This window comes from Pantoea sp. USMM079 (genome assembly GCF_037153115.1).
GTDB lineage: Bacteria > Pseudomonadota > Gammaproteobacteria > Enterobacterales > Enterobacteriaceae > Pantoea > Pantoea communis.
Window position 1 is genome coordinate 56,449 of the sequence record NZ_JBBCKX010000015.1, and the last position, 52,714, is coordinate 109,162.

Annotated in this window: 47 protein-coding genes (1 of these 47 cut by a window edge); 23 read left to right on the forward strand and 24 right to left on the reverse strand. The window is 48.6% G+C overall.

Annotated elements, in window-relative coordinates:
• The 9 genes from WFP70_RS18040 to WFP70_RS18080 all read left to right on the forward strand — a co-directional run.
• A protein-coding gene (locus WFP70_RS18040) for a TIGR03752 family integrating conjugative element protein (protein ID WP_058959256.1) crosses the window boundary here: on the forward strand, nt 1-1,371 show its 3' portion. 120 nt of this gene lie to the left of the window's left edge; the window shows 1,371 of its 1,491 coding nt (coding positions 121-1,491); the start codon falls outside the window, past its left edge; it ends in the stop codon at nt 1,369-1,371.
• A gap of 11 nt (nt 1,372-1,382) precedes the next feature.
• The gene (locus WFP70_RS18045) at nt 1,383-1,796 is read left to right on the forward strand and encodes a TIGR03751 family conjugal transfer lipoprotein (RefSeq protein ID WP_058959255.1); all 414 of its coding nucleotides are present in this window, start codon (nt 1,383-1,385) and stop codon (nt 1,794-1,796) included.
• Nucleotides 1,796-4,600 (forward strand): conjugative transfer ATPase, encoded by a 2,805-nt coding sequence (locus tag WFP70_RS18050; RefSeq protein ID WP_374754029.1) that lies wholly within the window; start codon nt 1,796-1,798, stop codon nt 4,598-4,600. Before WFP70_RS18045 ends, WFP70_RS18050 begins: the two co-directional genes overlap by 1 nt.
• A 12-nt stretch (nt 4,601-4,612) precedes the next feature.
• Nucleotides 4,613-5,017 carry a hypothetical protein gene (locus WFP70_RS18055; RefSeq protein ID WP_058959254.1) on the forward strand — a complete coding sequence of 135 codons (405 nt, stop codon included), beginning with the start codon at nt 4,613-4,615 and terminating at the stop codon, nt 5,015-5,017.
• Between the two features lie 217 nt (nt 5,018-5,234).
• Complete coding sequence (locus tag WFP70_RS18060) at nt 5,235-5,627, forward strand: TIGR03757 family integrating conjugative element protein (protein WP_058959253.1); 393 nt, start codon at nt 5,235-5,237, stop codon at nt 5,625-5,627.
• Nucleotides 5,624-6,586, forward strand: a complete 963-nt coding sequence (locus WFP70_RS18065; protein WP_058959252.1) for a TIGR03756 family integrating conjugative element protein — start codon at nt 5,624-5,626, stop codon at nt 6,584-6,586. The genes WFP70_RS18060 and WFP70_RS18065 overlap by 4 nt, the downstream gene beginning before the upstream one ends.
• Nucleotides 6,583-7,998 carry an integrating conjugative element protein gene (locus WFP70_RS18070; RefSeq protein WP_058959251.1) on the forward strand — a complete coding sequence of 472 codons (1,416 nt, stop codon included), beginning with the start codon at nt 6,583-6,585 and terminating at the stop codon, nt 7,996-7,998. The genes WFP70_RS18065 and WFP70_RS18070 overlap by 4 nt, the downstream gene beginning before the upstream one ends.
• A 1-nt stretch (nt 7,999) precedes the next feature.
• Entirely contained in the window at nt 8,000-8,320 is a 321-nt protein-coding gene (locus tag WFP70_RS18075) for a hypothetical protein (protein ID WP_058959250.1), read from the forward strand.
• Nucleotides 8,320-9,831 (forward strand): conjugal transfer protein TraG N-terminal domain-containing protein, encoded by a 1,512-nt coding sequence (locus WFP70_RS18080; protein ID WP_337023999.1) that lies wholly within the window; start codon nt 8,320-8,322, stop codon nt 9,829-9,831. Before WFP70_RS18075 ends, WFP70_RS18080 begins: the two co-directional genes overlap by 1 nt.
• Before the next feature lies 1 nt (nt 9,832).
• On the opposite strand, the gene WFP70_RS18085 is transcribed toward WFP70_RS18080, so the two are convergent.
• The gene (locus WFP70_RS18085; RefSeq protein WP_264441655.1) at nt 9,833-10,291 is read right to left on the reverse strand and encodes a hypothetical protein; all 459 of its coding nucleotides are present in this window, start codon (nt 10,289-10,291) and stop codon (nt 9,833-9,835) included.
• 702 nt (nt 10,292-10,993) lie between these two features.
• Between WFP70_RS18085 and WFP70_RS18090 the strand changes: the two genes are divergently transcribed.
• Complete coding sequence (locus WFP70_RS18090) at nt 10,994-11,881, forward strand: integrase domain-containing protein (protein ID WP_337023992.1); 888 nt, start codon at nt 10,994-10,996, stop codon at nt 11,879-11,881.
• Here the strand turns inward: WFP70_RS18090 and WFP70_RS18095 are convergent.
• Complete coding sequence (locus WFP70_RS18095; protein ID WP_337023993.1) at nt 11,876-12,634, reverse strand: putative phage abortive infection protein; 759 nt, start codon at nt 12,632-12,634, stop codon at nt 11,876-11,878. The two genes, WFP70_RS18090 and WFP70_RS18095, sit on opposite strands and share 6 nt — an antisense overlap.
• Nucleotides 12,635-12,880: 246 nt before the next feature.
• Between WFP70_RS18095 and WFP70_RS18100 the strand changes: the two genes are divergently transcribed.
• The 4 genes from WFP70_RS18100 (at nt 12,881) to WFP70_RS18115 (ending at nt 17,146) form a co-directional block, all read left to right on the forward strand.
• Nucleotides 12,881-13,384, forward strand: coding sequence for a hypothetical protein (locus tag WFP70_RS18100; protein WP_058959245.1), 504 nt, complete (start codon nt 12,881-12,883; stop codon nt 13,382-13,384).
• A gap of 81 nt (nt 13,385-13,465) precedes the next feature.
• Nucleotides 13,466-14,449 (forward strand): ArdC family protein, encoded by a 984-nt coding sequence (locus tag WFP70_RS18105; RefSeq protein ID WP_058959244.1) that lies wholly within the window; start codon nt 13,466-13,468, stop codon nt 14,447-14,449.
• 131 nt (nt 14,450-14,580) lie between these two features.
• Nucleotides 14,581-16,065 carry a TraI domain-containing protein gene (locus tag WFP70_RS18110; RefSeq protein ID WP_337023994.1) on the forward strand — a complete coding sequence of 495 codons (1,485 nt, stop codon included), beginning with the start codon at nt 14,581-14,583 and terminating at the stop codon, nt 16,063-16,065.
• Between the two features lie 76 nt (nt 16,066-16,141).
• Nucleotides 16,142-17,146 carry a tyrosine-type recombinase/integrase gene (locus tag WFP70_RS18115; RefSeq protein WP_058959242.1) on the forward strand — a complete coding sequence of 335 codons (1,005 nt, stop codon included), beginning with the start codon at nt 16,142-16,144 and terminating at the stop codon, nt 17,144-17,146.
• A 423-nt stretch (nt 17,147-17,569) separates the two neighbouring features.
• Here WFP70_RS18115 and WFP70_RS18120 read toward each other — a convergent pair whose 3' ends face one another.
• From WFP70_RS18120 to WFP70_RS18135, 4 genes are all read right to left on the reverse strand, one after another.
• Nucleotides 17,570-18,664: a flavin monoamine oxidase family protein gene (locus tag WFP70_RS18120; RefSeq protein WP_058959241.1), complete on the reverse strand. Its 1,095-nt coding sequence runs from the start codon at nt 18,662-18,664 to the stop codon at nt 17,570-17,572.
• Entirely contained in the window at nt 18,661-19,344 is a 684-nt protein-coding gene (locus WFP70_RS18125; RefSeq protein WP_082678093.1) for a cupin domain-containing protein, read from the reverse strand. Before WFP70_RS18125 ends, WFP70_RS18120 begins: the two co-directional genes overlap by 4 nt.
• A 41-nt stretch (nt 19,345-19,385) precedes the next feature.
• Complete coding sequence (locus WFP70_RS18130; RefSeq protein ID WP_058959240.1) at nt 19,386-19,730, reverse strand: carboxymuconolactone decarboxylase family protein; 345 nt, start codon at nt 19,728-19,730, stop codon at nt 19,386-19,388.
• Between the two features lie 239 nt (nt 19,731-19,969).
• Nucleotides 19,970-20,884: a LysR substrate-binding domain-containing protein gene (locus WFP70_RS18135; protein ID WP_058959239.1), complete on the reverse strand. Its 915-nt coding sequence runs from the start codon at nt 20,882-20,884 to the stop codon at nt 19,970-19,972.
• A 176-nt stretch (nt 20,885-21,060) separates the two neighbouring features.
• Between WFP70_RS18135 and WFP70_RS18140 the strand changes: the two genes are divergently transcribed.
• From WFP70_RS18140 to WFP70_RS18155, 4 genes are all read left to right on the forward strand, one after another.
• Nucleotides 21,061-21,837 carry an SDR family NAD(P)-dependent oxidoreductase gene (locus tag WFP70_RS18140; protein ID WP_058959238.1) on the forward strand — a complete coding sequence of 259 codons (777 nt, stop codon included), beginning with the start codon at nt 21,061-21,063 and terminating at the stop codon, nt 21,835-21,837.
• 45 nt (nt 21,838-21,882) lie between these two features.
• On the forward strand, nt 21,883-22,365 hold the full coding sequence (locus WFP70_RS18145) for an OsmC family protein (RefSeq protein ID WP_058959237.1): 483 nt from the start codon (nt 21,883-21,885) through the stop codon (nt 22,363-22,365).
• A gap of 141 nt (nt 22,366-22,506) precedes the next feature.
• A complete protein-coding gene (locus tag WFP70_RS18150) occupies nt 22,507-23,535 on the forward strand; it encodes an alcohol dehydrogenase catalytic domain-containing protein (RefSeq protein ID WP_337023995.1) in 1,029 nt (342 codons plus the stop codon).
• Nucleotides 23,536-23,539: 4 nt separating this feature from the next.
• Nucleotides 23,540-24,745, forward strand: coding sequence for an MFS transporter (locus tag WFP70_RS18155; protein ID WP_058959235.1), 1,206 nt, complete (start codon nt 23,540-23,542; stop codon nt 24,743-24,745).
• 155 nt (nt 24,746-24,900) lie between these two features.
• Here WFP70_RS18155 and WFP70_RS18160 read toward each other — a convergent pair whose 3' ends face one another.
• Complete coding sequence (locus WFP70_RS18160) at nt 24,901-26,091, reverse strand: MFS transporter (protein WP_058959234.1); 1,191 nt, start codon at nt 26,089-26,091, stop codon at nt 24,901-24,903.
• Between the two features lie 103 nt (nt 26,092-26,194).
• Between WFP70_RS18160 and WFP70_RS18165 the strand changes: the two genes are divergently transcribed.
• On the forward strand, nt 26,195-26,971 hold the full coding sequence (locus WFP70_RS18165; protein WP_058959233.1) for an AraC family transcriptional regulator: 777 nt from the start codon (nt 26,195-26,197) through the stop codon (nt 26,969-26,971).
• Between the two features lie 351 nt (nt 26,972-27,322).
• Here the strand turns inward: WFP70_RS18165 and fhuE are convergent, their stop codons facing one another.
• The 8 genes from fhuE to WFP70_RS18205 all read right to left on the reverse strand — a co-directional run bounded on the left by fhuE (nt 27,323) and on the right by WFP70_RS18205 (nt 37,299).
• Complete coding sequence (gene fhuE, locus WFP70_RS18170) at nt 27,323-29,431, reverse strand: ferric-rhodotorulic acid/ferric-coprogen receptor FhuE (protein ID WP_337023996.1); 2,109 nt, start codon at nt 29,429-29,431, stop codon at nt 27,323-27,325.
• Between the two features lie 492 nt (nt 29,432-29,923).
• Nucleotides 29,924-30,922, reverse strand: a complete 999-nt coding sequence (locus tag WFP70_RS18175) for an extradiol dioxygenase (RefSeq protein ID WP_058959231.1) — start codon at nt 30,920-30,922, stop codon at nt 29,924-29,926.
• Between the two features lie 144 nt (nt 30,923-31,066).
• Nucleotides 31,067-31,951 carry a fumarylacetoacetate hydrolase family protein gene (locus tag WFP70_RS18180; RefSeq protein ID WP_058959230.1) on the reverse strand — a complete coding sequence of 295 codons (885 nt, stop codon included), beginning with the start codon at nt 31,949-31,951 and terminating at the stop codon, nt 31,067-31,069.
• Between the two features lie 24 nt (nt 31,952-31,975).
• Nucleotides 31,976-32,392: a RidA family protein gene (locus WFP70_RS18185; protein WP_153012250.1), complete on the reverse strand. Its 417-nt coding sequence runs from the start codon at nt 32,390-32,392 to the stop codon at nt 31,976-31,978.
• 149 nt (nt 32,393-32,541) lie between these two features.
• Nucleotides 32,542-33,528, reverse strand: a complete 987-nt coding sequence (locus tag WFP70_RS18190; protein WP_082678089.1) for an ABC transporter permease — start codon at nt 33,526-33,528, stop codon at nt 32,542-32,544.
• Nucleotides 33,525-35,129 (reverse strand): sugar ABC transporter ATP-binding protein, encoded by a 1,605-nt coding sequence (locus tag WFP70_RS18195; RefSeq protein WP_058959228.1) that lies wholly within the window; start codon nt 35,127-35,129, stop codon nt 33,525-33,527. The genes WFP70_RS18190 and WFP70_RS18195 overlap by 4 nt, the downstream gene beginning before the upstream one ends.
• Nucleotides 35,130-35,149: 20 nt before the next feature.
• Nucleotides 35,150-36,226, reverse strand: coding sequence for a substrate-binding domain-containing protein (locus WFP70_RS18200; RefSeq protein WP_058959227.1), 1,077 nt, complete (start codon nt 36,224-36,226; stop codon nt 35,150-35,152).
• A gap of 242 nt (nt 36,227-36,468) precedes the next feature.
• Complete coding sequence (locus WFP70_RS18205) at nt 36,469-37,299, reverse strand: alpha/beta fold hydrolase (RefSeq protein ID WP_058959226.1); 831 nt, start codon at nt 37,297-37,299, stop codon at nt 36,469-36,471.
• Nucleotides 37,300-37,501: 202 nt separating this feature from the next.
• Here WFP70_RS18205 and WFP70_RS18210 point away from each other — a divergent pair, with 202 nt between their 5' ends.
• Together WFP70_RS18210 and WFP70_RS18215 are read left to right on the forward strand one after the other, a co-directional pair.
• Entirely contained in the window at nt 37,502-38,209 is a 708-nt protein-coding gene (locus tag WFP70_RS18210) for a GntR family transcriptional regulator (protein WP_058959225.1), read from the forward strand.
• Between the two features lie 12 nt (nt 38,210-38,221).
• Complete coding sequence (locus WFP70_RS18215) at nt 38,222-38,929, forward strand: siderophore-interacting protein (protein ID WP_167347089.1); 708 nt, start codon at nt 38,222-38,224, stop codon at nt 38,927-38,929.
• Nucleotides 38,930-39,020: 91 nt separating this feature from the next.
• Here the strand turns inward: WFP70_RS18215 and WFP70_RS18220 are convergent, their stop codons facing one another.
• The 6 genes from WFP70_RS18220 to WFP70_RS18245 all read right to left on the reverse strand — a co-directional run bounded on the left by WFP70_RS18220 (nt 39,021) and on the right by WFP70_RS18245 (nt 45,845).
• Entirely contained in the window at nt 39,021-40,202 is a 1,182-nt protein-coding gene (locus tag WFP70_RS18220; protein WP_058959223.1) for a MalY/PatB family protein, read from the reverse strand.
• Nucleotides 40,203-40,213: 11 nt separating this feature from the next.
• On the reverse strand, nt 40,214-41,677 hold the full coding sequence (locus WFP70_RS18225) for a Na+/H+ antiporter NhaC family protein (RefSeq protein ID WP_058959222.1): 1,464 nt from the start codon (nt 41,675-41,677) through the stop codon (nt 40,214-40,216).
• 175 nt (nt 41,678-41,852) lie between these two features.
• Nucleotides 41,853-42,242, reverse strand: a complete 390-nt coding sequence (locus WFP70_RS18230) for a RidA family protein (protein WP_058959221.1) — start codon at nt 42,240-42,242, stop codon at nt 41,853-41,855.
• Nucleotides 42,242-42,937 (reverse strand): helix-turn-helix transcriptional regulator, encoded by a 696-nt coding sequence (locus WFP70_RS18235; protein ID WP_058959220.1) that lies wholly within the window; start codon nt 42,935-42,937, stop codon nt 42,242-42,244. Before WFP70_RS18235 ends, WFP70_RS18230 begins: the two co-directional genes overlap by 1 nt.
• 373 nt (nt 42,938-43,310) lie before the next feature.
• Complete coding sequence (locus WFP70_RS18240; RefSeq protein ID WP_058959219.1) at nt 43,311-44,516, reverse strand: MFS transporter; 1,206 nt, start codon at nt 44,514-44,516, stop codon at nt 43,311-43,313.
• Between the two features lie 123 nt (nt 44,517-44,639).
• Nucleotides 44,640-45,845 carry an MFS transporter gene (locus WFP70_RS18245; protein WP_337023997.1) on the reverse strand — a complete coding sequence of 402 codons (1,206 nt, stop codon included), beginning with the start codon at nt 45,843-45,845 and terminating at the stop codon, nt 44,640-44,642.
• 85 nt (nt 45,846-45,930) lie between these two features.
• Here WFP70_RS18245 and WFP70_RS18250 point away from each other — a divergent pair, with 85 nt between their 5' ends.
• The gene (locus WFP70_RS18250) at nt 45,931-46,701 is read left to right on the forward strand and encodes an AraC family transcriptional regulator (RefSeq protein ID WP_072226472.1); all 771 of its coding nucleotides are present in this window, start codon (nt 45,931-45,933) and stop codon (nt 46,699-46,701) included.
• A 10-nt stretch (nt 46,702-46,711) separates the two neighbouring features.
• Here WFP70_RS18250 and fhuB read toward each other — a convergent pair whose 3' ends face one another.
• Genes fhuB through WFP70_RS18265 form a run of 3 tightly spaced genes read right to left on the reverse strand, consistent with a single transcriptional unit; the run spans nt 46,712 to nt 50,347 of the window.
• Nucleotides 46,712-48,661 carry a Fe(3+)-hydroxamate ABC transporter permease FhuB gene (gene fhuB / locus WFP70_RS18255; protein ID WP_058959217.1) on the reverse strand — a complete coding sequence of 650 codons (1,950 nt, stop codon included), beginning with the start codon at nt 48,659-48,661 and terminating at the stop codon, nt 46,712-46,714.
• Nucleotides 48,658-49,578 carry a Fe(3+)-hydroxamate ABC transporter substrate-binding protein FhuD gene (gene fhuD, locus WFP70_RS18260; protein ID WP_264441666.1) on the reverse strand — a complete coding sequence of 307 codons (921 nt, stop codon included), beginning with the start codon at nt 49,576-49,578 and terminating at the stop codon, nt 48,658-48,660. The genes fhuB and fhuD overlap by 4 nt, the downstream gene beginning before the upstream one ends.
• A complete protein-coding gene (locus WFP70_RS18265; RefSeq protein ID WP_442956357.1) occupies nt 49,568-50,347 on the reverse strand; it encodes an ATP-binding cassette domain-containing protein in 780 nt (259 codons plus the stop codon). The genes fhuD and WFP70_RS18265 overlap by 11 nt, the downstream gene beginning before the upstream one ends.
• Before the next feature lie 912 nt (nt 50,348-51,259).
• On the opposite strand from WFP70_RS18265, the gene WFP70_RS18270 reads away from it, so the two are divergent.
• Complete coding sequence (locus WFP70_RS18270; protein WP_264441667.1) at nt 51,260-52,471, forward strand: FAD-dependent monooxygenase; 1,212 nt, start codon at nt 51,260-51,262, stop codon at nt 52,469-52,471.
• Nucleotides 52,472-52,714 lie beyond the last annotated feature (243 nt).

Consider the following 52,714-nt stretch of genomic DNA (forward strand, 5'->3'; position numbering starts at 1 on the left):
CCAGAAAAGCCCAAAGCGCTGGCCGATCTGACGCCTGCCGAGCTCAAGGCGCTGGGCGTCGAGGGCGATACGCCGGAAGACACGCTGCGCACGCTGGTTGGCACGCTGAAAACCATTCGCGGTAAGCAGGAAACGCTCGACCGCCAGAACCTCAATCTGGTGAAAGAGAATGACCGCCTGCGCACGCGTAACCAGAACGTTGCTGGTCAGGTTAATGAGGCGGTGGCGAATTACCAAAAACTTGCCGAAGACCGCCGCCAGCAGCTGCAGCAGGAACAGCAATCCCTGACCAGCAAAGTGCAGGAGCTGAGCAACCAGTTGGCCAAGCGCATGGCGTCTGATAAGCAGGATCAGAACAACAGCGATATTCCACTGGGGCTCGGTCTGGATGATGTTGCCAGTGGCAACACTAATGATGGCGTGATGTGGGTTTCACCCAGCGATCAGCGCAGCAGCGGCACGGGCGCGGGTTCAGCTCCCGCCGATGGCAAAGCGGCAATCGGTGGATTCCCGACATCGTTCCTCGGCGATAACGCGCTGAGTAAGAGCAAAAGCAACTACGAGCAAAAGGTGAAAGGCTACTCCAACAGCCAGAAAGAAGAGGAAAGCACTGAGCCGGTTTATACGCTGCCGGAAAACTCCACGCTGATTGGCAGCAAAGGCATGACCGCACTGCTGGGCCGCGTGCCGATTAATGGCACCGTCACCGATCCTTATCCGTTCAAAGTGCTGATTGGCCGCGACAACCTCACTGCCAACGGCATCGAGCTGCCCGATGTGGAAGGCGCGATTGTTTCCGGCACCGCGTCAGGCGACTGGACGCTTTCCTGCGTACGTGGCCAGGTGAATTCCATCACCTTCGTCTTCAGTGATGGCCGGGTTCGCACGCTGCCGCGCCCGGATAACAACGGTAAGAGCAACGGCCAGGATGGTAGCAAGAAGCAGGATGGCGGCATCGGCTGGATCTCGGATGAGGCCGGTATTCCCTGCATCAGCGGCACGCGTAAATCCAACGCATCAACTTACCTGCCAACGCTCTTCGCACTTTCCGGCGCTGCCGCTGCCGGTGAAGCGCTCAACGAAAATCAGCGTACCGGGCAAACCAACGCTTACGGCGGCGTGACCTCTACGCTCACCGGTGATGCCGGACAGGCCGCGATGGGCAAAGCGATTGCCGGTGGCGTCGGTGATGTTTCCGAATGGGTGAAACAGCGTTATGGGCAGACGTTCGACGCGGTGTATGTACCGCCCGGCGCGAATCTGGCCGTTCACATCACGCAGCAGCTGGCGATCGATTACGAAGATAAAGGCCGCAAAGTGCGTTACGACTTCAGCGTGCCGGGTAATGCCGCGCGCATCGGACTGGACTAAGGGGATTGCGAATGAACAGAGCATTTATGCCGGTCGTGTTCGCCACGCTGGTTTCAGTTCTTTCAGGCTGCAGCACGTCGAAAGATGAAATGCTGCCAGCGGGCGACAGCAACATGCTGGAGCTGTGGCAAGGCAAAGGCGCGAGCGGTTCGGCTCAGCGTGGTGCGCAGGGACGTGAAGCGCTGCGCCGCCCGCTGAGTGAAACGGAAGATCAGCGTGCCGACAAACTCGACCATTCATACAGCCGCACGCAGGAAAGTGAGATCACGCAACAATTCCCGCGCCTGCCGAATCCCGACATGGTGATGTACGTGTTTCCGCATCTTGCCGGTGGCAACTCGCCGGTTCCCGGCTACAGCACGGTGTTTCCGTTTTACAGCCAGGTGCAGTACGCCTTGCCGGGTGAGCGCACGGAGGATCTGTAATGATGTTTTCCCTGTTTAAAAAGCCCGCTTCAGAAGCCAGCAACCTCCCTGAAAGCAGTCAGCCGCAGCCACTGCCGCGCCCCGGCAAAATGACGGTGCAGGATGAAGCCGCGCTGTATCACGCCAAACCTTCCATCATTGATTACCTGCCTTGGGCCGAGTATCTGCCGGAAGATAAATGCCTGCTGCTTGATGATGGCGTTTCGGTCGGCGCGGTTTATACCATCACGCCGATTTCATCCGAGGGGCGCACCGCCGCGCGCCTGGAGGAAATCCGCGATCAGGTGGAAGATGCGCTGCAGGACAGCCTGGAAGAAGACGATATCTCGCCGTGGGTGGTGCAGTTCTTTTGTCAGGATGAAGACGATCCCTCGCCCTATCTGAACACGGTCAAAGAGTACGTAAAACCCTGGGCGCGCGGCACTGAATTCACCAACGCCTGGCTGAGTGAAACCGAGCGCCATTTGCGGGACATCGCCATTCCAACCGGCTTGTTCCGCGACACGCTGGTCACTGGTCAGCCGTGGCGCGGGCAGCAGCGCCGCACGCGCATGGTGATTTATCGCTGGGTGCCTGGTGCTGCCAAAGGTGTGAAAGATGTTCACGCGCTGCCACCTGTAACCATGCTTAATCAGGTTTGCGACCGGCTGGCGGCATCACTCGGTGCGTCTGGCGTTGCCTGCCAGCGCCAAACCGGCGCACAGATTCATGAATGGCTGCTGCGCCTGTTCAATCCCGATCCGCAGCATGGTTTGAGCAAAGAAGCGTTTTACGCCGCCGCGAAACATCATGATGCGCAAGCTGACGAGCTGCCGATGACCAACGATTTTGCCGAAACGCTGTGGTACACGCCGCCGCGTTCGGATGTGGAGAACGGCATGTGGTGGTTCGACGGTAAGCCGCATCGCGCCATTGCCATTGAGCGTCTGCGCCGCCCGCCTGAACCCGGCATGCTGACCGGCGAAATGGCGCGCGGCGAGCACATTAACGCGCTAATGGATCTGCTGCCTGAAGGCACAGTGGTTTCACTGACCATCGTTTCCCAGCCGCAGGACGTGCTGGAAAGCGACTTCATCAAGCTGGCCAAAAACGCCGTGGGTGAAAACACCGAATCCGGGCGCGTGCGCGAGGATGTGCGCGAAGTGAAAGAGTATCTTGGCCGCCGTCACAAGCTTTATCGCGGCGCGCTGACTTTCATGCTGCGCGGCAACGATCTGGCAGACCTCAACCGACGCCAGCAAAACATGTCGGCGGTTCTGCTGACCGCTGGCTTGCAGCCGGTTCGACCGGAATATAACGTATCGCCGCTGAACACCTGGCTGCGCGCACTGCCGATGTGCTTCAATCCTCAGAAAGATCGCCGCCACTGGTACACGCGCCTGACGTGGGTGCAGCATCTGGCTGGTTTGCTGCCGGTGACTGGCCGCGCCACCGGCAGCGGTCATCCCGGCTTCAGCTTCTTCAATCGCGGCGGTGAACCGCTGACCTTCGACCCGATGAATAAACAGGACCGCACGCAGAATGCGCATATGCTGCTGTTCGGACCAACCGGTGCGGGCAAGTCTGCCACGCTCTGTGCGACGCTTTCCCAGCTGATGGCCATTCATCGCCCACGTCTGTTTATTGCTGAAGCCGGTAACTCGTTTGGCCTGTATGCAGACTATTGCGAAAGCCTTGGCCTGACGGTGAATAAAATCAGCATTCGTCCCGGCTGCGGTGTCAGCCTGGCGCTGTTCGCCGACGCGCATCAGTTGCTCGACCTCAAACCGGAGCAGCTGCAGCTCAACGAAGCTGATATCCCTGACGCCGATGAAGACGATGGCGATGAACAGCGCGACATTCTCGGCGAGATGGAAATCGCCGCGCGCATGATGATCACCGGTGGCGAAAAGCGCGAAGAGGAACGGTTAACACGCTCTGACCGTGGCCTGATCCGTGAAGCCATTATGATGGCGGCGCAGACTAGCTACGACGAATCGCGCCAGATGATTGCTGAAGATCTGCAGACCGCGCTGTTTGCCATCGCGCGTGATAACAGCGTGGACAGCAGCGGCCAGCCTTTGCTGACCGAACGCCGTCGCGCGCGTGCCGATGAGATGGCCGGTGCGATGTCGATGTTTACCAGCGGCTTCGAAGGTGAGCTGTTTAACCGCCCCGGCACGCCGTGGCCGGAGGCTGATGTCACGCTTATCGATTTGGGTACGCTGGCGCGCGAGAACTATGGCGCGCAGATGGCGCTGGCGATGGTTTCCCTGGTGAACACCATTAACAACATCGCTGAGCGCGATCAGTATCTCGACCGCGAAATCGTCTTTGCCATTGATGAAGCACACATCACCACCACCAATCCGCTGCTGTCGCCGTACATGACCAAAGTGGTCAAAATGTGGCGTAAGCTCGGTGCCTGGCTGTGGATGGCGACGCAGAATCTGGCGGATTACCCGGACATCGCCGAGAAGATGCTGAACATGGCCGAATGGTGGCTGTGCCTGACGATGCCGCCTGATGAAGTGGAGCAAATCGCGCGTTTCAAGAAGCTGAGCGATGAGCAAAAATCGGTGCTGCTTTCCGCCAGTAAGCTGCCGCGCTGTTACACCGAAGGTGTTGTGCTGTCTAAGAAAACTGAAGCACTTTTTCGGGCCGTGCCGCCCAGCCTGTACCTCGCTCTTGGCATGACCGAGAAAGAGGAAAAAGCCGAACGCCGCAAGCTGATGAGACAACATAACTGTAGCGAACTGGAAGCTGCAGTGATCGTTGCCCGCCAGCTCGATGCGGCGCGCGGCCTCAAGTCAGCCGCCGCTTAAACCGGGAGCTTTATGCTGGAACTCAAATATCCCATTCCCCGCATTACCACCACGATTTCCCTCAAGGCGGCGCGCACGCTATTCACGCTGATGCCGCAGGGCGAACCGGAAATTCTCGCCAGCGATCTGGCGCTGCTCGACAGATTGTGTGATGAAATCCGTTCGCGCGTGAATCCGCCCGTAAAAATCACCAGCCATCCGCAGCGCGTCGGCAGCCATTCCTGCCTCGCGCTGCACTTCAAAGGTAAGCTATGCAGCTCGATTGATCTGCTGATTACAGTGAATAGCCATCTGAGCTGGCCAACAGAAGATGACTATCACCACCCGCGCTGGTACATGACCATTGTTGACGCCGCCGATCTGCTGTATCTCCAGCTTTATCTGGCGCATAAACTTTCAGCAAAGCACACGAAATGACGCCTGTTTCGGAGCACTCTCGCTTGTGAAGTCGTGCCAGAATTTGCATAGTCTGCACCGTCCCCGACCCAAAGGTTACACCTACCTGGCGTAGTTGTTCTGCACCCCTTCGGGCCGGGGACATTTAATTCCCTTCATCCGACACAGAGTTGTTTGCTGTACTCGACTCACATCCGGCGCACCGTTATGGCTTCTCTCACTTTGTGGAGTAAGTCTGATGAAGTCGCTGATCCCACTCTTGTTCCTTTGCTCAATATCTCCCGGTTTTGCCGCCATCACCGTGTTCACCACGGCTGGCCATCCGGCCATTAATGCTGATGCCGATACGCGCATAGTGTTTCTCGATGCGCCCGATCGGCAACAGAATGCAATGTTTGGCCAGCTCAGCAGTGAACCCGCAGCTGCTGCGCAGGATGCCAAAAGCGGCCTGCAGCGCATGAGCGCGGATCAACAGCAGCAGTTGGTGGAAGCCTGGCGCGGCGTTATCGCGGCGTGGAAGTTGGGAATTGAAAAATACCCGGCGGTGGTCTTCGATGATGTGGACGTGGTGTATGGCACAACCGATGTGGACCTGGCGAAAAACATCCGGGCACAAGGTGGCCACCCATGACGCGCGCGAAGCTGGCCACTACCGCGCTGCTGTTTGCCGCGATGCAACCGGCAGCCGAATCCGCGATCACCAGCGCGCAGATCATCGCCAGCGCGGTGTCGCCGTCCTGCATCAGTTGGCGAGTCAGCGGCATCTGTTACTGGCTGTTCTGCACACCGTGGGGCTGCAAGGTGCGCACATCGGTTAAAGTGACGCACTTTATCCCGGAAGCAGTGGTTTCAACGTATGCCCAACCCGGCGCGAATCCCTGGAAGGAAATGGCGTTCGTCAGTCAGACGGCTGGCGGGCTTGAAAACGGTATGTACGGCGTGCAAGCCGGTGGCGGCAATGAGGAGCTGAAAGCGCCGGGTAAACGTAAAACCAATCTGCACTTCAAATACGCTGACGCAATTGGCCATCCGGCTACTTCGCTGATTGGCGGCAGCATCTCCGGCTACTCCTGCGAGAGCGCAGCGACGCCACTGAATCCTTATTTACTCAGTACACTCGATACGCTGGCGTGGCGCAGCGGCATACCTGAATCGCTTTACCCGGAAGCACTGGTGCCAGGCATGCGCGAAATCGGCAGCCAGGCAACGGCCAATATGTGGAGCAACGTCTATCCGCGATCGGGCTTTGTTACGCAGACCGATGACGACAAAGCCGCCGCCGTGGTGGCGCAGCGCGTAGCCGACATCATCACCCGCACCGGCCAGCCGCACGTCTATCAAACCCTCAAAGGAAATCCTTCTCCCGGCTACTGGCCGCCCGGGCCGGTTGAGGAAAATACCGGATTCAAAAACCACAAATGGCAGAGGTTGTCTCCGCAGCTCAGCGAAAACTGCGCCGTATTCCCGGATGGCAACTTCACTGCAGCCGTTGATGGAAATCAAGCCTTCGCGCTCTGGCAGCCTTACAGCTGTTGTAAACGACGCGGCCAGACCTTCCTTTACAGCACCGATTTTGGAGGTGAATCATGATCGCGCGCATCTGGTTTACGGCGTCTGCGTTGCTGATCGCAACCAGCGCCCAGGCGTTTGACGTTTCACTGCCGCAGGTTCAGGACAGCAGCATGGGTTATGGCAAGAGTGCCAGCGGCGCGGTTTCGGACAAGTTGTTTTATACCCTCGGCGGCGGCTCGGTGATATCGCAACCGGCGACGCGCAGCAACATGCGCAAGCTGGGGCTGGACGTTGGCTGGAGTTCAGATCTGCAGTGCGGCAACTTCGACCTGAAAACCACTGTCGGCAATCAGCTCAATGGGATGACCAACGGCTTCAAAAACCTGATGGGCGATGTGGTTCAGGGTGCAACCGGCGCAGTGGCCAGTTTGCCCGCGATGGTGATCCAGCGCGCTAATCCCGGCCTGTATGAAATGCTCACCAACGGTGTGCTGCAGGCCAATGTGGCATTCGACAAAGCTCAGCTCAATTGCCAGAACATGGCGAAGCGCATGGTGGATTTCTCCGACTCCAGCAAGTGGACGCAGCAGGCCGCGATGGATGAGTACAAAAAGCTGGTAAACAGCGGCGATGCGGATGCGATACGCGTGAACGATGCCGGTGAAAAAGTGACGGGAGAATCAGGCAGCAACTGGGTTGGCGGTGAAAAACGCGGTGGTCGCGGCCAGCGCGCGATCCGTCCGACTCATGACCTGTCTGCCGCTGGCTACAACATGATGAATAATCTGCCGGTCAACAGCACCGGCAGCGTCAGCGGCGACAGCTGCACGGGTGGCAGCTGCGGTAAGTTCTCCAGCTCCGAAGAAGCAGCGGCTGCAGTGGTAAAAGTGCTGGGCGATCGCTCGATTCGCACCTGCAAAGATGCCGCGCAATGCACCGATGGCGATATCGATCAGCAACCTGGCGCCAGCGTCGCCGGAACCGGCTTTTCACCGATGCTGGAAGAAGCCACGCGCATCAATGGCGAGCAACTGGTGAAGCTGGTTAATGGTGCGGAAAAACCCAACGCCGAGAACCTGGCGAAATTGCGCACCGGCAGTCTGGCGATCACCAGCGGTGTGATCAAAGCGCTACAGCGCGACCCGGACAATGCGGCGCTGGTTGGCCGTCTGGCGGGTGAACTGGCAATGGCTGACACTGTTGAAACTGCGCTGCTGATGCGCCGCATGATCGTGACCGGCCAATCGGAGCCGAATGCAGCCGCAATGCCTGAAGCGCTGCAGGAAGGCGATCGCCGCGTGGAGTCGCTCGATCGGGAAATCAATGCGCTCAAGAATGAAATGGAGCTGAAGCGCGAACTGGCGCGTAACTCCGTGCTGACCATCATTGACCGCGAAAACAATCGCGCCACAACGAATCCGCAGCGCCAGCCGCATGAGAACACTGATTCGCGCTTCAATCAGCTTTCCGCGCCATCCGGGGAGGAGTGAGATGCGTAAATTCCTGAAGGTTCTCGCGTGCATGGTGTCGTTCACTGCGATTTTCTGCGTAGTGATTGCGACGGTAATGTCAGCCAGCGAGTCACCGGATGCACCGGCACAGTTGATGCGCTGGTTTGAGAAAACATGGGTGCTCTGGCTGACGTGGCGGCTGATTATCTATGCGGTGACGGCTTACTTCACCTTCCAGTGCTGGCAGCGCAAGAAATCAGATCCCGTGTGGCGGCGCGCCATTCTGCGCATTGGCGGCATTGGCGCGCTCTATATCGCCATTATGGAATGGGTGCTTTATGCCTCAACGGGAGGCCACTGATGACGACGAATAGCTATCTGGAATTTTTCCTCACCCTGCTGGGTTGGATCATCAACAACGGCATCTGGAATCTGCTGATCGCCACCGGTCTGTTCGCGCTGCCTTTGGTGTTCAAAGTGGTGGGGATCTGGCTCAAGGTGCGCGAAGAAGGCGATGACGAAGGCAATAAAGGCAAGCTTTCATTGCCGCGCATCGAGAACGCGCTCTACAGCGCGTTTTTTGTGATGCTGATTTGCTGCCTGCCGATCATCAACGTCAGCCTAGACAGCATTCAATACGATGAATCCCGCTCCAAGAGCTGCGGCACCTGGACGCCCAAAGCGCCAGATAAAAGCGGTTATTCGACGATCATCAGCAGCATGGACGGGCAAACGGCAGCAGCGCCAATTTGGTGGGTGCTGATGCACAAGCTGTCCAAAGGCATCACTCAGGCAGCTGTGGCCACCATTCCCTGCCGCCCGGATTTACGTCAGCTGCGCTTTGAAGTTCAGCACACCCGCATCAGTAATCCGGCGCTCGCCGCCGAACTGCAGGACTTCACTAACGATTGCTATGCACTGGCGCTCTACCTATGGAAGCAACAGGATCAGGGGCAAACGAAAGAAGAAGACGAGCTACGCGATGTTGAGTGGTTGGGTAGCAGTACATTTTTGAACGGCAGCGGCTATTACGATCAGCTGCAGTCGAAGACGCCACGCGCGTCATTCCCCTGGAACGAGAGCCGCGACAGCGGCAGACCGGACACCGGGCGCGGCGGCTATCCAACCTGCCGCGAATGGTGGTCCAGCGCTGACACCGGATTGGAGGCGCGTGTAGTCGATCAGGCGTCACCTGGCATGTGGCTGCGCATGTCAGCTGCATTGAAAATGATGGGCAAGGACAACACCGAATACAAAGAGAGCATTGTTCGCCGCCTTGTGAGCCCGGAGAGTTTGACCGTTTCGCAGAATGGCCGCACCTATGCCGGTTATGGCGGCAATGCTGATTTCACGTTGGATAACTCCGCCAGCCGCATTGGTGGTATTGCGGGAATGTCATTAGGCAGCTTAGCTGCGTTTCCGGCATTCGATGCGATGCGCCAGGCATTACCGATGGTTCAGGCTTTATTATTGATGGCCATTTACGTGATGCTTCCATTGATATTGGCGTTCGGTAGTTATGAATTTAAAACTGTTATTACCGTCAGCTTTGTGGTGTTCGCGCTTAATTTCCTGACATTCTGGTGGGAACTGGCGCGCTGGCTGGATAGCTGGCTGATGGAAGCCCTTTATAGTTCTGATACGCATAGCCGCTGGAATGCGGCTGGCTTCCAGAATAGCTCTGATGATTTGATTATGAACTTTGTTATGGGGGCGATGTTTATTGTGTTGCCTGCGTTGTGGATGGCTGCATTTTCATGGGCAGGAATAAGAATTGGTGAAATAGCACGGATGGCAAGTGATGGTGCATCAAGTGTTAAAAATGCAGCTGGTAGTGCTGGTGAAACAATTAGCTCTAAAATCTCAAAGTAAATTATGAGCCAGTTGAACCATCAGATCCATTAGAGCCATTGGAACCGTAATTGTGGTCATTTTCTTGTTTTTCTGCACCCTCTTTATTTGTAGAAGAAGGAAATACGTTTACTCCGCAGATTGCGGTTCCAATTGCTATTGAGATAGCCATAGCGAAAACACTACCTGAGATAATGCTCAAAGCTAAAAGTATTAGTAAAAATAGAAGCACTGTTTTTGCCAAATTAAACCGAACATTCAGCCTGCGGCTGACAGTCATCGATAGTGAACTTAAAGCAGCCGAAGACTTTCCAAATATCACATGAATGAAATTATGTTGTGACTTCCTGTTGTTGTTCATCACTTCCCCCATATGAAAATTCACCCTTTCGGTACAAATCTGCTGCCCATTGCAAGGCTTGCAATTTGATTTAAGTTTGACCATTTCTGGCGATATTGCTAGTGTTTTAATCGTTGCCATAGTTGTTTACGCAACCAACAAAGCCCTCATGACCTGAAAGGGGCACCCCAGCGGCGGTCATCAGCGAAAGTTTCAGCAGCCTGTGAGAAACGCCATTTGGCGGCTGCATCCGGGATAACCGGCAAAGCTACTCAACCTTTGCAAGTAGCGGGCAAAAGCAACGTCCAAGGTTTCCACTACATCACTACGGTTCAATAAACTTCATCCCATCGATACGAGCTACAGCGCACGGCCAGTTTGCGTGATCGTTTCCGCCATTTGGAACATTTGGCGACGAACGAACCTCGCAAATACAGGCAGAAGTTGCGCGGCGTCACTTGCGTTGGCGCGTAGCAACAACCAAGTGACGCGCGCAGCGCGTATACGTCAACACCACGTAATACGGACTTCTGCGACGACGCTTACCGTCTGACCAACACGTAATTCGTTATTACAACCATCAACCACCCCAGCATTCAGTGAACGTTGGCAACTTATTTGAGGAGAAATTCAACGCGATATCAAGGCGACGTCAGCGACCCTGACGGACGGAGGCGTCCTGAGAAATCAGGAACCGGCATTAGCCGCGATCAGCTCTGAGAGCTGTGGAGACCTCGCAACAACTCAACATTTCGCCGCCCCGATGCACAGATATCCGCTGAGACGCAGGAAGCGCAACCTGAAACCGTGCCGTCGGGGTAGAGATGTTTATTTGGAGGATGTATGTCGCGAGGAAATAAGCAGTTCAGCAAACAGCTGGTGACGTTGGCCAGACAATCTGGCGGCAGTTTTAAAACCGTTGCCGATCGTTCGCGCATAGCAGCACGGCTGGCCGAGCAGATGTTGAAACTCAATATCCAGATCAGGGACGTGAACCATATCAAGACCCATCACATCGAGCATTACGTGCGTAGCCGTCTGGCGGATGATATCTCAAAACGCACGCTGCAGAACGAAATGGCGGCGCTGCGCGCGATTCTGACCACTGCAGGCAGAACTAAACTTGCCGATCCGAAGCATGAAAAGTTGAGTAACGATGCTCTCAATCTGTCAGGTGCCAGTCGAGCCGGATCAAAGACGGCGATTACGGACGAGCGCTTTCACGAGGCGCTCGCCCTCGTACGTAGTAAAGACGAAGGTGTCGCGTTGGCGATGGAGATTGCGCGTTATATCGGATTGCGAACGGAAGAAGCGGTGCAGTCGGCTAAATCACTAAAGACGTGGCAGCAGGCGCTGGCGCGTGGGGATGAACGGTTGCGCGTCGTGTTTGGTACGAAAGGTGGTAGACCGAGAGATACTACGGTCGTCAAGCGCGATGAACTGGTGCAAAGCTTGAATGCAGCAGTAGCGTATTCGGCAGAACATAGCGGCAAGTTAGTTGATACAGCTGGGCTTAGGAGCGCGATCGAGCGATACCGAAATGTGGTCAGAAATTCTGGACTAACGGGCAAAGAAGCACCGCATAGTTTGAGATATGCATATTCTCGAGAGGCTACCGAGTGGCATATGAAAAACGGCCTCAGCAGGAAGGAAGCTGAGGCGATGGTTTCGATGGATTTGGGACATGGGGACGGAAGAGGTAATTACATAGCTAAAATATATAACTTATAGTTTATTCCAAAATTTCAGTTCGGGTATCAGTAAGCTGTGGCTACTATTAGCGAGATCTTCTTTTTCTGTATTGCTCATAATTTGATACTTAATCAAGAGTGGTTTAAATGTATCTCCTCTCACAAATGAAGAATTATAAAAAAGTAGCACCAACTCTTGGTTTGATAATTGAGCGCAAATGAGCTTAATATAGAAATCCTTGTCGTTGTATTCTGACTTATCTACGAACCCCATTAAGTGATACAACCATCTAAAGTAATGACCAAGATGCCTTCCATATTCATCCCAGAATCGCTCATACTGAGAGCTCAAATAACCCCTATTAAATAAATCTTCAGAAAGCTCTATTTTTTTAAATTTATATTTTACTTTCAATGCATCATTCATGGTTTTAAATGTTGCCCGCCCGACAGTTTCTTCATCGCGCATTAATATTGGATTGTACTCGCTAACATTAATATCTTTAGTTATTTCATTAAGATGATTTAACATCTGAAAAAAATGATTTTCAAATACTTGACGCTTATTATTTGAGGACTGCTCTCTTAGGTTGATCAGTAGCCCAACAAATCCTAATGCAGTAAATAGGCATGTTATCACCCCGAAGCTATCTCCAAACATGCCAGCTCTTTCCATAGAATAAACATCAATGGGTCTTGTTTTATATAAAACAAAAATTGCATACAGTATCACTATTAATATAAGTATGATGTATAAATATCTTGGACCATATATTTGGAAATGTTTTTTCATGGGGTATGTCTTCCTTGCTTTAGTAATACATGTCAATTAATATCAAGAAAGTTTCGACAGCTTCACGGACCTGAAAGAAGCGCCAAAAGGTGGTCCCAATACTCGCACACCTTTAGAGCGGGTGCCATCCACGATGGTAAAGGTTCTCTCATCACATCGCCGCAAGGCTCGCATTACCCACCCTGACGGGGATTCTATCCCGTTAGCGGATAAATCCCCCATACAAACAATCTGGAGGATTTATTCATGGGCTATGTTCACTCATATCACCAAGTGAAGTCTGTACCCAACGATCAATGGCTGCTGTTGACCACTATGGTCGCCAACGTCTTTTTGCTTGCTCAAAACCGCTACGTACCCGGTTTTTTAGACCCAATGGTCATTTGCACTGCTGACGGCAAATATCCGTTACTTAAACCTAGTGAACTGCTCGTTGAAGGACTCGATGGCCAACCGGCGATTACGTTCAACGGTGAAGAGCGCCTGGACTCGTCATATGAAACTTTTCACCTCGGCCAGCATTCATCGGGCTGCGGTTTCTGTAAAACCACGTTCCTTTGGAAACCATGCAGACCATACGATTTCTTGGTCAAAGCAACGTTGCTGATAGCACACCGCTTCTGTCCGGGATGCTACGACATAAACTCAGATGGCACGATGGATGAATGGGCCAACGTTCAGGTTTGGCTAACGCTCAACTTAGGCGGTAAGTGGCCAATCCCTGAATCCATCGCACAACAAGACGAATAATTTCGTCTTCATTTCACCAACCACCCTGTGGCGTATTTCTTCGCCATCAGGGGAAGAGATGCGCCTTTCGAGGAGTATCTTATGCCTACCAAACGCAAACCCCGTAAATCCCAAACCAATCACGTTGATCTATACCAGCAGGTGACTGACAGAATCGTCGCTTCAATTGAACGCGGTGTTTTGCCCTGGCGCAAACCCTGGCGAGACAGCAAGAGATCAGCAGAATCACCTATACCATCCAACGCTGCGACACGGCGACACTACAATGGCGTGAACATCATGCTGCTGTGGCTGTCGGCTGAGGAGCAAGGCTTTCAGTCCAACCGCTGGCTAACTTGGAAGCAGGCTCAGGCACTTGGCGGCCATGTTCGCAAAGGTGAGAAATCGACCATCGCAGTTTTCTTCAAGCCGTTTGAAGTCGAATCTACAGACAAAACTGGCCAGAAGCGTGTAAACGCACAAGGTGAAACCGTGATGGAACAACGCATCATGTTGCGTAGCATTCAGCTATTCAATGTGCAGCAGTGTGATGATTTGCCCAAGTCCTTTTCAGTACCAACCGTCGCACTCGACTACCAGGAAGATGACGAGTTAGATGCCGATACACATGGGCAAATGATTGAAATCCTAAATGCAACTGGCGTTAAGATCACTTCACTTGAGCAGAACCGCGCGTATTACAACTCTGCAGCTGACCGAATTGTTTTGCCGAAAATGTCGCAGTTCTTTACCAGCGCAGATTACTGGTCAACTCTGCTGCATGAACTGGTGCATTCAAGCGGCCATCATAAGCGCCTGAACCGGGAAGGCATTACTTCGACAACGCGAAAGTTTGGCGATCCCATCTATGCGTTTGAGGAGCTGATTGCTGAATTGGGCAGTGCTTTTCTCTGCGCGCAGCTTGGTGTGTATGGCGAAGTGCAGCACGACAGCTATATCGATCACTGGTTGAAGATATTGAAGTCGGACAAGAAAGCGCTGTTCCGCGCTTGTCGTCAGGCTCGTGAGGCATCGGAATATTTGCTTCAGCCGCTTGGCGAACAAGTTGAAGAAGACGCAGCCTGAAACCAAACCATCCTCTTCTGAGGATGGTTTCTTTTTTTTGAGCGGCAATTAAATCGCATTTTCCAAAAATGATTTTAAGCTGTGATTACTTGCAGTCTGGAACGATAGTGCCTCCGATCTGGAGGTGAAACATGTTCCCAAAACTACAAAATAGATTCAGACGCAGCACCTTTCAGCCATCGTTGCCGGTTAAACGACAAGGCTACTTCACACCGCAAAACCATCAGCTGCTGCTGGGCACGCCATCGCGCCAGGCTCTGCTGAAAAAAATCTGGCAGAACTCGTTGCTGACCAAATCCGCCTATGACGAATTTTGCCTGCAACCGCTTCAAACTTTGGCCGAGCGTTATCAAAATTTGCCTGCAGTGCGTATCGCGGACTGGAATATCGAAGGTGGATTACTGGATCTCACTCTGCAGCTAATCGTTACCACGCTGCAGTTATCGAAAGGCATGGTGTTTCCTGCCAGTGCTGCACCTGAAGATCAGGCCGCGCAGTCCAGCCATTGGAACTGCGTCGTATTTTGGCTGGCTCTTTACCGGCACGTTCCCGAGTTACTTTGCATTGAAGCTGAACTGGAAGATGGCCAAATCTGGTATCCACTATCGAACGCGCCGGGTATGCAATATCGCTTCAAAGTGAACCCGCAACCCGAATTACCAACAAAAGACAACATTATCCGGCTGGCATTTGCTGCCTCAATGTTGCCTAAAAGCGCGATAAATTGGATGGAAAAACTGCCCAATGTGAGAGATTGCCTGTTTCTTGAACTGGCCGGAATTAATTCCGCAGAAAAGCAGGTCCATTTATTACTGAATAAAGCGCAACTGAATTCAGTGCCACGTGAATTACATTCCGTAGAAATAGTTCAGGAAAATGGGTCAGATTCATATGCGGAAAAAGTTAACGATCAACCCGCAGAAATCCCCGTGGAATGGTATAGCGACACTACTCATGACGAATACATTAATCAGGGTTATGTTATTGAAAGTGGCTATTTAGCTACTGCTGAAATAGAAAATAGCCGCTACAGCTCTGAAAATATCGATCATGGTTCTGATATAGATAATTTTTACATCCAGAATGGTAGTCAAGTTAGTGCGAATAATTCTGATAATGCACAAAACCAAGCCTACGGATCTTCTGAAAGTGATGAAAAATACGTCAACAAAGTTTACCTAACGCAGCGGCGTGATCCAGAATCGATCCCCGTCACACCTGAGAACACCTCACAGATTTCTAAGAAACAGATTGGCGAGGCGTTTTGGTCCTGGCTGGTTGAGGGTCTCGAAAAAGGAACGATAGCGTGCAATGAAGCAGATTCACGCGTGCAACTGGTCGCTGGTTTTGTTTTCCTGCTTGTACCGGGCATATTTTATCGATATCTGAAGCAAACCGGTCAGTCTGCTGATGAACGTGAAAACGTTCAGGCAGGGTTTGAAAGACTTAACCGACATCGGCGTAACAACGGCAAGCGTTTTACGTTTGCCACTCTCTACAACAGTGCCGACCGTAACGGCCCTTATAAACGTGTGAAAGGCTATCTGGTCAAATCCACGATGATCATCCGTAGTTCTGATGTGCCGGATGATAGTCAGTTCCTCGTGGTTCCCTGACGCTTTTCTGGAAGGTGTATGGAGGAGAGCTGCTGCCCAAAGGGTGGTATTTTAATTGCTGATCGAAGGAAAGGTTATGAGTCAGGTTGATAGCGATACAAGCTGGGATTCGTTGTTGGATGAATATTTTTTCGTAAAATTTCTTCGCCCCCATACGGAGTGGAGTTACCGAAAAGTAGTCAATGGTTTTAGGAAATATTATGGGCTTGATAGAACGCTCAGTGAGATAACTCGGCGCGATGTTCAGGAATGGCGACGGCATGTTATTAATGTGGAAGGTTCATCTGCCGTCACCTGGAATAACAAAGTAGCTCACATGCGTGCCATCATTAATTATGCCATGAAAGCGAACCTCATCCCTCAGACTGAAAACCCGTTTAATGAGGTTTTAGTCCGGGCTGATAACAAGCGTAAAAAAACATTATCTAAAACGCAGCTGACCCGTGTCTATCTTCTAATGCAGCAGCATGTTGATTTAGACACTGATCTTTCAATAGCTGAGATGAAGCGCTGTGCATTGCATCCGGCATGGTTCTGGACCACAGTTTTGGACACTTTGCGCTATACCGGCATGCGCATAAATCAATTGATGCATGTGAGGTTGATGGATATTAATCTTGAAGAGAACTGGATCGAGCTGCGCCTCGACGGCAGTAAAACGCACAGAGAGTGGCGTGTTCCAATTGTTGGTCCATTAAAACCTCAGCTGCAACTACTGATTAAGCGGGCAATTGAAAATGGTGCCGAATCAATTAGCGCTATTTTTGATGTTAATAGGTTCTTAGGTACTGAGAAAGATAGAGAAAATCTACCGCCGGTTGCCACACTACAGCCGGTAAAATCATTTTTTCGACGATTATCTAAAGAGTGCGGCTTTGCTGTTTCTCCCCATCGTTTCAGGCATACATTAGCGACTGAGCTTATGAAATCACCTGATCGAAATTTACAGATGGTTAAAGGATTGTTAGGGCATAGGAGTATTACCACGACGATGGGATATATCGATATTAATTTGGACGTGACATGTAGAACGCTGGAGTCTGAATTGGGTTTATATTTAGACAAGCATTCAATCAGATAAAAACTTTAGGCGCATTATACAATAAGTAATGCGCCTATTTATCTTTGGATTAAAAAATTAAACTAATAGCCTGAGTCGTCCATTTTGAACTCAAAAAATCGTTCGTGAATACTACTGCATTGCCTGGGATGGTATTGTTGGCTACTTCGTAATTTCATTCCGCTCTCGACGAAAACCCAATTAAATCAACGCCAACTCCCATTTTATTACATTATCAGAGCGGATTTACCATTTTGAAGTACACTTCAATTTACTAATCTGTATATGAAAATTAAGTGGTAGACGTTCATAAGTTATTAATCCTCCCAACGTGAACAATACACACATCATCACTTTATAGTGATGTACGTATACCCGCTGTACCAAAATGACGCTTTTTAACCTACCACTCCGGCTCGAAAGGCTACAAACCATTTGACGGGCTTAATTCTGTTGTAGCCAGCGCTGAACGCCCTTTGATGCAGAGTCAATTGCGCCTGCCAGATAGCCTGAGAACTGCGGCGACCATTCACTGGCAATACCCGTTATCTCGCCAGTCCATTCTCCCCTGGCGGGCAGTTGCTCAGGCACTGCGTGCCCGGCTTCCTGCAGGAGATCAAATTCCGTTGCAGTAAACGGATCGGCCGACCAGTCTTTTATATACTCAGCCTCAGGCTCTGCCGCATCCTGGCCAAATAAACGCACAAGTTGCTCCCGGCAGAGTCCTTTGAGCACAGCTTCAGTGACGGTCCGCCTCGATTTTGCCGGTACGCCAATAAAACCAAAAAGCACTATTTTACCCGAATCTGGCTCGGATACGTCGTGGATCTCAACCATTGGCCCCACGCGGCTCCCTGCGTTCCCTGAAAGCTGTCGTGCATGCAAAAAGTCTGTTTTATATACAGCGACATATTTCGCATGGGGAGCCATCCATGTCGGGGTTTTCCGCCAGTTTGAAAGCAGTCGTTCCGGCATCGCCGGTTTGAAATCTATTTCAGCTGCCAGGGCAGGAGGCAAAGCGAGGAAAACATGCTCACCGTAAAACACGGCTTTATTACTGCCTTCTGACCGGGTATGGACCTGCACTTCCTTACCGGACCGGGAAACAGCCACCACCTGATGGCCGGTTTTAATCTTCTCAACCGGGATCTGATTTTTGAGTGCCGCCGTCAGCGCCTGCATTCCTCCCTTCAGCCTGAAAGACGCCGGGGAGCTCTCCCATGCCGGGTAGCGTTCGGGGGGAATATTCAACTGGCGTTCGTAGAGCATGTCACCCGGACGGCCATGCGCTATTGTCGAAAGGTTGAGCCGATCAATCAGGTGCGCGAAGTCCGGCTGAATATCAGGCCAGAACCACGCTGCCCCCATATCTACAGGAAAACCTGCGGAGGTGCCCGCCAGTTCCAGGCCTGACAGCACGCGGCCGCCCGTTCTGTCACGGGCTTCAAGTATTACATAATCCACGCCCGCTTTTTCAAGAAGCGTGGCGGCATAAAGGCCGCTTATACCCGCACCAATAATAACAACGCTCTGCTTCAAAATGTCGCTCCGGTAAAGGTTATCGGGCTGAGATGTCCCGTTTTCAGATAAAAAAGTGCACCAGAGGCGGTGGCCATCAGAGCAGGCATATCGCCCGGTGGAAACCGCAGCCAGCTTCCTGCCTCATAGCACCCTTCCGGCGCGCCAAGTTGCCCTTTCAGAAGAAGGAGTTCTGCACCACCAACAAGCGGCGCCCAGAAGACTCGCTCGCCCGGAGCAAGCTTCTGGAGCAGAACGGTTTCAGAAGGACCGGAGAATAAGGAGCAGATTTGTCTTTGCGGCTGACCGTGCCAGTTAGCAGCCTCCTGCGTATTTATCCGGACCGGCTGGCGTTCATCGGCAGACATCTGACGCAGCTTGACGAAAATGGTTGTGCCGTCGCGGCTTGAGGGTTGGTGAGACGAACCGTCCGGACTGCGCAGGTACCAGCCGGCGGGGTGATCGACGCCGTTTTCGGTAAAAGTCCCCTCGAGCACCAGAATCTCCTCTCCGCCGGGATGGCTGTGTGCAGGAAATTCGGATCCGGGCGCATACCTGACGAGGCTTGTTGCGCGCGCCTTCTCATGACCAATCCGGTCAAGCATTATGCGTTCAACGCCGGGCTGGGGTGAAGGTACCCACTGATAATCATCCGGAGTAATTATCGCACGCTGCGAAAAATCAGAATTCAGTAACATCATAGTTAGTGATTAGACGGCCCCATAAAGAGCCGTCTGCAGGCCTATTTGTTTGGCAGGTTATCGTACACATCCAGAGCACGCGCGGTATACGTCAGCGCTGCGCCGGTGTTCAGGTTAATGGCAACAGCCAGCGCTTCGGCGATCTCTTCACGCGTCGCACCGTGCTTAACCGCAGCGTCCACGTGTACGGCCAGGCAGCCGTCACAGCGGGTGGTCACGGCTACGGCCAGCGCAATAAGCTCATGAGTTTTAGAGTCAAGGTGCTTGTTTTCAGATGCACCCTTATCCATCTGCTGAAAGCCTTTCATAAACTCAGGCTGCAGTTTGGCAAATTTACCAATGGTGGCGAGCAGACCACTGCGATATTCGTTCCAGTTTAAGAACATTCAAAACTCCGGTTTATTGTCTCAGGAATCATTAATTACATGACGTCGTAAATACATCCGTTTTAACAACCGGCCTGTAGTCACTGTCGTTGAAGGCGATTATCAGTAAGCCTGACAGCATCAACAAATCAGATAATCTTGCGGAGCAGAGAAGAAATTCTATGTCGTAGCTTGTCGAGAAATAACCATTACGCGCCCGGGATGACTGCCGAGGCGGCGTAATGCCTGAGGGGGACAGTTTATGAACGATCTAAGACGACATCCTGAAGAAGCCAGTCATGAAAAACTTTTACTTCATCACGCATGACTTTTTGCTGCGGGGTGACCAGATAATAGGACCATCTGAGCGGCCACCGGTGGTCGGGATGCAGCTGAACCAGCTGCCCTGTTTCGATAAGGTTCTTCACCAGAGCATACCGGACAATAGCTACACCCCTGCCGCTCAAGGCCGACAGGATGACTGCGGAGGTGGAATTAATATGCAGCCCGCTTTCCAGCGCTTCGTGTGCACCGACCGCCATCAGTACATCATCCCATGACGGAAAATCCGCCCCCGGATGCGGCGTGTCATCGTGTATAAGTTTTTGCGTGGCGAGCCATTCACTGCAGGCCATTTTCCCGGGTGGCAACAGACGCGGGCTGCAGACCAGCACGGCTTCTTCATCCATCAGCCAGGTTTTATTCACGCCTGGCCAGTCGCCCTGACCGCAGCGAATACCGATATCCGCTTCCCCGTGTGATACGTCCATCAGTTTTTCGGTGACGTTAAGCCGCAGATCGATACTTTCGTTAGCTTCTGAAAATCGGTTCAGGCGATCCATCAGCCAGTTCATCACCAGTACCTGAGATGCCGTCACCACCACCACCGAGCGCGACCGGCGACCGCGAAGCTTGTTTAGTCCGGTTTCAAGTTTGTCGAGTCCCTGCGTGATGTCCTGTAGCGCCTCCTGCGCTTCGTCAACCAGCGTCAGCCGCTCTTTTCCTGAGCGGGTGCGGTGAAGAAGCGGGTGCCCTACCCAGTCTTCCAGCGAGCGTACCAGCTGGCCAACTGCAGCGGGCGTAACGCCCAGCTCCTGTGCCGCGCCGGTAAAGCTGCCGTGCCTGGCGGTGGCTTCAAAAGCGTGCAGCCATTTAAGTCGGTTTAGCGATCGCATTATGGGCATCCTGATTCATAATTTTCCTCAGTATACGCCAGCGAGAAAGATTTTCTTTCCTGAGTCGCAATTTCTTCTCAGTCGTCAATCATACGCCCGGGTGGCATTCTGATTTCACACGATGAGGAGCACGCCTTTTCATTAATGACAACCATATGAATTCAAAGAGGTTAGCGATGAACGCATCTTTTGCTGGTAAAAAACTGTTAGTGGTCGGCGGTACAAGCGGTATGGGCTTCGAAACGGCGAAGCTGGTTCTGAAAAACGGTGGAAGCGTTGTGCTGGTTGGCAATCGTCAGGACAAAGCCGAGCAGGCCCGCCAGGCGCTGGCTGCGGATGGTCAGGTCTCCATCATCGTTGCCGACCTGATGAAAGAAGAAGGTATGCAGCACGTTGTTAATACTATCAATGCTGAACATAAAGATATCAGCCTGCTGGTGAATGCAGCCGGTGTGTTCTTCCCTAAACCTTTCGTCGACAATGAGATGTCCGACTACGACATGTATATGGACATTAACCGCGCGACCTTCTTCATTACCCGCGACGTGGTACGCAATATGGTCGAGGGCGGTATCAAAGGTTCAATCGTCAATATCGGTTCAATGTGGGCCCAGCAGGCTATTGGTGCTACTCCTTCTGCTGCATATTCGATGGCTAAAGCCGGTCTGCACGCGTTGACTAAAAACCTGGCCATTGAGCTCGGCGGAAACGGCATTCGTGTTAATGCGGTTTCTCCGGCCGTCGTACACACACCAATTTACGAAGGCTTCATTCCAAAAGACGATGTGAAGAATGTGATGAATAGCTTTGACAGCTTCCACCCGATCGGTCGCGTGGGTACGCAGGTCGATATCGCTGAAACCGTTGCCTTCCTGCTTTCTGACAAAACTGGCTGGGTCACCGGTGCTATCTGGGATATCGATGGCGGCGTGATGGCTGGCCGTAACGCCTGATGACCATGCCGCACGCGCTTACCCGCGTGCGGCACTGGAGTAATTATGCAAATCCAGACTGCGCATTATGACCTTGTCTCCACCTGGCAGGGTGGCATGGCCAGCCGGACGCTCTGCCAGTGCCTTTCCTCAGACAACGATCCGCCTGCACTGCAAAGTCACGTTATCGATTCCGATGAACCGGTTTCGCTGGGTGGCGAAGGGCTGGCTCCTGACCCTCAGGAGCTAATCCTTGCTGCGTTTAATGCCTGCATGATGGCTTCTTTTATTCAGGAAGCCAGAGCTGAGGGTTTCGTCCTTACCCATCTTGCAATACACACTGACGGGCACCTTCCGAAGAGTATACCGGCATTCGGCGGCAGAGCTGCGGAGGATGCTTCCGGCAGGCTTAAGTATGTCATCCACGTAAGCGGTGACGGCACGGTACATCAGCTTGAAGGGATTCATCAGCGAGTGATTAACGCTTCCCTGAACCGGTGGTTACTGGCCCAGAATATGCTGATCGAAGGTGACTTAGTACAGTGCTGACGCGGCTGGAGCGTTCTGCACATCTGTCTGGTGATAAAGAGACAGTGGAACCCGTTGCAACCGTTGTCGCCTGTAACAGGCGTGTCTCGTTTTCTTGTCGTCCTCGCCATCTGATAATCCCCATTATTAACGGTGCAATTAATGAACAAAAAATATCGCGCTATGCAGATCGTTGCTCCCGGAGTGCTGGAAATGACAGAGCGGCCGATACCCGCTCCCGGTCCGGATGAGGTGCTCATCAGGATTGAAGCGTGCGGAGTATGCGGTGCCGATCTCCGGGACGCGGAAAAAGCGCCGCAGGAGGGCCAGCCGGGCCGTATACCGGGTCATGAAATCGTCGGATTTATTGCCCGGAAGGGGGACAGCGTGCCCGATATCTGGCAAACCGGTCAGCGGGTAGGAATCGGGCGACTGGGCGGGTACTGTCAGCACTGCAGGCCCTGCCGCAGCGGACTGTTTCATCTCTGTGAAAACCAACTGACGCCGGGTCTCAGCTGCGATGGCGGCTACGCAGAGTACGTTGTCATGCGCCATACCGCGCTGATAGCCATACCCTCAGCGCTCTCTTCCGTGCATGCCGCACCCATCCTTTGCGCCGGTACCGCTACTTTCAACGCGCTGCGTAATTCTGGCGCCAGGGCAGGCGACCGGGTGGTGGTTCTCGGAATGGGGGGGCTTGGCCACATGGCCGTTCAGTACGCCTGTAAAATGGGTTTGGAGGTGACTGTGATTGCGCGGGGGAGTGAAAAAGAGCGAGCGGCCTTTGAGCTGGGTGCGCATCACTACATTGATGCACTCGAGGAAAACGCACCAGAGCGCCTGAAAAACAACGGGGGTGTGGATTTTATTGTGGCAACGGCACCGGCTTCAGAGACGGTTTCAACCCTCCTGTCCGCCCTGGCCCCAAGGGGAAAAGCGATACTGCTGGGTACCGGACAAACGCCGCTGCAGATCACGCCTGGTATGATGATCGGCGCTGAACGTACCCTGACAGGATCCTTCGTCAGCACACCAGTGCAGACTGAGCGCGCACTGCAGTTCAGCCACCTCTTTCAGGCTTTACCCGTTACAGAACCGCTGACCTTTGAGCGTGCAAATGAGGCTCTCAACAGACTCAGGATGGGTCAGGTCCGCTACCGGATAGTACTCACCATGAATCAGGATAATTAATCACATGTCCGCAGAACATTTCCTGCCTGTAGCAGAGCAGAAAAATAATATTATTCGTCTATCGGCCGCTCAGGCTCTCGCTGGCGCTAACTCGGTGGTCTTCTACGCCACGGGCGCCATTGTCGGCAACACTATTGCTCCCAGCGGCGCGCTGGCAACGTTGCCCATCACCATGTTTGTTATAGGAATGGCGGCCTGCATCCTGCCATTAGGCGCACTGGCGCGAAAGAAGGATCGTAAGGCCGCATTCATGGTCGGCACCGGAGCGGGCGTTATTACCGGCCTGGCTGCTGCCCTCGCCGTCGTCGTTGGCTCATTCCTGTTATTTTGCATTGCTGCATTTTTGGGTGGTGCATATGCAGCCGTTGCGCTCAGCTTTCGTTTTGCCGCTACGGATGGCGTCACGCCCGAACGCCGCGCCCGGGCTCTGTCGCTGGTTATGGGGGGCGGAGTAATTGCTGGTGTGGTTGGTCCTATGCTGGTTTCAGGAACGATGCACCTCTGGTCGCCTCATACCTTCGCCGTCACATTTCTCGCTCAGGCTATCGTAGCCGTCATTTCGGCATTCATACTCAAAGGCGTCAAAACTGCGGAACCGGTCGGTGCGATAAAAACGGGTGGACGGCCTTTACGCGAAATTGTTCGTCAGCCTGGATTTGCCAGAACAGTGTTCAGCGGTGCGGTAACCTATATGGTGATGAACTTCCTGATGACGGCAGCACCACTCTCGATGCATATGCACGGCATTTCTCAGCAGGCGTCCAATCTCGGCATCCAGTGGCATGTTATTGCCATGTACGGTCCGGGCTTTTTCACCGGCAAATTAATCAACCGCTTTGGCGCCATGCGTGTCGCCGCTGCGGGTCTGCTTATTACTGCAAGCTCAGTCCTGGCCGGTCTCGGTGGAACCGATATTTTCCACTACTGGCTTTCGCTGATTCTGCTGGGTCTGGGCTGGAATTTTGGCTTCACCGGCGCATCGGCGAAGATCATTGAATATCACAGTCCCGATGAGAAAACCCAGGTCCAGTCCCTGAACGATTTTGTGGTGTTTGGGGTGATGATCGTTGGATCATTTTCTTCAGGTGCTCTGCTCAGTCTTTACGGCTGGAACGCCGTGCTGTGGGGATCCTTAATTCCCATCGGGCTAGCATTTTTAGCTATTGTTAACGAGTTGCGGGCAAAACGGCAGAATAAATCCAGCTTCTGAGGCAGTTTTATCTGCTGCCTGGAAGCAAGTTATGTTGATGTAAAAGGTATCTAAAGCCCAAAGTCCAGAAGCATGACTTTGGGCATACTTGTCTCTTGTTCATTTTACCCACATTAAAGGAGGCAAGAAGCTTCCCCAGTAAGATGATTAATTAATCAGGATTGTATTTTTAAATTTCTTCCTGCACAGACACCAAAAATAATCATAATTACAGAAAGAAGCACCCCAATATACAGGACTTCTGACCAGTTCCCGGTTAATGTATGTATTCTGCCCGCAACAGCAGGGCCGAAAGCACCAATTAAAAAGTTGACACATTGGGCCATGCCAGACAGTGAAGCAGCCTGCTGAGGGTTGGTACTTCTCAGTCCGATAAACATCAGGGACAGTATAAGAGCTCCCCCACTCCCCATACCAAACATAAATGCCCATGCATAAGAAAGATCAGGAATTAAAGCGAATCCAAGCAGCGCTACGCACTGGAAGAGGCATAATACAGCTGTAATAAATTTCTGATCTTTTCTTATGGCAACTATTGATCCCAGTATCAGACCCGGCACTATCGAAGCGCACTGCATGAAACCATGGATTGATCCTGCAGTTTCTTTAGAATTTCCCGCATCGGTTAAAACGGAGGGGAGCCAGGTCACAATTGCGTAAAATATTATTGAGTTGAGGGACATAAATATAGTGACCTGCCAGGCCAGCCATGAACTCCAAACGCTTTTTCCTTTCTTCATCGGCGTAGCCACGGCGCCAGCCTGCTTACCAGATTTATTCAGTCTGCTATACAGCAGTGCTAAGCCCAGAACAGGAAAAATTAATGTGCACGCCAGAGCTACTTGCCACCCGAATCTGTTCATTAAAGGTATTGCAGTTGCTGAAGTCACAGCAGCAGAAACCCCGATCGCCACCCCATACTTACCCGTTATACTGGCAACTTTATCTGAAAAATCGCGCTTTACCATCCCAGGGAGCAGAACGTTACCAACGGCAATGCTAACGCCTATAAGTAACGTACCGCTATAAAGCTGCCACTCCTGCCCCATAGAGCGAAGAATAATCCCTGACACCATGATTAAGAGTGCAAAAAATATAGTTTTTTCAAATCCAAATACTCTGGCAAGGTTTCCAGCAAACGGAGCAATCAGCCCTAATGCTACTAATGGTAACGTTGTTAAAAAGCCAGCCATTGTTGTAGTGAGATTAAATTCCGACTGTAATGTTTGAATCAAAGGTCCTACACCTAATATAGGTGCACGTAATGTTGTAGCAATTACAAGGATTACAGCCGTAAGCAATACAGGATGTACCATGCCTGACGGGACATCTAATTTGGTTTTCATGATTGGTCTCATTTCCAAGTTTGAAAACTAAAGATAGCTTTTTGGATATTCGTAGGATATAGATATTATGACTACTTATACCTAAAAAAGGACAATATTGTTCATGATCCCTCCAATTATGCCGCTGGAATGGAATTTCGATGAAGCGGAGACTTTCGGTCCTGTAGCTGGCATGAAAATCCAAGCTTCTGATAAAGAGGGATTTCCTTTACATAAACATCCTCAGGGGCAGCTTGTCATATCCTTAAAAGGAGCGGTGTCATGTGAAGTTGCTCACGAGTTATGGGTCGTTCCGCCACAATGTGGCGTTTGGATCCCCTCCAATACTCCTCACAGTATAAGCACGACTTCTGAAGCTAAATTATGCATGTTATACATCAGGCCAGAATCATCAACTTTGCCCGATAAATGCTGCACAATTGCAATTTCCCCACTTGTGCGTGAACTTATTTTAGATATTACAGATCAATTCTCAGAATATTCAGAAAATAGCTTAACTTATCGCAAAGCTTCAATTCTTCTGGAAGAACTCGCTACAATGCCTCAGGAGAATTTTTGCCTGCCCATTTCTGATGATCCAAGGCTGTATAAAATGTTAAAAACCCTCGCGGATAATCCCGATGACCGTCGCACGCTTTCTGCTTGGAGTAGCACGCTTGCAATGAGCCACAGAACACTTGCAAGGTTAATAGTAAAGGAAACAGGCCTGACATTTGGTAAATGGCGCCAGCAACTTCATCTGGTAATTGCATTGAGACAACTTGCCTCAGGAGAGTCGGTCCAAAATGTAGCTGGCCAATTAGGTTATGATTCGGTTAATGCATTTATCACTATGTTTAAGAAATTCACAGGAAAGTCGCCAGGTAAATACTTTCAATGAACGATTTTATCCTCGTCTGTTATAAAACACCCTCATACCATCACGCGATTTTACGAGCGTTAATAGCAAAAATGACACTCGGATGAATGAGCCTATGAGCATCGTCTGCTAACCAAAATAGATGAGAAGAGCGTCTAATGAGAATGAGCCAATAAACCTTACACTAAATACTATAAGCCATTGGGTGACTGCATTCATGTATTTTCGTTGGCTCGACGAAAAGTAACTATGCTGACTGATGCTGCCGATGAAGGTATAATACCATTAACAAATTTACCTTCTGTCTTTAATTAACACAAAAAAATTCAATATCACCCGCAAAAATGCTTGTGGGTGATATTTATTATATATTTAAAACTTATAAGTCAGAGATGCAAAGATCGACCTTCCTGTACCATACGCTCCCTGATCATAAAAACCCAGGACGCTGTAATATTGTTTATCAAACAAATTGGCAATATTAACTTGCGCAGTTAGTGCATCGCTAATGTCGTAACGAGCGTATAAATCTACTAATGAGTATGACCCCTGGTTAATGCGGACATCTTCATCGTTGTAGCTGATGTCAGTATAAGTTCTGTTCTGCCATCTCAGACCACCACCTACGCTAAGTCGGTTGTTAAAGATAACCGGTTTAAACGAGGTAAAAGCTTTAACCGTTGTGCGAGGTAACTGCGTATTGATGCTGCTGTTGTCGGCGGTGTCCATGACGTAACGTGTAAAACCTAAACTAACATCCCATCCTGGCATCAGGGTACCGTTAGTCTCAATTTCGAATCCTTTGCTAATGGCTTTATTAGATGCAACATAAGCCTGATCAGAAGAGTTATTCACATAATTCGAACCATCAGCAACGGCAATGTTAGATTGTTCAGTGCGGAATATGGTGAATGATGAAGTGAATTTATCGTCCAGCGTTGACGCTTTAACTCCTGCTTCATAGTTTTTGCCATCCAACGGCTTCAAATATGAGCCATCTTGATTACGATATGTCTGAGGGCTAAAAATTCCAGAATAGCTGGTATATAGCGAATAATAATCGTTGATATCATAAACGATGCCCGCGTAAGGTGTTACCTTACTTTGCGTAGTACTATCAGAGCCCGTTGTTCTCCAGTCAGTGAAACGTCCACCTAAAATAAGCTTGGCCTGATCCGTAAGGTTTAATCTGCTTGTTGCATACAGGCTGCGCTGATAAATACTCTCAGTACCCTCATCGTTGTAGGGTCCCCAATCAGGCTCAGCGACATCACCATTAAATGAATAGATATTTTCAACAGTGAATTTTTTTCTATCGGTTCCGTATGAGTGATTTCTTTGACGACTAGCGCTAGTCCCAATAACTAATTCGTGCTCTCTGCCAAAAAGCTCAAACGGGCCCTTAGCATATGCATCAGCAGAATAAACTCTACGAGAAGAGAGATATTTGGCTGAAGTATAAGTTACGTTTCCTGTTGAAGCATCGGGCGAATCACTAAACGACGCGAGTTTCTCATCCGCTTTAGTTTCTGAGTAAGAGCTGTTTACCTTGAATTCCCATCCATTATCTAAAAAGTGATCAAGAGTAATAAAAACGCGATTATTGGTAGCTGTCCAATGCGTCCAGTTAGGGGCGGTGTTAAATGATCGAGGCCAACTTATACGATTCCCGGCAGAATCAAGGTAGGACCATCCTCCCCATGTCGAGGCACTTGGCTTAGATTTCTGATAATCATATCCGATACTCAGTACAGTATTCGTACCCAAATTGGCATCGATCACACCGTAAAAAAGCTGATTTTTTTTACTGTATCTATCTAATTGTGAGTCTGCATCCTGGAGGGTTGTGATGAAACGCCCCCGAATATCGCCATCTTCAGATAATGGAGTGCTGACATCTAAGGTAGTGCGATATTGATTCCATGATCCGACACCTGCACTTACTGAGCCAGTAAACTCTCTGCTTACAGCATGTTTTCTTACCATATTCACAGTTGCGGAAGGGTTTCCCGTGCCTGTAAGCAAGCCATTTGCTCCTCTGACAACTTCCACACGATCATAAATGGATAGGTCCATATTTGTATCGAGATATGAACTTATTGAGCCTGTTGTAGTAGGCAATCCATCATAGGAAAGATTATCAATACGATATCCACGCGACCAGTAAGTATAACGTTCAGAATCATAACTGCTTTCAGATATTCCTGTCGTATTTTTAAGGGCATCACCAATTGATTGCATGTTCTGATCTTGTATACGTGCAGGTGTTATAATTGAAACTGATTGTGGCGTTTCTTTAATGGATAAATCCAGTTTTGTTGCGGCCGTATACTTGTCAACCGTGTAGTTTCCCGAAGATTCTCCAGTAACAGTTAAAGTATCGTTACTATTTTCCGCATAAGTATAGGAGCCAAATGAAATCAGGCTTAATACACACGAGGCTTTGATTAAATTACAATTTATAGCTATTATTCTTCTCAACGCTAAATTCCTTTTGATTTATAGCAAGCATAAATATTTTGCACATTCTTAAATGTGATATTTAACTAAAGCATCACCTACATATAATTTAATTAATATTTAGTTTTTGCATGGCTGCAATATAAATATTTATTCATTCTCAATTAAATTTCAGGTGCGCTCTGGAGCACACTTTTTGCTTAAAAACAAATGATAATCATTCCCATAATCTATTGATTGGAAGCGATTCCTGATGTCGCGTTATCGACAAACTATATCGATAACGCGACAAATCAGCAGCCTGAAGCTGAGAAATGACTGAAGGTTCATGCAAGAGGTGTTGTTTTTTGGGGCACACTTGTACCCGACAAATAGGTAATTGAAGTGAAGGACGTCGCACGTGCATTCATCGTACAGCTTAATTTGGTACTTCATCTTCCTCATTAGTGATTAATGATTTCAGACGTATGGTGCAGAGCGTCATAGTAGAAATAACGCGCTGCACCCATTCAATTAACTCTGTCCCGGATAAGATAGGTAGCTCATTCCGGTGATCCATTCAGGCACGGATTCATACGCCACATAATCTGGTCGCGCGCCTTTCATTGCTCCCATTAGTGCAACCCAATTGAGTGCTTCGTGTCCTCCATGACCACCGCGTTCTTCCACCTCTGCGTAGGTCAAAGCACGCATGTATTCAACATCACCAGCTTCAAAACGCTCAAGCATTTCCCGGTCCCACTCTTCATTGACAAGTGGGTGACTTTTGCCGAGTGGCCATTCCATTTTGCTCATCATATCGATTTCATACTGCGCAAAATCAGTATAAAGAGAAGGATCGTTGACCAGGGCTTCTTTACCGATGGTTTGATAGACTTTCATGCGTTGCAGCAGTTCGTCATCTTCCGGTGCGCCTTCAGTCCAAACTGGCGGCCAGTGCGACAATCCACCTGTTGCCAGGAAATGAACATGGTAGTCATCTGGCAGCGAGTCAACTATCTCACGGACTTTAAGGCCCAGGTCATAAGCACGTGAATAAGGCATCAGCGGAGGTGAGAACACATTGATATAGACTGGTACGACGGGAATATTGAACTCAGGATTAATAAAATGAAGTGGCATCATGAGATTGTTACCATACTCAATGGCACCCATCCGTGTTGCTTCAAAACCGCCATGGATAAGCTTTTCGAGCAGTGTCGTTGCTATTTCTGCGTTACTGGCAATACTATGCTGCTTATCAAACTTTAAAGCTTCCATCATATATTCGGCTGGACCAATGTTGGCATCACTAATTGGCACAGCCAACGTTGGCATTAAATTACGGAAGTTGTTTTCGAAATGGTCATCAAGAAAGGCGATGATGAGATTAGGTTTAGTATCATCGATGCATTTTTTTAAACGGCCATGAATATCTGCGAGTCTTTGGCGTTGTTCAACAGATGGAGCATCTGCCCAGCCTAGAGCACCTGGTACATGGGACATGCTGATAGCACTAACAATCTTAGCCATTTTGTTACCTCAATAATTTAGTGTTTTCCGCTATCGGAAATGAACGTCGGAAAGAGCCCTTTTCCACATTAAGCGGAAAAGGCTCATTATTAAATTAAGAAAAACAACCCTAAGAGACTTAATCTAATCAGAAATTATTACCAACTAGACTATCGTATTAGTCAGCTCACCAATTTCCCTCATCGACACAGTGACTTCATCACCCTTCGATAAATATTTAGGCGGATTGAAACCCAAGCCAACACCGGCAGGTGTTCCAGTGGCAATGACATCACCAGGTAATAAAGTAATGTTTTGCCCAATTGTTTTAATCAACTCAGGAATGTTGAAAATTAAGTCGGAAATAGAAGCTTCCTGGCGTTTTTCACCGTTAACTGTGCAAACAATCTTTTGCTCAGAAGGATGCCCGAATTCATCCGCTGTTATAATCACAGGGCCCATTGGACAGAAGCCATCAATACCTTTGCCAAGAATCCATTGGCTGTGCTGTTTTTGCAAGTGACGTGAAGTTAAATCATTCACCAGCGTATAGCCAAAGACATATGACATTGGATCATCTGACTCTTTCACACGCCCTTTCTTACCCAGGACTACTGCCAGTTCCGCTTCGTAATCAATAGTGTTGTAAGGATCCAGAGTACTATCAATACTGTCACCGGGTCCGCTGATCGAGGTAGACGGTTTGGTAAAGATAATCGGATGCGATGGCACATTTCCAGCTGCAGCGCTTGAGTCGTAACCGCTGTTACCAAACTCTTCTGCATGGGCATAATAATTTTTCCCGACACAGAAAATATTACGGCGGGTTTCGGGAATGGGCGCAAGCAACGTAACATCGCTCAGGTTAATGTCTGCCGAATGATTTCTTTCACTACAAAGCTCAAGTTCTACCTTCAGCTCTGAATATCGCTCGATGAGCACATTCATATCATTGGTTTTGACAATGCCTGATATGTCTACAATTTTTCCGCTTTTATTGATAAGGCCAATCTTTTTTTCACCTGACAGAATATAAGTCAACAGTTTCATACATCACCTTTTAAAAAAAACATTTTAATCACGAGCACGCGCTATCGCTTCGACTTCAAGCAGAAAATCTTCTTTTACCAAGCGGTCCACTACCAATAAAGTATTTGGTGCATAATCAGAGGTTGCAAAGACTTTAGGAAAGAGTTCTTTTCGTTTCAACATAAACTTTTCAATATGCTGAGAAGCAACCAAATACGTTGTAAATTTAGCGATATCATTAAAATCACATCCTACTGCTTTAAGTACATCACTCAGGTTTTTGAAGACCTGATCAAATTGCGCGTCAAAATCGCCTTTTCCAACCACGCTTCCGTCCAAGCCAACGGACAGCTGTCCGGAAATAAAATAGAGATCGCCTGCACGGACTTTCGTCAGACTGGAATATAATCCCTGTGCGGGGCTGATGTTTTCAGGGTTAAGATATTCAACTTTATCAGTCACAATATAATCCTTCATTTCTAGGGTTTAATTAACAACTCAAAAATGGGCAACAGAACTCCCTCAGGGTAATATCCTGTAAGATTCAATTGCACACTTTGCTACAAAGATTCAGAGCCGGTATTTAATGAAAATTACCATCAAAACACTAATTAATTTTCTGTGCCCCGGCGACGTAAGCGGTCAAGGACTACAGCCAGAATGATGACTATTCCTACCGCAAGTGTCTGGTAATAGGCCGATACACCAATCATGTTCATTACATTCGACAATAGCGTGAGAACCACGACACCGGTGATTACCTGCCTGATATTGCCTGCCCCGCCAGCAAGCGCGACGCCGCCTAATACCACTGCTGCAAGTGATTGCAATGTCAGGTTAGCTGCTGCGATAGGCTGCGCTGAACTTGTCCAGGCAGTAAGCACAATTGCGCCAGTACCGGCACAGAATCCGCTCACCATGTAAACCAAGACTGTTACGAAGCGCACGTTAATGCCTGATTTTGATGCCGCCGACACGTTCGATCCGATTGCATATACATAGCGGCCAAACAGCGTAAATTTCAGCAACACCGCGACCATTACCGTTAGCGCGACCGCTATCCATACCAACATTGGCAGGCCTAATAATGTGTCGTAGCCAACTGCCTGAACATAGGCAGCAGGAACATCATAAATCGGCACACCACCCGATAAAATCAGCGCGATAGCTTGCGCCACCGAGAGCATGCCAAGTGTTATCACCAAAGGGGACGTTTTGAAGAAAGCGATAATAAAACCCGATACCGCTCCGGTCATCGTTCCGGTAATCAACATGGCCAGTAAACCTGCTGCTATTCCGTACTGATTCATGATCATGATACCCGCGACACCGGCAAGAGACATCGCTGACGATAAAGAGAGATCGAGACCACCTCTTATTACTGCCACAGCCTGACCAAGCGAAATAATCAATAAAGGCGCCAGCTGGCATGCAAGATTGACCGCATTACTCACGGTAAAGAAGCGCGGCTGGATGAAGCCAGCGACTGCCGCAGTCAACACCACCAGGAGAGGAAGCATCCAGTCAGAAAGTGAAAAATATCTATTTTTCATCATCTTTTCTGTAGATATAAAGCCCATTTCTTTGCTTGTAGTCATGACACAAACTCCTGTTCATTCTCTGAATGAAAGCGGGTTGTAACCTCGGTTTCTTTCTGGCCCACGACATCTGCAATTATGGAAGCTTTGTCATTTTCATCCGGGGCAGAGTAAGTTTTTACAATGCTGCCGTGAAACATGGTCCACACTGTATCGCTTAACATCATGGTTTCGGCCAGGTCACTTGAAAGCATCAACACAGAAACACCTGATGACGCAAGCGCACGAATTCGTTGATGAATTTCATGCTTCGCATCAATATCTACTCCTGCCGTGGGCTCTTCCAGCACCAGAATTTTTTGGGCACAGGCCATGGCTCTGGTGAGCAGAACCTTCTGCTGATTACCCCCGCTGAGGCTGGTTAGCAGATCCTGCTTACTGCCATACTTGACGCCGGATTGCTTCAATAGCTCATCCGATTTCATCTCAGTCTGACGCGTATTTAACATGCCGCAGCGGGTATATTGTTTGAGCTGCGTTATCATGAGATTTTCACTGATGGTCAACGACGCATAAACGCAATTGCTCGCTCTGCCTGCAGGAAGCCACGCGACCCCGTGACGTAAGGCTTCAGAGACACCGCTCGGCTTCCAGCGCTGACCTTCCATCCGGAAGGAAATGCCGTCATGCGCCTTACCGGGTATGAAACCAACCAGCTGCTGCAGCAAAACGTCTCCACCACAGCCGACTACCCCGTAGATGCCGACAATCTCTCCCCGCCCGATAGTGAATACCCCACGACCGCCACTGGCTTTAGGTACATTTTCGATATCAATAAGAGGTGCATAGGTGTTGCATCCTCTTCCATGAATAAAAAGGTTTTCCGGCTTCTTGCCGGTTAAACGCGTCACAATTAAGTCGCCGGTGATATCACTGTTCATCGGAAATGCATCAACGACCTGGCCATTACGCATAATGGTGACACGATCGCTTACTGCAACAACGTCATCAATGTGATGTGTAACCAGCACAGAGGCGATACCAGCAGTACGTAATCTTCTCAGTACGTTAAAAAAGTTTTCTTTTTCCACCGCGCCAAGCATAGCTGTGGGCTCGTCAAAGATAATGACGCGTGGATGGGACATGAGAGACTTACCGATCTCAATGAGCTGCTGAATAGCAACCGGGTATGCACTAACCGGACGTTCAATATCCAGCTCATCCAGGCCCAGCTGGGAAAGTACTTCACGCACTCTTTTCGTTTCTACCTGCCTGCGGGTCAGGGAAAGCAGAGTCTTCCCGTTCTCAGAACCCAACCACAGGTTGGCCCGAACTGACAAGCTCGGCGCGAGAGATAATTCCTGATAAACCATCACTACGCCCGCATGACGGGCTTCGCGGGAACTGCTAAATGAAACTTGCTCATCGGCATACCAGATAACGCCTTCATCAGCTGAATACAGCCCGCTGATGATTTTGCCGATCGTTGATTTCCCCGCACCGTTTTCACCTAAAACACAATGTATTTCACCCGCCTGAAACTGAATCGAGACATTTTTCAGCGCCTGCGTTGCACCGAAACGCTTACTTAATCCACTGACTCGCAACAGTGGTGATGGCGCGTTGCTCTCTGATGCAATATCCGCCTGAATCTTCTGCATGATGAACTCCTCAAAACGTGCTATTGCATCGACGGAATTTTCCAATCTTCAGGAACAATTTCATATGTCTCAAAGGGATGTGTCGAGACATTGGATTTATCAATGACTTTGTTGGGAACATTGAAGTGGGGATAGTTGAGACCGTCTGTTCCAGGAGCTGCTAGGTCAGGCATCGGTTTATTTTCCATTGCCCGTATAGCGTACTGCACGATCAGGCGTCCCATAATGATGCCCGGCTCAGACACTACGGCCAGTAATCTTCCGTCTATGATCATAGGCGCCGCACTCTTAACCATCGCGGAGCTCACTACCGGCGCCTGACGGTTTTGCTGGCGCACCGCCTGCGCGGCCCCCATGCCCAGTGTTATTTGCGGTGTATAAATAAAATTGATATTTGGGTTGCGCAACAGTAGATCAGAAGCCTTGGTTAACCCTTCCTGAAGATCGATATTACCGCCAAAACCCGTTTCAACTAATTCAACTGGAGTAGCGCACTTCTTAGCTTCTGCTTTGAAACCTTCATAACGCAATCGAACCCACTCAGCCCCTGCGGGGCCGGGAATCATAGCCACATTTTTAGATTTCTCTGGCGATTTACAAACTGCATCCGCCATCAGACTGCCGATGTGGGTATCATCCTGTAGCACCCCGAAATCAATGTTCTTACTGTTCACGGGAATGCCTACAGCGGCCACTTTCATGCCACTGGACTTCAATGACTTGATAATAGGATCAAACCCATTAAATGCCGCCGGTGCCAGAACGGCTACATCAGTACCCATGCTCTTAAACGCTTCGAGTTGGGCAAACTGTTCACGGACATTGCCGTAGGCTCCAGCAACCGATACCTGGACGACATCGACACCAGTACGTTTGGCTTCGTCAGTAATACCGTAAATAATCCCTTTATAAAAATCATCGTTAAGATGAACTACGGTGACACCCAGTTTAAAGGGCTTCTCCGCTTTCATTTCAGGAATTATTCCAACCAGACGATCTTCTTCTGCATGTGCTGCAAAACTAAAAATAATTGATGCCAGTAAACAGGAAGACTTTAACGGTAACGCTTTTTTATTGAATCTCGAAAGCCAGCTCATTTTAATTCCCTCGTTCAATACTTATAAAGGCCAGGTTATTAACTTCTGGAGAAAAAACCTGTGTAATGAAAGAATGACTTAATATCCAACCAGAACTTTTATCGATTCTGTTAAAAGCAAAATTCGCCTTTCTTACAGACATAACAAGTCAATCATCTTCCAATTGAAAGATACTTGTTATTAATTGATTTAAATAAAGGCGTCCGATGCCGTTATAACCTCCTGCTTCAAGATGCAGTGAATTAAAAAAGTTGTTTCACTGCAGCCATAAAAGCATCATTCCTTTCCAACACCACTGAGTGAGAGCAATTATTCAGAATCTGTAAATCAGCATATCTGATATTTTTTGCAAGTATCTCAGAGCTACTTGCAGGAAAAGGAATATCTTCACGGCCATGTAACATGATCACCGGGCATTTAATCGCTGAGAGCGTCTCTTTACTAAGAGTCGTTTTTTCAACATACTGTTGCGGTTCACCGGTGAACATTTCATCAAAATATTCTGCATATCCTTCCTGGAACACAACGGGTTCCCGCGCGCTTATGTAGTCATTATCGATAACTGATTTATCGTGGATAAGAGTACTAAGTGTAGAAATGAGTTCATCGCGATTTTTTGGGCAGCGCCAGATTCGCTGCGTTGCTTCAGACGCTTTAAAAGGTGCACCAATCGCGCCAGTCGTCAATACCGCCTTAACGCGGGAGTCGCTTGCGGCAACATTCAGCGCAATAGCAGCAGAAATTGAATGACCAATTAATCCTATTTCATTTACACCGATGACATCGATCATGGCTTTAGCCTGTCGAATCCACATCTCAAAATCGAAATAGGGTTTTTCAGCTTTACGATTGCTAATGCCGAAGCCAATAAGATCAAGAGCGTATACATTAAAATTCTCGCCTAATGGTTCGAGAATACGTCCCCAGTTACCCAAACTGGATGCTCCAGGTCCTGAACCATGTATGAGTAATAATGTTTTTCTGCCTGCTGAACCCTTGCCAATATCAGCGTAATAGTAGCCTGCTTCTATTCCTTCAAATTCAAATGAGGACTTCTTCACTGTCACGTACATAAAAACTCCTGGCGTGCTCATGTGGGTCTGAAATCAATAATACGCAACAAAAATGATTTATGAAGAAGAAAATGGATTTTTTGTGACATCATAGATATTTCGTATGAATATCCTTCTTACAGATGCTGTGCTATTATGTAATCAAAATCGTTCAAACTGTTTTCAAGCTCATGAAAATAATGAACATTCCTGGAGAGGGATTATGAAAAGCTCAAAAGAAGGAAAATCGTTAAACGAGACGATTTATGCATCTCTACGGGAGTTGATACTCACGGGACAGCTCGTTCCGGGTAGGAAACTCAAAATCTCTGAACTCGCTGGTCGCTTTGACGTTAGTCTTAATGTGGTGCGTGAAGCACTAAACAGATTGACCGGAGAACTTTTGGTAGAGGTGGCTCCGCAGCAGGGATTCAGCGTGCGAGGCCTTTATCAGGACGAGCTTATCGATCTCACTGAGCAAAGGGTCACGTTTGAAAGTATTGCGCTGCGTAAGGCAATTGCTTCCGGTGACATTGAGTGGCAGGGACGTCTAATCGCTTCCAATCATCGTCTGATTCACACACCGCAAACACTGCCCGAAAGCCCGGACAAGCTCAATCCCGACTGGCATAGCCGACATGAGGATTTCAACTTTATCATGATGGAGAACTGTGGCAGTAAATGGCTGTTCCTCATGATTAAACAACTCGCAGAAGCTTACCTGATTTATCAGCGCGTCCTGCTACCGGTTGTTCCTGACCAGGGGGAGCGCAATACAGACCATAACGAACTGCTCCAGGCCATACTTGATGGTGATGCAGAAGGTGCAGTATCTATCCTCACTGAACACCTTAACCAAACCCGGGACGTGATGCTAAACGTTTTAAACGTTACAGCGCCTTCTGGTATTGGCAGACGAATCACTCATTAAAAGATGTTGAACATGGATAAACAGCAAACCCGACAGCTCCGAGCGGTACATGTCAGCCACGTGAGCGATATTAACCCGCGTATGAAACGCATCTGTCTTACCGGTGAATCTGTTGCAGCATTCGCAGAAGCGCTACCGGCGGCATGGGTAAAAGTATTTTTTACTCCACCTAATGAACCTGAAGGACCGGGGCGCGCCTATACTATTCGACGTATTTGTCCTGTAATCAATGAGTTGGTTCTGGACTTTGTTCAACACGGTGAAGGCCCAGCGGCCAGCTGGAGCCGATCTGCTAAGGAAGGCGATATCATCAGAATCGCTGGTCCTCGTGAAGGTATCGCTTTAAAAGGCATCCAGTCATTGCTCTTGTTTGGCGATGAAACGGCAATACCGGGAATTTTTGGGATCATCGAAGCGTTAGACGAAAACGTCACTGTTCAGGTTTTCATTGTGAAAGAGACAGAGGCCTCTTATGCTCCGCCTCATACCCTCGCTGCTTTATCGCTGAATTGGCTCAAAGGTGATGAGGATTTGGCAGCTCAGGTTACATCCTGGATTCAGAACAACAGCCCTGATCATGTTTGGGGAGCTGGAGAGCACAGTGTGGTCATCCCGCTGCGAAAACATCTTTTTCAGACATTTGGCCGAAGCAGGAAAGACACTACTATTACGGCTTACTGGAAATCAGGTGAAGCTGATCACCGTGATAACGCTGAGTAATCTCGCATCATTTGCTTTTAAACCATAAACCCAACAGCACTGCCCCCAAGATCATCGGGCCAGTGCTGTTTTTGTTATGTTTCTCTTTGCATTAACCCTGAATCTGGTTCATTTTTCCCTTCACAGCTGCACAGATCCGCTTTAACCCCTCGGTCAAAACGCTACGCGGGCAGGCCGGATTAAGTCTGATAAACGCATCGGCATTGTCGACAAAACCGTTTCCGGAAACCACCAGGACATTGGCCTCGTTTATGAAGAAATCGCCCAGTGCCTTGCCTTTCAGCCCTAAAGCAGAACAGTCAATCCACATCAGATAAGTGCCTTCGCAGTCAATCATCTTCAATAAAGGCGCATGTTCCTGTAGATAACATTCGGCAAAATCAATGTTGCTTCTGATATAGGTGCGCACTTCATCCAGCCACTGATGGCCTTCTTTGTAGGCTGCCGCAAAACCAATCATGCCAAAAATATTGGGCCGTTTACTGTCGCGCGACAAGCAGTCCAGTTCAAACTTCTTTCTGAGTTCGGGATTCGCAATCACATTAACCGAGATCTGCAGACCCGCCATGTTGAAAGTTTTGGTTGGAGACATGCAGGTTATCGTGTTTTGCAGTAATGCGTCACTTAATGAGGCGATACTTATGTGCTTCCTGTTGCCAAATATCATGTCGCAATGAACTTCGTCGGAAACAATAACTATATTATTTCTAAGACAAATTTCGCCTATACGAAGCAGCTCATCTTCTGTGAGCACCCGACAGGTTGGATTATGTGGATTGCATAATATAAGCATTTTCGCCCGGGGGGATTGAGCTTTGACTTCCAGATCGTCGAAATCAATGCTGTATTTCCCATCGCGGTATAACATTGGGTTATGCGCTGGAACTCTTCCGTTAGAAACGGTAAGTTCGGTAAACAACGAAAACGCAGGCGTTTGAAAGATCACTTCATCGCCAGGTTCCGTTAGCACCCGCACGGCACCACCAATTCCAGCAATCACGCCTGGTGTATAGCTAATCCATTCGCGCTCGATATCCCAGCGATAATGCTTCTTAGACCACTCGATAAAAGAATCGAAATAATCACCAGCTGGCTGCACATATCCATAAAGGCTAAAGTTTGCGGCGTTTGTGACCGCCTTAACAACAGGTTCGGCTGTACGAAAATCCATATCAGCCAGACCCAGCGCAACAGTATTGCTGTCTTTACAATCTCGCAATTTATAAGCGGATGTATTCCGGCGGTCGATAACCTCATCAAAATTACTGCTCATGCTCATTCCTCTTAACTATGTGAAATCTCTTTTAGGCTGCTTCCCTGCTGATCATTAACTTCTTCAAATTCTTCATCTGAATATTTATTAAGACTTATGCCGCATAAGCCATAAACCAGCTCAAGCACAATCATGGTGATGTTGAAGAACATGAACGGGATAATAGCGATAAGCGGGACACCCAACGTTGCAGCGATAAACGTACCGTTCAGGCTCCACGGCACCATCATGCTCAAACAATCAGTGAAGTTACTGACTGCACGTGAGGCGTTTTCTGGGCGGTAACGAAATTTTTTATATAAAGGTGCCATTAGAGTGGCATTCATAATCATTGAAAAATAATTAGCTGCTACAAGAGACGAACACACCGCACATCCGGCAAATGTTGACGTAATTAACCCGACGCGTGAATGAATTACGTTGCTCATCGAATCAATGATTTTTCCCAGGATACCGCTGCCTTTGAGAATGCCACCCATACCTAATGCAGCAACAACAACGCCTATCAACTCCAGCATGCTGGAAATGCCACCGCGGTTGAGGATGGGATCAAGAAATTTATTGCCTGTTTCGATGCTGACACCGGTTGCGAGAAAATTACCGACCTCAGAAAATGAATGGCCTTGGTAGAACACGGATATAAACGATCCGACGAAACAGCCAACCATGATTGCGGCTACAGCCGATTGTTTACAGGCCAGTAAACCAATAACAACAGCCAGAGGGATAAGTGTAATCCAGCCGATATTGAAGGTACTCGCAAGTGACGACAGCATGTTATTGGTTGCCTGAACATCCATTGAAGCATCAGAAAAATAGAAACCTACAACTGTGTACAGTGCTGCCGATATGATAACGCCAGGAACCGCAACGCTTACCATGTGTTTTAAATGTTTCATTAATGGCACGCCAGCGATAGTGGAAGTCAGCAGCGGCGTATCTGCCACTGGCGAAACCAGATTTCCTACACATGAGCCTGATACGACTGCCCCGGCAACAATGCCTGGTGAAATACCCATTCCCATGCCAATCCCCATCATAGCGACACCAACCGTACTGACGGTTCCCCAGTTTGTACCCAGTGGCAGAGAAATGAGCATGGAGATCAGGAAAGCAACTACCAGAAAATATTTAGGAGAAATTAATTCTAAACCCCAGTAAATGAGTGTTGGGACCGTACCCGCACTGATCCAGACGGCTATCATGCAACCAATAGCCAACAACAGGGCAAATAATCCTGCACCGACTTTAATCATTTCATATACGTCTTTCTCAATCTCTTTAGGGGAATAACCTAACTTCCACGCAAAAGGGACCAGAATAAGCCATGAGAAAAACAATGTCGTTACAATAGGAATGCCGAGTAAACTCATTGATGCCACAATGAATAAGATCAATACTACGATAGTCATCAACGCGAAATTCAGTGATGGCTGTTTTTTAGGCTGCGCCTTTATATCCTCTGCTATTTCCATCGTCTTGGCCCTTCATTTGAGTAGGTTAATATGTCCAAATCAATGAGACATAAGCGGTCGTAACACCAATATATGCATTGTTTTTTTGATGATTATTCATGGCGGCTTCATGCCAGTTCCAGGTAATGAATTACATTTTTGAAATACTCATAATGTTGATATGAATTGATAATCGCTACTTTTTATAAGCGATAACCTCGATCTCAACCTTTGCACTTTTCGGCAATTTAGCAGCTTCTATACACGACCTGGCGGGCGCTGCTGAGCCTGAAAAGTACGAACTATATACCTCATTGAATTCAGCGAAGTCAGCTATATCAGCAAGAAAACACGTAGTTTTAATCACGGTACTAAGCGATGCTCCACTCTTTTCAAGGACTGCTTTGACGTTTTCAAGCGATTGTATTGTCTGTTCTTTGATACCACCTTCCGGGAACAGCATGGTTTCAGGTACCAGTGGTAGTTGCCCTGAAGTAAATACCAGATCACCGAACATAATCCCCTGCGAATAGGGACCTATAGCTTCAGGAGCATTTGAGGTGGCAATAGCTTCTTTTTGATTCATTATGTGTTCTCACTGTTATTAAGTTTAAATTCACGCAGGTATTTATAAACTGCATTTTTTGAAATACTTAACTTCTCTGCCACAATATTTGCCGACTCTTTAAGTTCAAATATTCCGCTTTCATAGAGATTGTAAACAATAGCGCGAGTACGCAATTTTTTATTAATTCTTTGATCATTATCAACCTCACTTATCGCTCTGCAGGTTGATTCATTAATTAGCTCTTGAGGATTTGAACTGAAATTTTCAGGTAGTAATCCATTGAGTATATGGTCAGGCATTAACGTTTTAACCAGTTCAGGAAAGGGAACTGAAACGTTAATGTTCACACAAAAAAGACCGATAGGTTTTTGACTTTCACCTGCTACTACACAAGTTGTCGATTTAAGTAATTTACCTTCTCTGTTGCGCGTGAAATAGCTGCGAGAATTCACCTCACCCGTCTGATTAAACTGCCTAAGCATTTTCAAACCCATATCAGTGATCGGCGAGCCCACCTCACGATTGGTATGGTGCCCATTTACGATCTTCACCACCGAAGCATCAAGACTTTCAAATGAGTGCAATACCACTTCACAGTGAGATCCAATAAGGTCTGCGACCATGTCAGCAAGCCGAAAGTAGGATGTCATGTGTTCATGATCCTTTTCGGTAAAAGCCATACTGCGCTGTATCTCGTTGTCATCAATATTCATAAATAACCATAAAATGGATTTTATTTGATTTTATGGATTATAAATAACACACAAAAAAGCAACATAAACATACTTAAAACTTATGACACCAATCACATCATTTTTAATAAAAGCATTAAAATCAATAAGTTGTATAATTTTGGTTAAAAACTTATCGTTTCAAAAGTGAACTTTTGTTTACTTTGTCTATGTCAAAAATTCCCCTTTTGTTCACCTTGGGATAAGGCGTCGGACTGATTTACAGGGTTGACGAATGAAGTGGGCACAGTGAGAAATAACAAAGAGCGTTGGGAAGAGCTTTGTTGGGGAACCTCGAAAAGGTACGCCGGAGGGAAAAAGGGCACCATCAGGTACCCTCCAATTTATCCAACAATTACGCGAGCTCTGTTTTAGCGGGCAAGAAGATAGCCATAAGCCCAACCAGGGGCAGGAAGGCGCAGATTTTGAAAACAGTAGCAATGCCAGCGTAATCAGCCACGACGCCAAGGCCTGCTGCGCCTAAGCCGCCCATGCCGAAAGCGAAGCCGAAGAACAAGCCGGAGATCATTCCAATCCGTCCCGGCACCAGTTCCTGTGCAAATACCAGAATTGCCGAAAACGCAGAAGACAGTACCAGACCGATAATGATGGAAAAAAGACATGTCATTTCGAGGTTCAGCCAGGGTAATGCCAGGCTGAATGGAGCAGTTCCCAGGATTGAACACCAGATAACTTTTTTACGTCCAAAGCGATCACCAATCGGCCCGCCGATGACCGTTCCTGCAGCAGCGGCGAAAAGAAAAGCAAATAGATATAGCTGTGCGCTCTGAACAGGCAGTCCAAATTTCTCGATTAGATAAAATGTGTAGTAACTGCTGAGGCTGGCTGTATAAACAAATTTAGAAAAGATCAGTACCAGTAGTACGCTGATGCCGATGATCACTTTTCTACGTGGAAGAGAGGACACAGCCCGAGCTGTTATCGACTTAGATGCAGCTGCATGCTGTGCAGCGTACCAGCGGCTCACCTGTAACAGAATAACTATCGCCAGCATGGCGGCCAGCACAAACCATGCGACATGTCCTCTTCCATAAGGGGCGACAACCACCGCTGCCAGCAGTGGACCTAAAGCACTTCCCAGGTTACCACCAACCTGGAAAAGCGATTGTGCCAGCCCGTGCCTGCCGCCCGACGCCATTCTGGCCACACGAGAGGATTCAGGATGGAAAACAGATGATCCTGTTCCCACTAATGCTGCGGCAATCAACAGCGCCGGGTACGACTCAGCCAATGCCAGCATCACTAAGCCCAGTAAAGTGAAACCCATACCCACCGGCAGTGAACGTGGCTGCGGATGTTTATCGGTAAACATCCCAATTAGTGGCTGGAATAAAGATGATGTCACCTGAAAAGTTAAAGTGATCAATCCAATTTGCACAAAGCTCAGTGAGAATTCTGGTTGTAGCAACGGGTAAAGCGCCAGAATCAGCGACTGGATCATGTCGTTAAGAAGGTGGGCAGCGCTAATAGCACCCAATACACCAAATGATGTGCGAGGCAAAGCCAATGATTTTGCCGTGACAGACTTGTTGTAACTCATTTTTTAACCCCGAAAAATATTATCTGAACCCTGATTTCCGAAAAATAAAACGCAGAAAGCCCGGCATATGCCGGGCCTTTATCTGGCTGTAATGACTTATAAAATGTTGCCCGCGGCATACCGTTAGTCGGACCCTTTCTTGGACATGATCGCAAACACCAGATTCACCGCGACTAATACAATTGCTCCAAGCAATACGAATGCCAACTTGAGCCCCGTAAAATGCGCGGCATAACCAATCAGCGCTGGCCCCATTAATACGCCCAGATATCCCAGGATACTGGCTGATGCAATGGCAAGCGAAGCTGGCATAGATTTTTGTCTGCCTGCAAGAGAGAACAGCACCGGCACAACGTTACCTGCAGCAAATCCGGCCAGAGCCATCGAAGCGAGTACTGCATAGAAGGACTGCACTTCAGCGGTGAGGAAAATGCCTGCAGCAGTGATAAGAACACCTGACAGAAGCATAGTTTTCTCGCCAAGCAGTGTAACGATGCGGTCACCAACAAAGCGGCTTAGAGCCATTGCTATCGCGAATACCACATATCCGATACCTGAAACATTCGCCGCGACCTGCTTAACCTGAATCAGCAAAATTGCGCCCCAGTCCAGCATCGCACCCTCCGCCAGGAAGATGATCATTGCCAGCACGCCAATTGCAACCACCTTACCGCGTGGAATGACGAACAACGGATGTTCTTCTTCTGAACGGGTATTCAGGAATCCACGTGCAGCGAGTGATATACATACAAGGATCAGTGCTGCCGCCATTGCTGCCGCAAAGACGATATGCAGGCCTGTAGCAATCAGGAGGGTGACGAAGCTCGCGCCCGCCAAGCCACCAATACTGTAAAATCCATGGAAGCCAGACATTAAAGGCTTGCCAGCTGCATTTTGCACTTCAGTGCCATGGATATTGGCAGCTACGTCAATCGCACCGATTGAGCATCCGAACAGCAGTAAAGTCAGTCCCAGGGTCAACGGGGTCGAAACATGCGCCAGCAATGGCAACGCACTAATCAGGCCCAGCGCTCCTGCAATAATGATCTTTTTACTGCCGATTTTTCCTGCAAGTCCACCTGCAGTAGGCATGCCAATTACAGCGCCTAACCCCAGACAAAGTAAAACCGTACCCAGCATCGCTGAGTCTGCATTAATACGTTGCTGCGCAAACGGAACCAAAGGTGCCCAGCATGAGAGGCCAAATCCCGCGATGAAAAATGCTATACGCGTTGACCACTTCGCTCTGCTTAAATTAAGCTGCTTTTGCTCAGCTCTGGATGAAACGGCCGACTTCTGGCCGTTCCATGAAACATCTGACTGACTCATAATTTAATTACCCATGATTAAAATTCTTTCGTGTAAGTATGATACTCATGGATGCATTGGTGTGATTCATCTATAATGACCAAATATGTCGATAACACGCCACATTGTTAAAAACCCAGATGATGCAGAGTCCGCAGTTGTTGGCCAGTCGGAAAGTTCGGCGCCTTATACCAGCGATTTGCATAGCCATCAGCGTCATCAACTGATTTTTGCTACCCGTGGGGTGGTACATATGGTGACGTCTGAAGGAGAGTGGATACTGCCTACCAGTCGAGCTTTGTGGATCAGTGGCGGCACAAAACATGCATTAACGGTTAAGCGACCATCGCACATCAGCATCTTGTATATAAAACCTGAAATCAATCCGTTCCCTGACTCAGAACGCTGCCGGGTTGTTGAGGTTTCGCCTTTAGTACGTGAACTGATATCCGCCTGCGCTAATCATCCATGGGATTACAAACCAGAATCGCCTGAGTCACGTCTGGCAGATGTGTTGATTGATCAGATCAGATTGCTGAGTAATTCCCCCCTTGATCTTATGATGCCTACAGATGAGCGAGCCCTGCGTGTGGTAGAGATTCTTAAGCGCGACCCAGGCAACCGCTCCACATTACATGAACTGGCAAGGGAGGCTGGTGCCAGCGGTCGAACGATTGAACGTCTGTTCACGCGAGATACTCACATGTCATTTGGTGCGTGGCGGCTTCGCCATCGAATGCTGTATGCCGTTGAAAGGCTCGCTTATGGTGAAAACGTTACCCGGGTAGCACTGGAAGCCGGTTACGAATCTTCATCGAGTTTTATCGCGTCCTTCCGCTCTATGTTTGGCACCACGCCTTCGCGCTATTTTGGTTAAATGAAAGCGGTTAAGCGCGCCTGATTAGCCATAAAAAGAACGGTACCCCCACTAACGCAGCAACCAGACCAGCCGGAAGCTGAAAAGGAAAAATGAGCATTCTTCCTAACCAGTCTGACCCAACCATTAGGGCGCTACCGGCTACGGCAGATATTACCAGTTGAGCTGATGCACTTCGGTAACCGAGCGCCCGTGCTGTATGGGGGGCCATTAAGCCAACAAAGCTGAGTGGTCCGACTATGAAAGTGGAGGTTGCAGTGAGAACTGCAGCAACACACATTATGGATAGCCTGCTTGCTGTTAGTGGCATGCCTGCTGATCTGGCTATCGACTCGCCTAACGGCAGCAGCGTAAGCCACCTTCTTAATAAAGGGGTAATAAGACCCAGCGCAGCGGCAACAGCTAAAGCTGACCACGCTTTTGACGCTGAAATACCATATGTCGATCCCGCAAACCAGGTAAGTAGTGTCGATACACGTGGATCACCGCCAGCCAGCATTAACATTAACAAAGCCATAAAGGCTGCATTAAGTGCCATTCCTGCCAGCATCATCCTTTGAGCAGAAAAATTACGGTAACCAGCAAGGGTGGTAACGGTGAATAAGGTGATGACAGACCCGAGGCAACCCGCAGGTAAAAGCCAGCCGCTCAGATCTCCGGGAACGAGCATAATAACTATCACCAGACCTGCCGCGGCCCCTGTGCTCACACCGACAACTTCCGGACTGGCGATCGGATTACCGGTTAAACGCTGGATCAGGCAGCCAGCAAGACCAAGCATTGCTCCTGCAGCTAACGCGGCTACGACACGTGGAAGCCTGAAATCCAAGGTTGATTGTGAAGACCATTGCCAGCCTGAACTGTTTTGCCCTAAATACAAAGCAAGCGTTATCAGCAGAAGCAGTACAGTTATCCCGACAGCTAGCCCGGTGCTTAATTTTCTTTTCTTCTCAGGAAAATCACCCGCAACGGGCGCCTTAGGCTGCATGTTTTCTCTCAGGCGCGGTAATAACCATAATAGCGCCGGCGCACCAAGAAGAGCCGTAACGGTGCCGGTCGGCACTTCTCGCCAGATTAGCGACAACAGAATGACCGCTTGATCTGAAATAAATAAAAGCAGTGCACCGACGAAAGGCGCAGCAACAATCAATTGGTTCAAGCGTCGCGCACCGAATAAGCGTGCAATAAGTGGGGCAAACAATCCGATAAAACCAATGATCCCCGAGGTTGTAACCAGTGCCGCAGTAAGACACACAGCGATGAATAAAGAAACGAAGCGCACAACATGCAGGCGCAGACCAAGATTCCGGGAAATGGAATCGTCCATGCCGAGTAGCGTAAGAGGCCTTATCAACAGGAAAGACAGTAGGAAAAAAATCAGCAATTGCGGCATAAGTTTGACTACATTTCCCCAGCCGTTTTGCGTTAGTGATCCTGTGCCCCACAAAAGTACACTCTGTAGTCTCTCATGAAAGTAGAGCCCGATAAGCTGAGAGACAGCGCTACAATAGAGTGTCATGACGAGCCCCACCAGAATGAGTGATACCGGCGAAAGCCTTTTACCTCGAATGACGATGGCCACCAAAATTCCCATGGCCATGGCACCATAAAGCGCACCTGCATAGGGGGTAATCAGTTGACCACCCCACAATGTGGCGAGCGTCATTCCAAGTTGAGCACCGTTCGCAACTCCCAATGTGGAGGGTTCAGCCAGCGGGTTTTGTAGCACCTGCTGAAACAAAAGCCCAGCCAGGCCGAGGCCTGCGCCAGTGAGTAACGACATGACTATTCGAGGTAACAGGGTATCGTGAAAGAGAACCTGTGAAATCACGTTGTTATCAGGGGCGATCAGTCCCGAAAGCCAGACATGCACCGGTAACACATTGCTGAGGTTAAACCCTGCCAGCAACAACGCTACGGCTAGGGATAATGAGATGATGCTTATACGCTGGGTTTTCATATTTTGTTCAGAAGACTTTTGAGAAGATGGCAGAAGCGCAAAGCAGTAAGCGGTCCTCCGTAGTACCAGAGCCCAGGCACCCTATGAAATTGTCCGGAGCGAACAAATGGCATAGCTTTCCAGAGTGCCGTTGAGGCCAACTCATTCATGACGGCTTCATCGTTTTGCTCTGTAAAACAAATAACATCGGTATGAACTATCGAAGCAAGTCGCTCAATACTGACAACCGCGCTTCCCCAGAAGTTGGTTTCGCCCTGCCATCCCCCCGGAATCTCTGCCCCTGTCATAACATCCATAAAAAGGCTGTTTTCGCCAAAAACCAGCGCATGTCTTGCGTCAACCAACGCCATGAAAAGCAGAGGACGCTTGATTTTGTCTGCTGCGGCCAGGCGTAATGATGCTATGTCCCGTTCCAGCCAGGCCAGAACTTCACGTGCAGTCTTTTCTTTACCGATTTTTGCAGCCAGAGACAGCAGCGCAGTGCAGGTAGTTGAAAGCGGATGACCATTTTTATCACTGAATGCAATGGCCATCGATGGGGCGATAGCGTCGTAGAGTGTTGGCGGTGGGCCATACCCTTCTGCATAAACGATCAGAGCCGGCTTGAGTGCAGCCATCAGTTCGAGGTTAGGCTCGGTACGTAAACCCAGCTCAGTCACATCTTCTGACAACACCGGCTGCTGAACGAGGGACCGGTAATTGGCAGCTTCAGCCACAGCAAGTGGCATTACACCTAAGGTAAGTAACATCTCCAATGGTAGCCACTCTGTAACCACAATTCCTGAATCTGTGTGCGGTGAACTGGTTACCATTTGAGCGTCGACAAATGGAGAGAACATTGTCGTAACAGCGAGCATACGCAGCATATGACGCCGGCCAGGATCAATTGAAGTGGATATTACTTTTTTACTGGACATAACTGACCGGGTGCCCTTTACTCGGGTGCAAGAAAGTTCCCATCAATATTCCATAGATCCCTTTCAAAACTTCAGTCTGCATAAGTTCATGTGGGGCGCCCTGTGCAATAATTCCTCCTTTTCTGAGGGCAACAAGGTGGTGACAATAGCGAGCGGCCATGTTGATATCATGCAGCACCGCGATGACGGTTACTCCCTTAGCGGATGACAATTGCCTGAACAATGTAAGCACTTCTATTTGATGACCAACATCAAGCGCAGAGGTAGGTTCATCAAGCAAAAGACAACGCGTATCCTGTGCAATAGCCATTGCAATCCATGCTCGCTGCCGTTCACCCCCTGACAGAGAGTCCACATATCGATCAGAGAGGTTGTTCAACCCTGCTGCAGTTAAAGCGTCATTAACTATAGCCCGGTCTGTCGCTTTAAAACGGCCCAGAGCTCCATGCCAGGGGTAGCGACCAAGAGATACTATCTCATATACAGTCATACCCTCAGCTGCGGGTAGCTGTTGCGGGACATAAGCTACCTGACGAGCAAAATCGGAGGATGACCAGGACTCCAGAGGTTTCCCGTTCAGCAGTAGCATTCCTGAGGTTGGCTTATGATGGCGGCCTAACAACTTAAGCAGGGTCGATTTGCCGGACCCATTGTGACCAATAAGACCTGTGAACGCCCCCACAGGAAATGACAATCTTGAACCATGAAAAAGTGGTTTTCCTGATATAGAAAACTCAGCGTCGCAAACATTAAAACAAGCAGAAGACATTCGACACATTTCCATTTAAATCATTGTGGATTATCAGCCTCCCTTCAACTTTGTGTGAGGGCATCGCATATCCGGAATGGCTTTTAAAGGCAGGATATGGGCATATCCTCTTCCGAAATCACAAGTTCCTAATCACACTCGTCGGGATAAAGTAGAACGAATAGAGAATGATTATAAGAATGGTTTTTATTTACTGAGTAGCGTAGATTTTTGACCTCTTTAAGTAATGAAGTCAGCCAAAAATCGTAATTTATACTTTAATCAATTAATTAATACACAAATAACGCTATTGCGACAATGTATGTAGATAAAACGACAATGAATGTGTTGCACTAAAATTGGCTTAAACCGACTTGATCCCAATAGGACACCGCCAGAACTGAATTAATTCTATGTGTACTGCTCCTCAACATCGCTAAAGCGACAATGTATAGTTTTAAGACGACTAATTTTCTGGCTGAAAGAAATACTAATGATCATAAGATCAAGGATTTACCGAAAAACCTTAGTTAAAATATAATTATGAATATTGGCTCTGACATGTTGAATAAAAAATTGAGAAGGCCTATTATCTGCCATTCACCGTGCAGGTGAACTCTCAGTTCGGCACATATTATCAGAGAAACCGTCAGGTTCTTAACTATATATAGCTAATTGAGATGAATTCATACAGAACCCTCTTCAAATACTCGAACCCATATTCGGGATATATTTACAGTATAGCCTCCGCAAAAGAAATATTTCCGCAGTTGCACACTTTGGTTTGATGCGAATCGCAGACATATATAATTTCTTTCACGCCAGTTAAAGGTGTTGTCTTCAATTTTTATTCAAATCTCAGTTATATGCGATTTTTTATTGTTTAGCATTTAACTGAAAATATAATCTTTTAAATATTTTATAGAGTATAAAATGACAGAATTTAAATTTCATCATAACCTTCACGAGAATATTAAAAGCCAAAACATCCTTATTAGTGGTGCAGGTATAGCTGGTTCAACTCTGGCCTTCTGGCTAAGCAAAATGGGACATAAAGTTACGGTAGTCGAACGTGCCCAGACTTTACGTCTATCAGGTCAAACCGTTGATATCAGAGATGAGGGCTGTGAGGTAGTATCCCGCATGGGAATAATGGATGAAATTCATAGCTTAATGACGCGTGAAGAGGGTTTACGATTCGTAGATAGCAGTAATCAGATACAAGCTGAATACCCTAGCGCGGGTGGGAAAAAATCGTTTGTTACCGACATTGAGATCCTTAGAGCTGATCTGTCAAATCTCCTTATGAGAAAAACAGAAGATAATGTTGAATATGTCTTTGGTGATAACATTACAGATATCAGTGAAAGCACAAACGGAGTTGACGTAAGTTTTGAACACTCTCAAATTAGATCTTTTGATTTGTTATTGATTGCAGAGGGAATGAGGTCTCGTACCCGTAAAATTATATTTGGTGAGGTCCCTGTAAAACATATCGGACTTTATACTGCATATTTTGCTATACCCTATGAGCCTCAAGATGGAACCTGGGTACGCTGGAGCAACTGCCAAGGGGGAAAATCAATTTTACTACGCCCTGATCAAGGGAGGACGACTCGCGCTTATCTCTATGTTCGTAGCGACGAGCGAGGTATAGATCTTAAGGGACGATCAGCAGTCAATGATTTTATCAAACGTAAATTCAAAGATGATAATTGGGAAGCTCCACGTATTCTTGCGGAACTTAACAAATCAGATGACATCTTCTTTGAAGATCTTGGTCAAATAAAAATGCCGGCTTGGTCTAAAGGTCGTGTTGCTGTTGTTGGTGATGCTGCTTACTGTGCTACACCTGTAAGCGGAATGGGAACAACACTTGCAATCGTAGGCGCTTACATCCTTGCTCAGGAATTGAATCGAAATAGTAATTATCAAATGGCATTCGAAAGTTATGAAAACAGGATGCGGCCTTATGCTGAAAAAGCTCAAAAGATTAATCCCTGGACAATAAGGTTGGAACAACCCTCTACTCGTTTAGGAATTAGCTTTTTTTATAAATGGAAGCGTTTAGAAAGGACTTCAATAATGCAATTTTTTATGAGACCTTTCACACCCAAACCGGAACCTGAAACTTTCCTTGATTGAATTGATAAAAATAGTAATAAAATCAATTTCACCAAAAAAAGAATGATTTAAAGTTAATAGCAGCACCTGCATAAGGTGTTGCTGACATGCCCCATGATTAGATACAGCGCTCACTTAGTAATGTCAGATCCTTGACCCTGACCCCGAATATGATCCAGGCATAATCAGGAATAACCGGCTTCAGGTTGGTTGCTAATTCTGGCAACCGGCAGATTTTTCGGCGAATTCGGATGGGGTCATCCA

Bases quoted from the DNA above. Each gene is read 5' to 3' on its own strand.
- WFP70_RS18045 (WP_058959255.1), top strand. From the start codon at position 1,383: ATGAACAGAGCATTTATGCCGGTCGTGTTCGCCACGCTGGTTTCAGTT.
- WFP70_RS18050 (WP_374754029.1), top strand. From the start codon at position 1,796: ATGATGTTTTCCCTGTTTAAAAAGCCCGCTTCAGAAGCCAGCAACCTC.
- WFP70_RS18055 (WP_058959254.1), top strand. From the start codon at position 4,613: ATGCTGGAACTCAAATATCCCATTCCCCGCATTACCACCACGATTTCC.
- WFP70_RS18060 (WP_058959253.1), top strand. From the start codon at position 5,235: ATGAAGTCGCTGATCCCACTCTTGTTCCTTTGCTCAATATCTCCCGGT.
- WFP70_RS18065 (WP_058959252.1), top strand. From the start codon at position 5,624: ATGACGCGCGCGAAGCTGGCCACTACCGCGCTGCTGTTTGCCGCGATG.
- WFP70_RS18070 (WP_058959251.1), top strand. From the start codon at position 6,583: ATGATCGCGCGCATCTGGTTTACGGCGTCTGCGTTGCTGATCGCAACC.
- WFP70_RS18075 (WP_058959250.1), top strand. From the start codon at position 8,000: ATGCGTAAATTCCTGAAGGTTCTCGCGTGCATGGTGTCGTTCACTGCG.
- WFP70_RS18080 (WP_337023999.1), top strand. From the start codon at position 8,320: ATGACGACGAATAGCTATCTGGAATTTTTCCTCACCCTGCTGGGTTGG.
- WFP70_RS18085 (WP_264441655.1), bottom strand. From the start codon at position 10,291: ATGGCAACGATTAAAACACTAGCAATATCGCCAGAAATGGTCAAACTT.
- WFP70_RS18090 (WP_337023992.1), top strand. From the start codon at position 10,994: ATGTCGCGAGGAAATAAGCAGTTCAGCAAACAGCTGGTGACGTTGGCC.
- WFP70_RS18095 (WP_337023993.1), bottom strand. From the start codon at position 12,634: ATGAAAAAACATTTCCAAATATATGGTCCAAGATATTTATACATCATA.
- WFP70_RS18100 (WP_058959245.1), top strand. From the start codon at position 12,881: ATGGGCTATGTTCACTCATATCACCAAGTGAAGTCTGTACCCAACGAT.
- WFP70_RS18105 (WP_058959244.1), top strand. From the start codon at position 13,466: ATGCCTACCAAACGCAAACCCCGTAAATCCCAAACCAATCACGTTGAT.
- WFP70_RS18110 (WP_337023994.1), top strand. From the start codon at position 14,581: ATGTTCCCAAAACTACAAAATAGATTCAGACGCAGCACCTTTCAGCCA.
- WFP70_RS18115 (WP_058959242.1), top strand. From the start codon at position 16,142: ATGAGTCAGGTTGATAGCGATACAAGCTGGGATTCGTTGTTGGATGAA.
- WFP70_RS18125 (WP_082678093.1), bottom strand. From the start codon at position 19,344: ATGATGTTACTGAATTCTGATTTTTCGCAGCGTGCGATAATTACTCCG.
- WFP70_RS18130 (WP_058959240.1), bottom strand. From the start codon at position 19,730: ATGTTCTTAAACTGGAACGAATATCGCAGTGGTCTGCTCGCCACCATT.
- WFP70_RS18135 (WP_058959239.1), bottom strand. From the start codon at position 20,884: ATGCGATCGCTAAACCGACTTAAATGGCTGCACGCTTTTGAAGCCACC.
- WFP70_RS18140 (WP_058959238.1), top strand. From the start codon at position 21,061: ATGAACGCATCTTTTGCTGGTAAAAAACTGTTAGTGGTCGGCGGTACA.
- WFP70_RS18145 (WP_058959237.1), top strand. From the start codon at position 21,883: ATGCAAATCCAGACTGCGCATTATGACCTTGTCTCCACCTGGCAGGGT.
- WFP70_RS18150 (WP_337023995.1), top strand. From the start codon at position 22,507: ATGAACAAAAAATATCGCGCTATGCAGATCGTTGCTCCCGGAGTGCTG.
- WFP70_RS18155 (WP_058959235.1), top strand. From the start codon at position 23,540: ATGTCCGCAGAACATTTCCTGCCTGTAGCAGAGCAGAAAAATAATATT.
- WFP70_RS18160 (WP_058959234.1), bottom strand. From the start codon at position 26,091: ATGAAAACCAAATTAGATGTCCCGTCAGGCATGGTACATCCTGTATTG.
- WFP70_RS18165 (WP_058959233.1), top strand. From the start codon at position 26,195: ATGATCCCTCCAATTATGCCGCTGGAATGGAATTTCGATGAAGCGGAG.
- WFP70_RS18175 (WP_058959231.1), bottom strand. From the start codon at position 30,922: ATGGCTAAGATTGTTAGTGCTATCAGCATGTCCCATGTACCAGGTGCT.
- WFP70_RS18180 (WP_058959230.1), bottom strand. From the start codon at position 31,951: ATGAAACTGTTGACTTATATTCTGTCAGGTGAAAAAAAGATTGGCCTT.
- WFP70_RS18190 (WP_082678089.1), bottom strand. From the start codon at position 33,528: ATGACTACAAGCAAAGAAATGGGCTTTATATCTACAGAAAAGATGATG.
- WFP70_RS18195 (WP_058959228.1), bottom strand. From the start codon at position 35,129: ATGCAGAAGATTCAGGCGGATATTGCATCAGAGAGCAACGCGCCATCA.
- WFP70_RS18200 (WP_058959227.1), bottom strand. From the start codon at position 36,226: ATGAGCTGGCTTTCGAGATTCAATAAAAAAGCGTTACCGTTAAAGTCT.
- WFP70_RS18205 (WP_058959226.1), bottom strand. From the start codon at position 37,299: ATGTACGTGACAGTGAAGAAGTCCTCATTTGAATTTGAAGGAATAGAA.
- WFP70_RS18210 (WP_058959225.1), top strand. From the start codon at position 37,502: ATGAAAAGCTCAAAAGAAGGAAAATCGTTAAACGAGACGATTTATGCA.
- WFP70_RS18215 (WP_167347089.1), top strand. From the start codon at position 38,222: ATGGATAAACAGCAAACCCGACAGCTCCGAGCGGTACATGTCAGCCAC.
- WFP70_RS18220 (WP_058959223.1), bottom strand. From the start codon at position 40,202: ATGAGCAGTAATTTTGATGAGGTTATCGACCGCCGGAATACATCCGCT.
- WFP70_RS18225 (WP_058959222.1), bottom strand. From the start codon at position 41,677: ATGGAAATAGCAGAGGATATAAAGGCGCAGCCTAAAAAACAGCCATCA.
- WFP70_RS18230 (WP_058959221.1), bottom strand. From the start codon at position 42,242: ATGAATCAAAAAGAAGCTATTGCCACCTCAAATGCTCCTGAAGCTATA.
- WFP70_RS18235 (WP_058959220.1), bottom strand. From the start codon at position 42,937: ATGAATATTGATGACAACGAGATACAGCGCAGTATGGCTTTTACCGAA.
- WFP70_RS18240 (WP_058959219.1), bottom strand. From the start codon at position 44,516: ATGAGTTACAACAAGTCTGTCACGGCAAAATCATTGGCTTTGCCTCGC.
- WFP70_RS18245 (WP_337023997.1), bottom strand. From the start codon at position 45,845: ATGAGTCAGTCAGATGTTTCATGGAACGGCCAGAAGTCGGCCGTTTCA.
- WFP70_RS18250 (WP_072226472.1), top strand. From the start codon at position 45,931: ATGTCGATAACACGCCACATTGTTAAAAACCCAGATGATGCAGAGTCC.
- fhuB (WP_058959217.1), bottom strand. From the start codon at position 48,661: ATGAAAACCCAGCGTATAAGCATCATCTCATTATCCCTAGCCGTAGCG.
- fhuD (WP_264441666.1), bottom strand. From the start codon at position 49,578: ATGTCCAGTAAAAAAGTAATATCCACTTCAATTGATCCTGGCCGGCGT.
- WFP70_RS18265 (WP_442956357.1), bottom strand. From the start codon at position 50,347: ATGTCTTCTGCTTGTTTTAATGTTTGCGACGCTGAGTTTTCTATATCA.
- WFP70_RS18270 (WP_264441667.1), top strand. From the start codon at position 51,260: ATGACAGAATTTAAATTTCATCATAACCTTCACGAGAATATTAAAAGC.